This is a genomic window from Paraburkholderia sp. BR10954, from assembly GCF_040965775.1.
GTDB lineage: Bacteria > Pseudomonadota > Gammaproteobacteria > Burkholderiales > Burkholderiaceae > Paraburkholderia > Paraburkholderia youngii.
In genome coordinates, this window is sequence record NZ_JBFRCK010000018.1 from 112,105 (window position 1) to 161,386 (window position 49,282).

At 62.5% G+C, this 49,282-nt stretch carries 45 protein-coding genes and 2 pseudogenes (1 of these 47 cut by a window edge); 22 read left to right on the plus strand and 25 right to left on the minus strand.

Annotation, left to right across the window (positions count from 1 at the left end; genetic code table 11):
• From AB4Y34_RS23800 to AB4Y34_RS23815, 4 genes are all read right to left on the minus strand, one after another.
• Positions 1 to 973 carry the 5' portion of an ABC transporter substrate-binding protein gene (locus AB4Y34_RS23800; RefSeq protein WP_176378223.1) on the minus strand. Its footprint begins 83 nt before the window's first position, so 973 of the gene's 1,056 nt are visible here — the first part of the coding sequence; its start codon is at positions 971 to 973; its stop codon lies off the left edge, out of view.
• A 2-nt stretch (positions 974 to 975) separates the two neighbouring features.
• Positions 976 to 2,181 carry an ABC transporter ATP-binding protein gene (locus tag AB4Y34_RS23805; RefSeq protein WP_176378222.1) on the minus strand — a complete coding sequence of 402 codons (1,206 nt, stop codon included), beginning with the start codon at positions 2,179 to 2,181 and terminating at the stop codon, positions 976 to 978.
• A gap of 43 nt (positions 2,182 to 2,224) precedes the next feature.
• Complete coding sequence (locus AB4Y34_RS23810; RefSeq protein ID WP_368717392.1) at positions 2,225 to 3,376, minus strand: SRPBCC family protein; 1,152 nt, start codon at positions 3,374 to 3,376, stop codon at positions 2,225 to 2,227.
• 124 nt (positions 3,377 to 3,500) lie between these two features.
• Entirely contained in the window at positions 3,501 to 4,424 is a 924-nt protein-coding gene (locus AB4Y34_RS23815) for a LysR family transcriptional regulator (protein ID WP_368717393.1), read from the minus strand.
• A 169-nt stretch (positions 4,425 to 4,593) separates the two neighbouring features.
• Between AB4Y34_RS23815 and AB4Y34_RS23820 the strand changes: the two genes are divergently transcribed.
• The 4 genes from AB4Y34_RS23820 to argE are packed head-to-tail and all read left to right on the plus strand — an operon-like array spanning position 4,594 to position 8,227.
• Positions 4,594 to 5,952, plus strand: coding sequence for a flavin-containing monooxygenase (locus AB4Y34_RS23820; RefSeq protein WP_368717394.1), 1,359 nt, complete (start codon positions 4,594 to 4,596; stop codon positions 5,950 to 5,952).
• Positions 5,952 to 6,383, plus strand: coding sequence for a RidA family protein (locus AB4Y34_RS23825; RefSeq protein WP_368717395.1), 432 nt, complete (start codon positions 5,952 to 5,954; stop codon positions 6,381 to 6,383). The genes AB4Y34_RS23820 and AB4Y34_RS23825 overlap by 1 nt, the downstream gene beginning before the upstream one ends.
• Positions 6,384 to 6,393: 10 nt before the next feature.
• The gene (locus AB4Y34_RS23830) at positions 6,394 to 7,071 is read left to right on the plus strand and encodes a DUF1028 domain-containing protein (RefSeq protein ID WP_368717396.1); all 678 of its coding nucleotides are present in this window, start codon (positions 6,394 to 6,396) and stop codon (positions 7,069 to 7,071) included.
• A complete protein-coding gene (gene argE, locus AB4Y34_RS23835; RefSeq protein WP_368717397.1) occupies positions 7,064 to 8,227 on the plus strand; it encodes an acetylornithine deacetylase in 1,164 nt (387 codons plus the stop codon). The genes AB4Y34_RS23830 and argE overlap by 8 nt, the downstream gene beginning before the upstream one ends.
• Positions 8,228 to 8,234: 7 nt before the next feature.
• Here the strand turns inward: argE and AB4Y34_RS23840 are convergent, their stop codons facing one another.
• Positions 8,235 to 9,569 carry an NRAMP family divalent metal transporter gene (locus AB4Y34_RS23840; RefSeq protein WP_368717398.1) on the minus strand — a complete coding sequence of 445 codons (1,335 nt, stop codon included), beginning with the start codon at positions 9,567 to 9,569 and terminating at the stop codon, positions 8,235 to 8,237.
• A 306-nt stretch (positions 9,570 to 9,875) separates the two neighbouring features.
• Between AB4Y34_RS23840 and AB4Y34_RS23845 the strand changes: the two genes are divergently transcribed.
• Positions 9,876 to 10,100 carry a hypothetical protein gene (locus tag AB4Y34_RS23845; protein ID WP_368717399.1) on the plus strand — a complete coding sequence of 75 codons (225 nt, stop codon included), beginning with the start codon at positions 9,876 to 9,878 and terminating at the stop codon, positions 10,098 to 10,100.
• A gap of 13 nt (positions 10,101 to 10,113) precedes the next feature.
• On the opposite strand, the gene AB4Y34_RS23850 is transcribed toward AB4Y34_RS23845, so the two are convergent.
• From AB4Y34_RS23850 to AB4Y34_RS23865, 4 genes are read right to left on the minus strand one after another with little or no spacing between them, the layout of a single operon-like run.
• Positions 10,114 to 11,100 carry an ABC transporter permease gene (locus AB4Y34_RS23850; protein ID WP_176378214.1) on the minus strand — a complete coding sequence of 329 codons (987 nt, stop codon included), beginning with the start codon at positions 11,098 to 11,100 and terminating at the stop codon, positions 10,114 to 10,116.
• Positions 11,097 to 12,077 carry an ABC transporter permease gene (locus AB4Y34_RS23855; RefSeq protein ID WP_176366564.1) on the minus strand — a complete coding sequence of 327 codons (981 nt, stop codon included), beginning with the start codon at positions 12,075 to 12,077 and terminating at the stop codon, positions 11,097 to 11,099. The genes AB4Y34_RS23850 and AB4Y34_RS23855 overlap by 4 nt, the downstream gene beginning before the upstream one ends.
• Positions 12,074 to 13,624 (minus strand): sugar ABC transporter ATP-binding protein, encoded by a 1,551-nt coding sequence (locus tag AB4Y34_RS23860; RefSeq protein WP_368717400.1) that lies wholly within the window; start codon positions 13,622 to 13,624, stop codon positions 12,074 to 12,076. The genes AB4Y34_RS23855 and AB4Y34_RS23860 overlap by 4 nt, the downstream gene beginning before the upstream one ends.
• Before the next feature lie 35 nt (positions 13,625 to 13,659).
• Complete coding sequence (locus AB4Y34_RS23865; RefSeq protein WP_013093653.1) at positions 13,660 to 14,787, minus strand: sugar ABC transporter substrate-binding protein; 1,128 nt, start codon at positions 14,785 to 14,787, stop codon at positions 13,660 to 13,662.
• Between the two features lie 414 nt (positions 14,788 to 15,201).
• Here AB4Y34_RS23865 and AB4Y34_RS23870 point away from each other — a divergent pair, with 414 nt between their 5' ends.
• On the plus strand, positions 15,202 to 15,930 hold the full coding sequence (locus AB4Y34_RS23870; protein ID WP_176378211.1) for a FadR/GntR family transcriptional regulator: 729 nt from the start codon (positions 15,202 to 15,204) through the stop codon (positions 15,928 to 15,930).
• Between the two features lie 31 nt (positions 15,931 to 15,961).
• Here the strand turns inward: AB4Y34_RS23870 and AB4Y34_RS23875 are convergent, their stop codons facing one another.
• Positions 15,962 to 17,608 (minus strand): alpha/beta-hydrolase family protein, encoded by a 1,647-nt coding sequence (locus AB4Y34_RS23875; RefSeq protein ID WP_368717401.1) that lies wholly within the window; start codon positions 17,606 to 17,608, stop codon positions 15,962 to 15,964.
• A 309-nt stretch (positions 17,609 to 17,917) separates the two neighbouring features.
• On the opposite strand from AB4Y34_RS23875, the gene AB4Y34_RS23880 reads away from it, so the two are divergent.
• Positions 17,918 to 18,307 (plus strand): NUDIX hydrolase, encoded by a 390-nt coding sequence (locus tag AB4Y34_RS23880; protein ID WP_368597213.1) that lies wholly within the window; start codon positions 17,918 to 17,920, stop codon positions 18,305 to 18,307.
• Between the two features lie 67 nt (positions 18,308 to 18,374).
• A complete protein-coding gene (locus AB4Y34_RS23885; RefSeq protein WP_368597214.1) occupies positions 18,375 to 19,613 on the plus strand; it encodes a DUF2252 family protein in 1,239 nt (412 codons plus the stop codon).
• A gap of 40 nt (positions 19,614 to 19,653) precedes the next feature.
• Here AB4Y34_RS23885 and AB4Y34_RS23890 read toward each other — a convergent pair whose 3' ends face one another.
• Positions 19,654 to 21,978 (minus strand): PAS domain-containing sensor histidine kinase, encoded by a 2,325-nt coding sequence (locus AB4Y34_RS23890; protein ID WP_176378586.1) that lies wholly within the window; start codon positions 21,976 to 21,978, stop codon positions 19,654 to 19,656.
• A 193-nt stretch (positions 21,979 to 22,171) separates the two neighbouring features.
• On the minus strand, positions 22,172 to 22,942 hold the full coding sequence (locus AB4Y34_RS23895) for a DUF3047 domain-containing protein (RefSeq protein ID WP_176378585.1): 771 nt from the start codon (positions 22,940 to 22,942) through the stop codon (positions 22,172 to 22,174).
• 215 nt (positions 22,943 to 23,157) lie between these two features.
• On the opposite strand from AB4Y34_RS23895, the gene AB4Y34_RS23900 reads away from it, so the two are divergent.
• The 7 genes from AB4Y34_RS23900 (at position 23,158) to AB4Y34_RS23930 (ending at position 28,042) form a co-directional block, all read left to right on the plus strand.
• Positions 23,158 to 23,466, plus strand: a complete 309-nt coding sequence (locus AB4Y34_RS23900; RefSeq protein WP_368717418.1) for a hypothetical protein — start codon at positions 23,158 to 23,160, stop codon at positions 23,464 to 23,466.
• 98 nt (positions 23,467 to 23,564) lie between these two features.
• Positions 23,565 to 24,197, plus strand: a complete 633-nt coding sequence (locus AB4Y34_RS23905; RefSeq protein WP_176111192.1) for a response regulator transcription factor — start codon at positions 23,565 to 23,567, stop codon at positions 24,195 to 24,197.
• Positions 24,198 to 24,267: 70 nt separating this feature from the next.
• The gene (locus AB4Y34_RS23910; RefSeq protein ID WP_176378207.1) at positions 24,268 to 24,462 is read left to right on the plus strand and encodes a hypothetical protein; all 195 of its coding nucleotides are present in this window, start codon (positions 24,268 to 24,270) and stop codon (positions 24,460 to 24,462) included.
• Positions 24,463 to 24,808: 346 nt separating this feature from the next.
• On the plus strand, positions 24,809 to 25,336 hold the full coding sequence (locus tag AB4Y34_RS23915) for a phasin family protein (protein WP_368717402.1): 528 nt from the start codon (positions 24,809 to 24,811) through the stop codon (positions 25,334 to 25,336).
• Between the two features lie 107 nt (positions 25,337 to 25,443).
• Positions 25,444 to 25,641: a hypothetical protein gene (locus tag AB4Y34_RS23920; protein ID WP_176111190.1), complete on the plus strand. Its 198-nt coding sequence runs from the start codon at positions 25,444 to 25,446 to the stop codon at positions 25,639 to 25,641.
• A 122-nt stretch (positions 25,642 to 25,763) separates the two neighbouring features.
• Complete coding sequence (locus AB4Y34_RS23925) at positions 25,764 to 26,822, plus strand: lysylphosphatidylglycerol synthase domain-containing protein (RefSeq protein WP_368717403.1); 1,059 nt, start codon at positions 25,764 to 25,766, stop codon at positions 26,820 to 26,822.
• Entirely contained in the window at positions 26,819 to 28,042 is a 1,224-nt protein-coding gene (locus tag AB4Y34_RS23930; protein WP_368717404.1) for a polysaccharide pyruvyl transferase family protein, read from the plus strand. The genes AB4Y34_RS23925 and AB4Y34_RS23930 overlap by 4 nt, the downstream gene beginning before the upstream one ends.
• Before the next feature lie 60 nt (positions 28,043 to 28,102).
• Here the strand turns inward: AB4Y34_RS23930 and AB4Y34_RS23935 are convergent, their stop codons facing one another.
• The 4 genes from AB4Y34_RS23935 to AB4Y34_RS23950 all read right to left on the minus strand — a co-directional run bounded on the left by AB4Y34_RS23935 (position 28,103) and on the right by AB4Y34_RS23950 (position 30,791).
• Entirely contained in the window at positions 28,103 to 28,690 is a 588-nt protein-coding gene (locus tag AB4Y34_RS23935) for a YSC84-related protein (protein WP_176111187.1), read from the minus strand.
• Between the two features lie 327 nt (positions 28,691 to 29,017).
• Complete coding sequence (locus AB4Y34_RS23940; RefSeq protein ID WP_176378203.1) at positions 29,018 to 29,734, minus strand: transposase; 717 nt, start codon at positions 29,732 to 29,734, stop codon at positions 29,018 to 29,020.
• A 78-nt stretch (positions 29,735 to 29,812) separates the two neighbouring features.
• Positions 29,813 to 29,989 carry a hypothetical protein gene (locus tag AB4Y34_RS23945; RefSeq protein ID WP_176378202.1) on the minus strand — a complete coding sequence of 59 codons (177 nt, stop codon included), beginning with the start codon at positions 29,987 to 29,989 and terminating at the stop codon, positions 29,813 to 29,815.
• 214 nt (positions 29,990 to 30,203) lie between these two features.
• Positions 30,204 to 30,791, minus strand: a complete 588-nt coding sequence (locus AB4Y34_RS23950) for a glutathione binding-like protein (RefSeq protein ID WP_368717405.1) — start codon at positions 30,789 to 30,791, stop codon at positions 30,204 to 30,206.
• A 223-nt stretch (positions 30,792 to 31,014) separates the two neighbouring features.
• Here AB4Y34_RS23950 and AB4Y34_RS23955 point away from each other — a divergent pair, with 223 nt between their 5' ends.
• Positions 31,015 to 33,768: a UPF0182 family protein gene (locus AB4Y34_RS23955; protein WP_368717406.1), complete on the plus strand. Its 2,754-nt coding sequence runs from the start codon at positions 31,015 to 31,017 to the stop codon at positions 33,766 to 33,768.
• Between the two features lie 42 nt (positions 33,769 to 33,810).
• On the opposite strand, the gene AB4Y34_RS23960 is transcribed toward AB4Y34_RS23955, so the two are convergent.
• Positions 33,811 to 34,272, minus strand: a complete 462-nt coding sequence (locus AB4Y34_RS23960) for a hypothetical protein (RefSeq protein WP_368717407.1) — start codon at positions 34,270 to 34,272, stop codon at positions 33,811 to 33,813.
• 77 nt (positions 34,273 to 34,349) lie between these two features.
• Positions 34,350 to 34,772 (minus strand): ACT domain-containing protein, encoded by a 423-nt coding sequence (locus tag AB4Y34_RS23965; protein ID WP_176111182.1) that lies wholly within the window; start codon positions 34,770 to 34,772, stop codon positions 34,350 to 34,352.
• Between the two features lie 164 nt (positions 34,773 to 34,936).
• Here AB4Y34_RS23965 and AB4Y34_RS23970 point away from each other — a divergent pair, with 164 nt between their 5' ends.
• The 3 genes from AB4Y34_RS23970 (at position 34,937) to AB4Y34_RS23980 (ending at position 36,879) form a co-directional block, all read left to right on the plus strand.
• Positions 34,937 to 35,134 (plus strand): hypothetical protein, encoded by a 198-nt coding sequence (locus tag AB4Y34_RS23970; RefSeq protein WP_176378198.1) that lies wholly within the window; start codon positions 34,937 to 34,939, stop codon positions 35,132 to 35,134.
• A 152-nt stretch (positions 35,135 to 35,286) separates the two neighbouring features.
• Positions 35,287 to 36,192, plus strand: coding sequence for a S1C family serine protease (locus tag AB4Y34_RS23975; RefSeq protein ID WP_176378583.1), 906 nt, complete (start codon positions 35,287 to 35,289; stop codon positions 36,190 to 36,192).
• 18 nt (positions 36,193 to 36,210) lie between these two features.
• A complete protein-coding gene (locus AB4Y34_RS23980) occupies positions 36,211 to 36,879 on the plus strand; it encodes a DNA-binding response regulator (protein WP_368717408.1) in 669 nt (222 codons plus the stop codon).
• Between the two features lie 217 nt (positions 36,880 to 37,096).
• Here the strand turns inward: AB4Y34_RS23980 and AB4Y34_RS23985 are convergent, their stop codons facing one another.
• On the minus strand, positions 37,097 to 37,999 hold the full coding sequence (locus AB4Y34_RS23985; RefSeq protein WP_368717409.1) for a LysR family transcriptional regulator: 903 nt from the start codon (positions 37,997 to 37,999) through the stop codon (positions 37,097 to 37,099).
• Positions 38,000 to 38,158: 159 nt separating this feature from the next.
• On the opposite strand from AB4Y34_RS23985, the gene AB4Y34_RS23990 reads away from it, so the two are divergent.
• Positions 38,159 to 39,730 (plus strand): MFS transporter, encoded by a 1,572-nt coding sequence (locus AB4Y34_RS23990; protein ID WP_368717410.1) that lies wholly within the window; start codon positions 38,159 to 38,161, stop codon positions 39,728 to 39,730.
• Between the two features lie 10 nt (positions 39,731 to 39,740).
• On the opposite strand, the gene AB4Y34_RS23995 is transcribed toward AB4Y34_RS23990, so the two are convergent.
• Complete coding sequence (locus tag AB4Y34_RS23995; RefSeq protein ID WP_368717411.1) at positions 39,741 to 40,562, minus strand: aldo/keto reductase; 822 nt, start codon at positions 40,560 to 40,562, stop codon at positions 39,741 to 39,743.
• A gap of 119 nt (positions 40,563 to 40,681) precedes the next feature.
• On the opposite strand from AB4Y34_RS23995, the gene AB4Y34_RS24000 reads away from it, so the two are divergent.
• Positions 40,682 to 41,659 (plus strand): LysR family transcriptional regulator, encoded by a 978-nt coding sequence (locus AB4Y34_RS24000; RefSeq protein WP_368717412.1) that lies wholly within the window; start codon positions 40,682 to 40,684, stop codon positions 41,657 to 41,659.
• Between the two features lie 87 nt (positions 41,660 to 41,746).
• Complete coding sequence (locus AB4Y34_RS24005) at positions 41,747 to 42,496, plus strand: S-adenosyl-l-methionine hydroxide adenosyltransferase family protein (RefSeq protein ID WP_176378192.1); 750 nt, start codon at positions 41,747 to 41,749, stop codon at positions 42,494 to 42,496.
• A 66-nt stretch (positions 42,497 to 42,562) separates the two neighbouring features.
• On the opposite strand, the gene AB4Y34_RS24010 is transcribed toward AB4Y34_RS24005, so the two are convergent.
• The 5 genes and pseudogenes from AB4Y34_RS24010 to AB4Y34_RS24030 all read right to left on the minus strand — a co-directional run.
• On the minus strand, positions 42,563 to 44,218 hold the full coding sequence (locus tag AB4Y34_RS24010) for a sialidase family protein (RefSeq protein ID WP_176378191.1): 1,656 nt from the start codon (positions 44,216 to 44,218) through the stop codon (positions 42,563 to 42,565).
• A 421-nt stretch (positions 44,219 to 44,639) separates the two neighbouring features.
• Positions 44,640 to 45,374 carry an ABC transporter ATP-binding protein gene (locus AB4Y34_RS24015; RefSeq protein WP_176111174.1) on the minus strand — a complete coding sequence of 245 codons (735 nt, stop codon included), beginning with the start codon at positions 45,372 to 45,374 and terminating at the stop codon, positions 44,640 to 44,642.
• A 54-nt stretch (positions 45,375 to 45,428) separates the two neighbouring features.
• A complete protein-coding gene (locus AB4Y34_RS24020; protein ID WP_368717413.1) occupies positions 45,429 to 47,363 on the minus strand; it encodes an ATP-binding cassette domain-containing protein in 1,935 nt (644 codons plus the stop codon).
• 14 nt (positions 47,364 to 47,377) lie between these two features.
• Positions 47,378 to 48,254, minus strand: a pseudogene (locus AB4Y34_RS24025) (branched-chain amino acid ABC transporter permease).
• Between the two features lie 108 nt (positions 48,255 to 48,362).
• Positions 48,363 to 49,157 (minus strand): annotated as a pseudogene (locus tag AB4Y34_RS24030) (ABC transporter substrate-binding protein); the annotation flags it as partial.
• Positions 49,158 to 49,282: the final 125 nt, after the last annotated feature.

Below are 49,282 nucleotides of genomic sequence, written 5' to 3' on the forward strand. Positions count from 1 at the left end.
GCTTGAAATTCTCCGGCGCCGTCGGCAGATCGTTCAGACGCGCCTTGTCGATCAGCGGAATGGCGTCCTTGCGCGGCGGCGCGTAAGCGATGTACTTCGACAGGTCCGCATAGGCCTGCGGCGTCGAGGATGCGACGATGAACTTCTGCGCCGCGTCGGCATGCTTCGCACCGTTGACCACGGCCCACCATTCGTAGTCGTACACCTGCGCATCCCAGACGATCTTGAACGGCTTCTTGTCCTTGTGCACGGCGTCGTCGATACGGCCGTTGTACGCCTGGGTCATTACGACCGCGCCGTCGGCGAGCAGCTGCGGCGCCTGCGCACCCGCTTCCCACCAGACGATGCTCGGCTTGATCGTGTCGAGCTTCTTGAACGCGCGGTCGACGCCGGCAGGCGTGGAGAGCGTCTTGTAGACGTCCTTGGGCGCCACGCCATCGGCGATCAACGCCCACTCCATCGCGACCTTCGGCGACTTGCGCATGCCGCGCTTGCCGGGGTACTTGTTCAGGTCGAAGAAATCGTTGATGGTGGTCGGCGCGGTTTTCAGCTTGCTGCTGTCGTACGCATAGACGGTGGACCACACCATCGCGCTGACGGCGCAATCGCTGATCGAGCCCGGCAGGAAGTCGCTGGTGTTGCCGAGGGCCTTCTTGTCGAACTTGGCGATCAGGCCTTCGTCGCAAGCGGTGATCGCGTCGTTGGTTTCGAGGTCGATCAGATCCCAGGTCGGGTTCTTCGACTGCTCCATTGCCTGCAACTTGGCGAGGCCGCCATCGTAGGACTCGGTGGAAAACTGGTTGCCGGTTTTCGCGGTGAACGGTTCGAACCATGCTTTTTTCGCGGCCGCTTCATACGCCCCGCCGAAGGTGACGACGGAAATCGTGTCGGCCGCGTGAACCGTGGTCGTGGCAAACAGCCCGAGCGCGCATGCCCCGAGGGTGGTCCGGAATGACGAGAACGTGGTCTTCATTTCTAGTTGGCTCCTGCGATAAGTGGCGAGGCGGACGAGGGAACGGCAACAGTGGAATAGTCGGCGCCGCCGGACACGGCGGAGGATTTCGGCGCGGCCGCCATCGCGGGCAGCACCTTGCAGTCGTCGCGTCGCCAGGTCACGGCGGTCTGACGGCCGAGTGCGGGCAGATCATGGTGCTGGGTGTTCGGCACCTTGACGACCATGCTTTCGCCATGGCCGAGCTTCAGATGTACGCGATGATGATCGCCGCAGTAGACGAGTTCCTCGACCAGCGCGTGCACGATGTTCATGTTCTGCCGTGTCGCTTCCTGCACGGCTTCCGGCGTCGCGGCGATGTGCGCGCGCTCGGGTCGCAGCGCGAGCACCGCCGCGTCGCCTGACGCGAGCCCGGCGCCTGGGCGTCCGCGCACCGTGCTGCCGTCGGCCAGCTGCATCGCGGCCCATTCGCCGCCGTCGGAATTGACGCGGCCGGTCAGTCCATTGTTCTCGCCGACGAAATTGGCAACGAATGCGTTTGCCGCGTTTTCATAGAGCTCGGTCGGCGTGGCGGCCTGCTGGATGCGTCCATCGGAAAACACGGCGACGCGGTTCGACATCGTCAGTGCTTCGTTCTGGTCGTGGGTCACATAGACGATCGTCAGCGACAGTTCGCGATGCAGCCGCATGATTTCGTATTGCATGGTTTCGCGCAGGCGCTTGTCGAGCGCGCCGAGCGGCTCATCCATCAGCACCACGCTCGGCTCGAAGACCAGCGCGCGAGCCAGCGCGACACGCTGCTGCTGGCCACCCGACAGCTGCGACGGCCGCCGCCCCGCCAGATGCGATAACTCCACCATGTCGAGCACGCGCGTCACGCGCGTTTTCTGTTCGCTGCGGCTCACCTTGCGCACGGACAGCGGAAACGCGACGTTCTCGGCAATCGTCATGTGCGGGAACAGCGCATAGTTCTGAAACACCATGCCGATATCGCGCCGATGCGGCGGCTTGTCGTCCAGACGCTTGCCGGCAAGGCGGATTTCGCCGCGGGTCGGCGATTCGAATCCCGCCAGCATCATCAGTGTCGTGGTCTTGCCGGAACCGGATGGACCGAGCAGCGAAACGAATTCACCGTGCCCGACGTCGAGATCGAGTCCCTCGACGACGCTATGCACGCCGTCGTATGACTTGCTGACGCCGTCGAACGAGATAAATGGTTGGCTTGACATGGGCATCTCGGCAGAGTGTTGGCGGTCTACGTGGGGCTGCGAATCACGTCGCGCCCACGCGTCCCGCCAGATAGCGGGCGAAGTCGTAATTCGGCCGTTCGAGAGGGCTCAGGTGGCCGGGCTTCGCGAGTGGAGCGTGCACGCCGCGAAACACCGCCTCGACGCCGCGCCGGTCCTCGGCGTTGACTTCGTCGAGCAGCGTCTTGAGCGTCGCCATATAGTCGGCGGCGCGCGGATCGTCGACGAATTCCGGCGCGAGGCCGCCGCCGAAGCGGATATGCACGCGGCCGACGCCCCGCGGCTGCAGGATCAGATACCAGAAGTAGCCGGGGGTCAGCGTGATCAGGTGGGTCGGGTAGATCGCCAGCAGCGCGGTGGTACGACGCCAGTGCCCTTGCAGGCGCGTGTTGGCGGGATGCGCGTTGCCGATCGGCAGCGATGCTTCCTTGGTGATCCAGTGATAGTTGAACGCAGGCAAACCCGGCGGACATTCCATTTCTTCGAGCTTCGAGTGCGGTCCGACCGTTGCGCGATGCAGCATCGGCAGGTGGTAGCTCTCCATGAAATTTTCCGCGAGGATCTTCCAGTTGGTGTCCCACACGTGCTCTTCGTGGAAGGTCTCGACATAGTCGCCCATGCCGTACGGCGCGATCAGCTTCGTCAGCTCGGACAAATGCGATTCCACCGCAGGCGCGCGCGCGTTGAGCGTCACATAGATCCAGCCTTGCCACGTCTCGCAGCGCACGGCAGGCAGCCTGTATTGGTCCTTGCAAAAGCCCGGCTGCTGATCCATCAACGGCGCGCCCGCGAGCGCGCCATCGAGCGTGTAGTTCCATGCGTGATACGGACACACGATCCGGCGCACGTTGCCGCGCCCTTCGAGCAATACCGACATGCGGTGCAGGCAAACATTAGAGAATGCGCGCAACGCGCCGCTCGCATCGCGCAGCACGAACACGGGCTGGTCGTCGATCTGCGCGGTCAGATAGTCGCCGGTCTGTGCCAGCGCGCTCGCGCGGCCCACGCACAACCACTCATTGCGAAACACGTCGCGCTGTTCGAGCGCGAGAAACGCCTCCGACGTGTAGACGGTCGGCGGCATCGCGTGTGCATCCTCGAACGGACGCTCGCAGTTCTCGCGCAGCGCGTGAACGATGTCGAGCTCAGTGTCCGTCGACTGAAGAATGGCTGACATAGGGGGCCCCCCATCAGTGTTTGCATCCGATGAGCACCAATCTAACAATCCAAATTGCTAGGTAAAATATTGTTTTTGCATGCAGTGCATAGCACATGGCTATGCAGTGACGCTTTCCGGGCTGCTAACCGATGTGCAGACGCCGGATATACGTTTCACAGAATGCCGAAAAGCGCTTCACAACCTCGCGCGGCTTGACGGCGGCCGATAGCGCAATGCCAAGCGTCGTCGCATTGACACTCTCCCTGAAATGTTTAATCACGAAGTCTTCGCCGTCCACAGTCCGGGTCGACTTCAGCGGGAAGTTGAGTATGCTGTAACCCAAGCCGTTGGCGACCATGCCACGCACGACTTCAGGCTGTGACGAGCGGAAAGCCGCGGTAGGGCGGCTGCCGACCGCGTCGAACAGCGCAGAAAAGTACTCGCGGCTATGCGGAAGATCCAGCATCACATAGGGCTCGGGCAGCAGGTCGGCCAGCGACACCTGGCGCGCCCGTGCAAGCCTGTGTGTTTTGGGCAGGATGACATACGGTGGCAGCGAAAGCAGCGGGGTAAACGCGATTCCATCGGTGATATCGAGGCTGTAGGTCAGCGCGATATCGAGCGAGCCGTCGTGCAGGCCGTTCAAGAGCGTGTCCTGATGCGCTTCCGTGGTACGGAAGGTGATCGCCGAATAATCCTGCACGAAGCGGCTGATGATGCCGGGCATCAGCGGCGGCGCCAGCGACACCATGCAGCCGAGCGAGATGGAGCCCGACATGCCGCCATCGATTTCGGTCGCGGTCAGCTGTAATTCTTCGGCGTTCTGAAGCAGATTGCGAGCGTGGCCGAGCAGATCGCGGCCCGGCTGCGTAAGCGACAAGCCGCTCGCGTGATGGCGGATGAACAGCTGGACGCCGAACGATTCCTCCAGATCCGCGAGCGATGTGGAGATAGACGGCTGAGAGATATGCAGCCGCTTTGCCGCGGCGGTGAAGGAAAGCGTTTCGGCCGTGACGACAAAATACCTTAGCTGACGCAATGAGTAGCGGATCGAGGTGCCGTCCATCAATTGCTCCGTGTTCGGTCGAATCGATTGTCGCTCGACAATTGTCGCTTGCATAGCGAAAAACGATGCAAAGCATTTTTAAAATATAGTTTTTGTTGCCCGCCGCGCGGCGTACATTCTGTCCGACCGAGAGACCCGAATCCAGAGCGCATTTTAGAAGGAGAAGGCCATGGCGGCTGAAAAACTGTCGATCGACACGCTGGTCATCGGCGCGGGTCAGGCTGGCGTGGCAATGAGCGAGCATCTGAGCAGACTCGGCGTGCCCCATCTCGTGCTGGAGCGCGACCGCATCGCGGAACGCTGGCGTACTTGCCGCTGGGATTCACTGGTCGCCAATGGTCCCGCCTGGCACGACCGCTTCCCTAATATGGAGTTCGAAGGACTCGATCCCGATGGCTTCGCCGGCAAGGATCAGGTCGCCGATTACTTCGAAGCCTATGCGCGGAAGTTCAATGCGCCGATCCGCACCGGCGTCGAAGTCACGAGCGTCGAGCGTCTGAAGGGCCGGGCAGGATTTGCGGTCGCAACGTCCGACGGCACGATCGAAGCCCGTCGCGTCGTCGTTGCGACCGGGCCGTTCCAGCGTCCCGTCATTCCCCCCATCGCGCCACAGGACCTCGAGCTCACGCAGCTTCATTCGGCCGACTATCGGAACCCCGAGCAACTGCCCGAAGGCGCGGTGCTGGTGGTGGGCGCGGGGTCGTCCGGCGTGCAGATCGCCGACGAACTGCAACGCGCGGGCCGCAAGGTTTATCTGTCCGTCGGTGCGCATGACCGTCCGCCGCGCGCCTATCGCGGTCGCGATTTCTGCTGGTGGCTGGGTGTGCTCGGCGAATGGGACAAGGAAGTCGCCGTGCCGGGACGCGAGCATGTGACCATCGCTGTCAGCGGCGCGTACGGCGGCCAGACCATCGATTTTCGCCGGCTTGCGCATCGCGGCATGACGCTCGTCGGCACGACCAAATCGTTCGCGAATCGCGTTGTGACCTTCGAACCGGACCTCGCCGTCAATCTGAAGCGTGGCGACGAATATCTGATGTCGCTACTCGACACCGCCGACGACTACATTGAGCGCAACGGCGTAGACCTGCCGGAAGACCCCGACGCACGGCTGATTCCACCGGACCCGGAGTGCGTCACGCATCCGCTGCCGGAGCTGGATCTGCACGAGGCGGGGGTGAGCACGATCATCTGGGCCACCGGCTATGCGGTCGATTTCAGCTGGCTGCACGTGAACGCGTTCGACGATAAAGGCAAGCCGCAGCATCAGCGCGGTGTATCGAAGGAGCCTGGCGTGTATTTCCTCGGCCTGCCCTGGTTGTCTCGGCGCGCGTCGTCGTTTATCTGGGGCGTGTGGCACGACGCAAAGCACATCGCCGATCACATCGTCACGCAGCGCAAATACCTCGCCTATCGCGACGCGTCGCAGCGTCAGCAGGACGCGCGCGGCGTGCATGGCGCGAATGCACCCGATACCGCGTGCGACGCATCGCACGCGCCGAAGACCAAAGAAGTGGGAGTGAACTGATGCCTACGCATACCCGCATCCGCATGTTCAATACGAAGGACACGTACCCGAACCAGTCGCTCGATAACGATCTTTGCCAGGCGGTTCGCGCGGGCAATACGGTCTATGTGCGCGGCCAGGTCGGTACGGATTTCGACGGCAACCTGATCGGTCTCGGCGATCCGCGCGCGCAGGCCGAGCAGGCGATGAAGAACGTCAGGCAGCTTCTGGAGGAAGCCGGCAGCGACCTGTCGCATATCGTCAAGACGACGACTTACATTACCGATCCTCGTTATCGCGAGCCGGTGTATCAGGAAGTCGGCAAGTGGCTGAAGGGTGTGTATCCGATTTCGACGGGGCTTTGCGTCAGCGCGCTCGGCCAGCCGCAATGGCTGATGGAAATCGACGTGATCGCCGTGATTCCGGACAACTGGACGCCCTTGCAGGCGTAAGGAGCCACCCATGACATTCTCGATCGTCGGACGCTGTGGGAACACCGGTCAGCTCGGTATCGCGATCAGTTCGTCGAGCATTGCGGTGGGTGCGAGGTGTCCGTGGGTGCGCGCGGGCGTCGGTGCGGTGGCGACGCAGAACGTGACGCTGCCCGCGCTGGGCCCGCAGATTCTCGATCTGCTCGAAAGCGAGCGTATCGCGCCGGACGCTGCGCTCCAACGGGCGCTAGGCGCGAGCGAATGGACCGAATACCGGCAGGTCACGGTGGTCGACAGCGAGGGTCGAACCGCGCTGTTCACCGGCAAGGAAGCCCTCGGCGTGCATCACGCGGTCGCGGGAAATCAGTGTGTGGCAGCGGGTAATCTGCTCGCCGGCAAGCCGGTGATCGACGCGATGGTAAAAGCGTTCGAGGGCGCACAAGGCGCGCTCGCCGATCGTCTGCTGCACGCGATGCATGCTGCCGTCGAAGCCGGCGGAGAAGCCGGGCCCGTGCATTCGGCGGCTTTGAAGATCGTCGATACACACGTCTGGCCGGTCGTCGATCTGCGTGTCGATTGGGCGGATGACGATCCGATCGGCAAACTCGACGCGCTATGGCAAGCGTATCGGCCGCAGATGCGGGACTACATCGCGCGCGCGTTGAATCCCACCGCGGCGCCGAGCTACGGAGTGCCCGGCGATGAGTGAGTTGGCGAGCCGTACGCTGCTCGAACGGCTGATCGGTTTTGCGACCGTCAGCCGTGACTCCAATCTGGAACTGATCGGCTTCGTGCAGCAATACCTCGCGGATCTAGGTGTGGAAAGCGAGCTATTCCATAACGACGATCGCACCAAGGCGAATCTGTTCGCGACCATCGGGCCGCGAGACCGTGGTGGCATCGTGCTGTCCGGGCATACCGATGTGGTGCCCGTCGAGGGGCAGGCGTGGACCGTGGAGCCGTTTCGTCTCACCGAGAAAGAAGGTCGCCTGTACGGACGAGGCACGGCCGACATGAAAGGCTACATCGCGTCCGTGCTGGCGGCAGTGCCCGCATTCCTGAGGCTGAAGCTCGACGTGCCGGTGCATCTCGCGTTTTCATACGACGAGGAAGTGGGCTGTCTCGGCGTGCGGCCGATGCTGGCCGAACTCGAAAAGCGCGCGCATAAGCCGCGCATGTGTCTGATTGGCGAGCCGACCGAATTGAAACCTGTGCTCGGCCACAAGAGCAAGCTCGCGATGCGCTGCCACGTGAAGGGCGCGGCATGTCATTCCGCGTACGCGCCGCAGGGCGTCAACGCGATCCAATACGCGGCGCGGCTGATCCACCGGCTGGAACAGATCGGCGACGAACTCGCGCAGCCGGAACACCATGACGCGCGTTTCGATCCGCCGTTCTCGACGGTGCAGACCGGTGTCATCAAGGGCGGACGCGCGCTGAATATCGTGCCCGCCGAATGCGAGTTCGATTTCGAAGTGCGGGGCGTGCCGGGCTTCGATCCCAACAGGGTGGTGGACAGACTGCAAAGCTACGCGGCAACCGAATTGCTGCCGAAGATGCGGGCGGTGCAGCCGGATACCGATGTCCGTGTGCAGATGCTGAATACGTATCCCGGACTCGCGACTTCGCCCGATAGCAACGCGGCACGCCTGCTCGCGATGTTGAGCGGATCGAAAGAATACGAAACGGTCGCGTTTGGCACGGAAGGCGGACTGTTCACGCAGGCGGGCATTCCAACCGTGGTCTGTGGACCCGGCAGCATGGACCAGGGCCACAAGCCGGACGAGTTCATCACAATCGAGCAACTGAACCGGTGCGACGCGATGTTCGCGCGCCTCGCAGATCATCTACGAAGCGTTAAGTAGCCCGGTCTCATCGCGACATACGCTCTACCGCGTCGAGCACGAAGTGCGCGACCACGACCACGCCGGTGGTCAGGGTCGCGAGCCAGCAAAGCGCGCGTAACGACCAATGCGCGACGAGTTCACCGACCGCTTCGCGTTTCGCACTCAGCAGCACGAGAAGCACCAGCACGGGCGTAATCGTCATACCGTTGACGACGGCGCTCCAGTACAGCGCCTTGACAGGATCGACGCGCCACAGGCCGAGCGCGAGACCAAGCAGCGTGCCGAGCGCCGCGAGCGCAACGAGCAGAACGGCAATGCGCCGATCACGCTGTTTGCCGCGGGGCCAGTCGAACGAACTCGCGACCGCTTGCGCGGCCGAACCGGAAAGCGGAGGTAGAGCGAGCAGCGCCGAGCCGACCAGCGCAAGCCCGAGCAGGGGGCCGGCATAGCCCTTCAGGAGCGGTTCGAGCGCTCGCGAAAGCTCCGTGGGCTCGCCGGGCTGCGTCTGTGCGCCATGCAGCGTCGCCGCAGCCGCAATCATCATGCACGAAGCCGCCACGCTCGATAACGCGGTGCGTATCAAGGTCTGGTTGCGCAATCGGCGAAGCTGCTCCGACGAACGTCGATCGCCGCGCGCGGCGTGCTGTTCGTGCTGCCGATGTTCTTCCTGGGCTTCCTGCTCGGCCTGCGAAAAAAGCAGATACGGACTCATCGTCGTACCGAGCACAGCCATCAGCATGGTCACGAAATCTTCTTTCCACTCGACGTGTGGCACCAGAGAGCGCAGCACGACCGTGTGCCACGGCACATCGACGATCAGCAGCACCCCGACATACGCGAACATCGGCAGCATCAACCATTTGAGCACCTGCGCATAGCGCGCATACGGGATGAACCACTGCAGCGCGATCGACGTGCAACCGCATGCGAGTATCAGCAGCCAAAGCGGCCCATGCGTGAAGCGTTGGATGACTACGGCCATCGCCATCACATTGACCGCGATGTTCAGCGTGTTCGCAATCACGAAGCGCGCCACGGCGAAATAGAAGAACACCGGCGAATAGTGCGCGCGCATGTTCGCCGTCAGGCCGTGTCCCGTGACGGCCGCGACACGCGTCGAGACCAGTTGCAGCGCAACCATCGACGGATACGACAGTATGCAGGTCCACAGCATGTCGTAGCCGTACCACGCGCCCGCGAGTGAATAGGTGGCGATGCCGCTAGGGTCGTTATCGCAACCGAGACTTGCCAGCCCCGGTCCGAGATCGGCGGCCCATGAGCGGGCAGGCTGCGACGATGAAGCGGGCGTACTACCTTGTGCGGCGCGGGACGAGCTGCGTTTGTCGGGGGGAGAGTGCATGCGGTTGATCGTCGGAAACCGGGGATGCTGTAGCGCTCGCACGAAACGTTCCTTCGTCGAATCGAACCGTTGGCTACGCCGACTACCATCCCATGCGCGAAGCCCCGTTGGTCGCCACCACTGAAGCGCTAACCGGTGCTATATTTTTTGCGTCGTCATTGCTATGACTATTGCTACCGCGCGCCACATGCAGCAGACCACGCCGACGGTAAAACCGGACATGTCGGAGATTCCGCCGTTAATGACACTCGAAGAGAATGCGCATCGCATGCCCACTCGCGCCGCAACCGCAGAGGTCGTGCGCTAATGGAAACGAGCGACTACGACGGGTACACGTTGTGGGGGCATGCCATCCTTCAGCAGGAAGGCGAGGGCATCCTGCAACCGGGGCGCTATGCGGCGAGCGGAACCATCACCCGGGGCGGCAAGCTGGTCGAAGCATCGGGCATTCTCGGATTATTCGATAGCGAGGAAGAAGCCCACCATGCAGGCCTCGATTGGGCGCGCGCGTGGGTGGATGCGCATGGATGAGCGTGGGCGTGGCCTACGTTTCCCGCTTGCTGCGTCCATAAAGCAGCAGCATCGCCGCTATCACCACGCCGTAGATGATCTGACGTCCCGCTTCCGGCATCTGCGCGACTGAAAGGATCGACTGCAATAGCGTGATCAGAATCGCGCCCGCCACGGTGCCGAGGTATGAGCCTCGGCCCCCCAGAATCGACGTGCCGCCGAGCACGACTGCCGCGATCGCCGGCAGCAGGTAGGCATCGCCCATCGACTGCGCTGCCTTCGATGCATAGCCGGCCAGCAATACGCCACCGAACGCCGCGAACCCGCTGCACACCGCAAATGCGGCCACGGTCACGAGCCGCGTATTGATGCCGGACAGATACGCGGCGCGCTCCGTATTGCCGATCGCGTACAGCGTGCGCCCGAAGATCGTCCGCGACAGCAGGAACACCGTGGCGCCGCCGATCACCACCCACAGCGCAACGGCATTCGGCACGCCCGGTACGAGCCAGCCCGCGGCGAGCCATCGCATCACCTGTGGCGCGGAATCCTGCGGCGACGATCCGCCGGTATAGACGATCATGATGCCCTGCGCGACCGCATTGGTCGCGAGCGTGGCGATCATCGACGGAATGCGCAGCAGCGCAACGAGGATGCCGTTGACGACACCGATCAGCACGCCGCAACCGATCCCGACCGGAATCGCGAGAATCTGTCCGAGTTCGCCGTGTCCCGCTACCGCGCACGCCATCATTGCGCCGACCGTGATCGTCCACGGCAGCGACAAGTCGATGTGGCCGAGCAGGATCACCATCATCAGGCCGGTCGCGATGATGCCGAGGAATGCGCCGACCTTCAGTTGCAGCAGGATGTACTCCGGCGACGTGAAGCTGCGCGAAAACATCCCGCCGACGAGCAGCAGCGCGACGATGCACGCGAACGCGATCACGATCGGTTTGTCGATTCTGCGCGTGAGCTTCGACACGAACGTGCTGCGGCCGTTTGCCGAGACGTGGCTCATTGAAACCACTCCAGACGATTGCGTACCCTGAACAACCCGCATGCGCCGATCGCGACAGCGAGCAGAAGAATCACACCCTGAAATAGCGGCTGCCACAGCGCATCGACGTTGAATACGAACAGCAGGTCACCGATCGAGCGAAACGCGAATGCGCCGAAGATCGCGCCGATCGCGCTGCCCTTGCCGCCGAGCAGCGACACGCCGCCTATCACCACGGCGGCGATCGAAAACAGCGTGTACGAGTTGGCGCTGCCGAGGCTCGCTTCGCCGGTGTCGGTGAAGAAGGTCAGAAACAGGCCGCCGATCGCGGCGAGCAGGCCGGCCAGCGTATAGCTCGCGAACTTTGCGCGGCGGATCGGCATGGCGGACAGAAACGCCGCGGGTTCGGACGAACCGGTCGCGTACGCCGCGCGCCCGATTGCCGAACGTTTGAAAGGAACCCAGACGAGCAGTGTGGCGGCGAGCAGAATCAGCAGGCTCGCCGGCAGCACGCCGGCGACCTTGCCGGTCAGTGCGTCGGCGAGGTTCTCGTTGATCGAGCCGCCGGGCACGGGGCGCAGCAGCAGCGCCAGTCCGTAGAAGACCGCGCTCGTCGCGATCGTCGTCACGATCGGCTGCAGCCGGCCGAAAATGATGATCACACCGTTCAGCGCGCCGCACAGCGCGCCGGCCGCGAGCACGCCGACGATCCCGAGCGCGCTGTGCAGCGCGTCGCCGGTGACGATCCACGAGCCGATGCAATTCGTCAGCACCAGCGTCATGCCGATCGACAGGTCGATGCCGGCCGTCAGCACGACGAGCGCTTGTCCCATCGAGACGAGCGCGAGCAGCACCGCCTTGTTCGCTGCGGTCTGAAACACGTTGGCCGACAATGCGGACGGATAGTTGAGCAGGTAGATCGCGAACATCAGCACGAACAGGCCGAACGCGAACACCGCCCCGCGATTCTCCGCATACCAGTAACGCAGCCCGCTCATAGCGCGACTCCCGTGGAAGGCGAAACCTGTCCGACGGGCAGGTCCAGTGCGCTCGCAATCAGGTTCTGCTCGGTGATCGCCGAGCCGACGAGTTCCTTCTTGATCCTGCCTTCGTACAGCACCAGCACGCGGTCGCAGCAGCCGATCAGCTCGTCGTAGTCGGTCGAATAGAACACGATCGCCGCGCCTTCGTCGGCGAGGCGTCTGAGCAGCTGATAGAGCTCCTGCTTGGTGCCGACGTCGATGCCGCGCGTCGGGTCGCTGAGCAGTAGAATCCGCGGCTGCCGGACCAGCCACTTCGCGATCACCACCTTCTGCTGATTGCCGCCCGACAGCGAGCCCACCGGCGCATCGATGCTGAACGACTTGATCGCGAGCAACTCCATCATCCGGTCGACCAGCGACTGCTGGCGGTCGCGATCGATTACGCCGGCGCTGGACATGCGATCGAGCGCGGCAAACGACAGGTTCTCGCGCACCGACATCGGCAGCATCAGGCCTTCGGTCTTGCGGTCCTCCGGGATCAGCGCCATGCCGATGCCGTTGGCGCGCGCGGCCCTCGGGCTGCCGATCGACACCGCTTTGCCATCGACCTCGATCGTGCCCGCGCACCCGCGCAACACGCCGAACAGCGCGAGCAGCAGTTCGCGCTGGCCCTGTCCGTCGAGGCCGCCGAGGCCGAGTATTTCACCGGGCTTCAACGAAAAGCTGATGCCTTGCAGCGTGTCGCTCCACGCGAGATCGCGACACGCGAGTACCGGAGCGGCGCTGCGTCCGTTGGCGGGTTTGGCCGGGAACACATGCTGGTACTTGCGGCCGATCATCATCTCGACGACTTCGTTGTCGGTGCGCGTGCCGGCCTCGAAACTCATTACATGACGGCCGTTCCGGTAGACCGTGCATTCGTCAGCGAGCGCCTTCACCTCGTGCATCCGGTGCGAGATGAACAGCAGCGCGAGGCCCTCGTCGCGCAGGCGCTTGAGCACTTCGATCACGCGCGCGACGTCGGCCGCGGTCAGCGCCGACGTGGCTTCGTCGAGGATCAGGATGCGAGGCTCGTGCGCCAGCCCCTTGGCAAGCTCGACCATCTGCTGGCGCGACAGCGGCAGGTCCCGGACCTTTGCAAGCGGATTGATGTCGGCGGCGCCCGCTCGGGCGAGCGCCTCCTCGGCCTGGCGGCGCTGGGCCCGGCGGTCGATCATGCCGAAACGTCGCGGGGGGTTCGAAGCGAAGATGTTGTCGGCGACGCTCAAGTCGGGAATGAGCGACAGCTCCTGATACACGCAGACGATGCCGGCCGCGTTCGCCTCGGCCGGCGATGCGAACGCGACCTGCCTGCCATCGTAGTGCATCGTGCCCTCGTCGGGCTGCACGACGCCGGACATCACCTTCAGCAACGTGGACTTGCCTGCGCCGTTCTCGCCGAGGATCGCGTGAATGCGGCCTCTCTTCACCGTCAGCTCGGCGTGATCCAGCGCGACCGCGCCGCCGTAGCTTTTCGACACGCCAGACATCTGAAAGAACGGCTGCGCTGCATCCTGCGGCATGCTTCGTCTCCCGTCACATTCCGGCCATCATCCGATCACTGGTTGCCCTGGGTCTGCTTCATGATCTCCTGCGCGGAGAAATTGATGCCGCAAGTCGGAAACGAGTTGCCGACGAAAAAGTTGTCGGAGTCGTTCGGGAAATAGTTGACGCCCGACTTCAGCTTCGAATCGTCGGTGACGTCTAGCGGCAGCTTGATCGAGACCGGGACCGTCTGGCCGTCCAGCGCGGCGAGCGCCGTCTTGATCGCTACCGCCACCTGCGCGGGACCGGTGCCAGCCGACGTGCACTTCAGGCCTTGGCCCCCATACTGCGCGCAGAACTTGCGAAAGCCGTTCTCCGTCTCGCCGCCGAAGGGCACGAACGGATGCTTCGCATCGATCATCGCGCGCACGACACCCGTGTCGCCGCCTTGCGCCGAGATTCCATCGAAATGACCCTGCACGGCGATCGCGTCGGCGGCGGCCTTTTGCGCGACCCCGTCGTCCCACTTGCCGTAGACCTGCACGACGTTCCACTTCTTGCCGGTGTCGTCCAACGTTTTCATGAAACCATTGTGCCGGTCCGTGTCGACCGACGTGCCCGCCACTCCGCGAACCTCGAGCACCTTGCCGCCGTTCGACAGGTGGTTCGCGAGCCACTTGGCCCACAGCACGCCGAGCCCGTACTGGTCGACGTTGACGTTGATCGCGTCTTCGCTGTCGAGGATGTTGTCGAACGCGATCAGCACGACGCCGGCGTTCTTCGCGCGGCGGATCGCGGGGCCGAACGAGGTGGGGTTCTGCGCGTCCACGATGATCGCGTCATAGCCGGCATCGATGAAGTTGTTGACGGCGGAGATCTGCGCCGGCACGTCCTCGCCGGTCGAGACGACCTTGAACTCCTTGAGCTTCGCGGCGACGGCCGGCTGTGCCGCATAGGCTTTGGCCGTCTTGATCATCTGGATGCGCCAGGTGTTCGCGATATAGCCGTTCACGAGTGCGATCCGGTAGGGCCCGTTCTTCTTCGGATACTTGATGTACTTCGTGTCGCTCTTCCAGGGGACCATGCATGTGGGATCGCTGGACGGCCCGGAAACGATCGTTGCCTGCGCGAAAGCCGCGCTTGCGCATAGCGTGAATGCCGCGGTCGCCGCCGCTCGAAGCACCTGGATTCCTGAAAGCATGTCGTCTCCTTTTTGTTGGATTGAACTTGCCGATTGCCGGCGAACATGGCGGTCATGAATCGCCGCCGAATTCTGTGCGTGAAGCAGGGAATCTTGCGGAATGTGCTGCAGCGGGGCTGAATCGGACTCGCCGAAGCAGCGGAACGACTTCTTCAAAGGCGTCGCCTCCGAGGCAAAACGAAGGGCCGGCGCGAACTCAGTCACGTCTGACAGTACTGGCATACCAATCCGCGCGCGATAGTGGTTTACCACGGCGTCGCGGGCGCACTCGAACAGTCTGAAACTCCTGCTGAATCGGCTCGAAGCCAACAAAAGTGGCGCCGGGCCCGTGGCGGCCTGATCCGTCAATTGGTGTACCATTTTGTCGAACTCGAACCGATCCTTTGGCCGCTTCGAAGCTTTCGGGAATCCTGAATGGACGAGCTTGCACACACGCCGAACGGCCGCGGTGCCGATGAGGACGCGACCGACCGTTCCTATGTCGGACTCGCGAAGCAGATCTACGATTTGATCGCCGCCGGCGACGTCGGGCCGCGTGCGCGCCTGCCTTCCGAGCGCACGCTGGCCGAACGCTTTGGCGTGAGCCGCACACAGGTGAGGGAGGCGATCATCGCGCTGGAAGTGCAGGGCGTGGTCGAGGTTCGCGTCGGCTCGGGCATCTATGTGGCAGACGCGCCGGACCCGCGCTCCGCCATGTTCAAACTGCCGCGCGGGCTAGGCCCGATCGAGACGCTGCGCGCGCGGGTGGTGATCGAAAGCGGGATCGCCGCGTTAGCCGCTACCGAACGCAAAGATTCAGACTTGGACCGGCTGTTCGCCGCGTTACGCGCGATGCGCGAAAACATGCATGACAAAGCGGCGAACGAGGCCGCTGACCGTGATTTCCATTTGGCAATTGCGCGGGCGACGGGAAACGAAATGCTCCGGCTCGTGGTGACCGCGATGTGGGACAACTCCCGCGCCGACCCGCTGTGGAAAAAGATCGAGGAGCACTTCCACACTCCCGCATTGCGGGCGGCTTCGCAGGATGAGCATCAGCGCATCTTCTCGGCGATCATGGCGCGAGACGCGGCCGCTGCGCGCGCGGCGATGCAGGCGCATCTGACGCGGGTCATCGGCGAGTTCACCCAGGCGTGGCGTTAGCGCCACTCCAGGCTGTTCGCCTTCCGCCCGGTCACGGCTCTGTTTCGTCGCCAGCAAGGTTGTCGAGGAAACGGGCGAGTCGTTCGGTGTCGGCCTTCGTCCAGCCGTCGGGCGGCACCACGCTGGCCCAGCCGCTGACGTAATCCTCCGAAGAGTAGTTGTGACCAAAACCCGGCGGCACGGCGAGTTGATGAATCTGATCGCCCACCGCCTGCACGCCCGAGACGATCGGAAACCAATGCATCGCGCGAGGCATGTCGAAGCCGCGAGGCGGAGCCATCCATTCTGGCGGCCACCAGAACGCTCTGACGCTCCAGAAGACAGCCGGATCGGCCGGATGCTGAAGGTACACGATTCGCGGGGCCGGCCAGTCCGCATTCAATGCCACCTGGTGCGGATCGCGATTCAGGAACCGTACGACGCGCCCCCCATCGAAGATCGGCTGCCAGAAGGGCGAGCCGCGATCGCGCTCGCGAGTGAGCTGCGCATGGATGAGGTTGCTTTGTTTGGCGCCGGCGATCAGCACGCCATCGGTCGCGGCCACCATATTGGCCACCGACGCGGATGCGTCCGCTCCCACGAAAGGCGCTTCCACTCCCGCGGCGCCGAGGCTCTTGCCGAACAGAACGAGCTTCGGCCGCTTTTGCGGTGGGAGCGTCGACCAGCGTGCGCGAACGGCGTTGAAGAGCGTGATACCCGCCTCGTCCGCGAGCCCAGCGTCCACGAAGATGGCGTAGCGGCTAGGCAGGAAAGAGTATTGAATCGCCACGATCGCCGTGTCGCCACCGTGCAGTTCCTCGAGCGAGGCGGCGGCTTGGGGCACGATCCAGCCCGTGCCGGTGGGTATCCACACGACCAGCACTTTGCGGTCGAACCCGCCCGCGCGCTCGAGCTCGCGGACCGCAATGCGCGCGCGCTGTTCGAGGGAGTCCGCAGAACGCACCCCCACGTAGACTCTCACCGGCTCGACCAGCCTCGCATCTGATCCGTGGAACTTCGCAAGTTCCTGCCTGTTTGTCGCCGTTGCCACGAAGTCGCGTCCCATGCGTCCCAAGCTGTCCCATGCGACCAACGACATGCTGCTGCCGGACACCGTGGGCGACGTGGGAGACAGGGTTCCCTCGGTCGTGTTCTCGTTCCTCGGCTCGTGGACGAGATCGGAGCCCGCGGCGAGGGCGGGAAAAAACACTCCGCGACCGAGCGCGATGCCAATCACGATGATGAAGAGCGCTGTTGCTGGCACCGACACGATCGACGGGACGCGGCGCAGGATCACCCGGTTGACTGCGGCGACACCACGGGCCGCGACTCGCCCGATGACCACCAGCAGCACCGCCGCCAACGGCGACACCGCGCTCATCAGCACGCCATCCAACCAGCCGATGGTTGTCATCCCCATGAAACTACGTTGCTCGTTCTGCCAGCCGAGCCATAGCTTCGCGCCAACGAACAGTGCAATGAGCCACGCCGCCGCCAGAACGATTGCTATGCGCCGGCGGCTCTCGCTGGCGGGCACGCGCCCCCATCGCTGCAGCAGCCGATGCACCCCGCAGCCAGCCAATGTGCCTACCCCGTAGCCGATGGCCAGACAAAACGCACCGACGACGGTTTGCGTTACCCACGACCGCGGAATCAGCGTTGGCGTCAGTGACTGCCACCAGAACACGAGCGCGAGCAACGAGCCGCTGAGCGTCGGCGTCCGAAGTGCGCCTCGGAGCCAGGCAGCTATCGGCTCGTGGGAGTTCCGCATGCGTGCTCGCTCAGATTGGCGCAGCTCGCACTTCGTCCCCGCGGGCCATCCGCAAAGGGGTGGAAGACACGAGCCGGCTTGATTTTGACGGTGCTTCGGGCCATGCATCGCATTGTATTTAGCTTTCTCTGGGACGAACAACCTCGTCGCCTGCCAGTGACTTACCGAGTCGGCGCGCACGCTGCTTGCTCGTCGTGCTGCGATCGGCTCCCACGACTGAATGCTCGCGACTCAAAAATGAAAGATCGATCCACAATCCTATGCGTGCGCGACAGCAAGCTGCTCCTGGTCGCTCGCTCGCGCTCGCGCTGGTCGCTGCCCGGTGGCACGATAAAACGGCTCGAATCCCCGCTGGACGCTGCTCGACGCGAACTGGAGGAAGAAACGAACTTGGTCGAGGTCCACCTGACGTATTTGTTCCAGTTTGGCGGGCTCAACAAGCGGCACCATGTTTTCCTGGCCGAGTTCGCGCGCGACATATCACCTGAGCCCGGCAATGAGATCGCCCGATGCCGATGGTTCACTCCGATCAAGATCGAGACCTTGTCAGCCAGCATACCCACCCGGGAGATTGTCGGTCTGTTCGTTCGGCTTGACGATCGCGGCTATGGGCGCGCGGCCCGCTGAAGACAGGTGCGGCACGGTTTTAGCTACGCGGTTGTGGCAGATGGCTGTTGTAGCGAGGAGCACTGTCGTGAAAAAGGCGTTCTCAAAAAATTTTCCGGTTCCTGACCAACGGGCGCCTTTACTGGCAGAGCTTCGCCGGCAGAAAATGGCTCGCACGGCATACGACTACGTACGCGGAGGCGCCAGGCGCTTTTATGCGTGGCTCGACAGCCAGCCTCCCGGCGCGTTGCCCGATGGTCCGCCGGTGTGGATTTGTGGCGACTGTCATCTCGGGAATCTCGGCCCGGTCGCGGATGCAGCGGGTCACGTGGCAGTCCAGATCAGGGATCTGGATCAATGCGTGATCGGCAATCCTGTGCACGACCTGCTTCGGCTGGGACTGTCGCTGGCCACCGCCGCGCGCAGCGCGGACTTGCCGGGCGTAATCACCAGCTGCATGGTGGAAGCGCTCATCGACGGCTACCAACAGGCCTTCGACGACACCCGCAGCAACGAGACGAAGCGGGCGCAACGGCCGGCGGTCGTGCAGGTCGCGATGAAAAGGGCACTGCACCAGTCGTGGCGCAAGCTGGGCCGGCAAACGATCGACGGCGCGGCGCCGTACATTCCTCTTGGCAAGCGTTTCTGGCCGCTGTCAGAAGAAGAAGCGCAGGCGGTTCGATCCCTCTTCGCGCCGCAGTCGGACCTGGCGATGGCAGAGGTGCTGGGCACGGCGACGACAGGCGACGCGAAAATCGAGGTGCTGGACGCGGCGTTCTGGGTCAAGGGGTGCAGTTCTTTGGGGCGCCGCCGCTACGCGGTGTTGCTGGACATCGATGGAGAATGTTCTGCTGGCGGGCCCCCCTGTCTAGTCGACATCAAGGAAGCCGCTACCGCTGCCGCGCCGGCACACGCTGGCGCCCCGATGCCCCGCGACAACGCAAAGCGCGTAGCCGAAGGTGCCCGGCATGTGACTCCCCGGCTCGGCGACCGCATGCGCGCCGCGCGTCTGAACGGAGCGGCGGTCGTGATCCGCCAACTGATGCCGCAGGATCTCAAGTTCGACGCGGACCGGCTCACCGAAGCTGATGCCGTCAAGGCAGCCCATTTCCTTGCGCTCGTGATCGGGCAGGCCCATGCGCAGCAGATGGATGCCTCGACTCGTAAAGCCTGGCTGGGCGATCTGCAGGCAAGCTGGCCCAAATCGATCAAGGCGCCATCGTGGCTGTGGCGCAGCATGGTCGAATTGACCGTCGCAAACGAAGCGGAATATCTGGAGCACTGCCGGCGCTACGCTGTCGACCGCCGGGGCGACCAGGTCAGATAGCGAGAGGCTCCCGACGACGCGCCGGTGAGCGGAAATGCAGTCATTTCCGCTGACGAACGCCGGCCAGCACGCTTGCGAGTTCGTCGATGGTGAACGGTTTGCTCAATGCGGTCCAGCGAAATGGCATCGATGGCAATTGCGGGTTTGCGTATCCCGACGCAAACACGACATGGAGTGAAGGCGCTCGCGCGGTCGCCTGCTTCGCCAGTTCGATACCGTCGATATCCGGCATCCGCAGGTCCGTGATCAGCACGTCGAAGGGTTCGTTTGCCAGCCACTCGAGCGCCTCACGCGGCGACGTCGTGAATTTTCCCGAATGCCCAAGCAAGCCGATCAGTTCGTTGGTCGCTTGAGCCAGGTTCACGTCGTCGTCGACCAGCAGGATACGCAAAGGGGCGACCGGGCCGCCGAGCGCCGCATCGCGCGAAGTTTTGCTACGCACGGGGTCGCCGACATCGAGCACCTGACGGATCTTACGCGCAAGCTGCTCGCGGCTGTACGGCTTGCTGAGCAGGTCGACGCCCGGGTCGAGCCTGCCGCCATGGACGATCGCGTTCTGCGTATACCCCGACGTGAAAAGGACCTTCAGATGCGGCAGCAGCCGCAGACCCTGGGCGACCATGTCCGTGCTGCGAAGCGGACCCGGCATCACGACATCGGAAAAAATCAGATCGATATGGACGCCGCTGCGCAATACGGCGAGCGCTTCCTCCGCGGCGTCGGCTTTCAGGACCCGGTAACCGAGGTCCGAGAGCGTGTCGAGGGCGGTCGATTGCACGTTCCTGTCGTCTTCCACGACGAGGATCGTTTCCGATCCTCCCTTGGGAGCCGGTGTGACGCGTGGCGGCAGTTCGACTGCCGGCCGGTCCGAGCGGGGCAGATACAGTTTGACCGTCGTGCCGTGCCCGACCTCGCTGTAAATCTTGATATGGCCGCCGCTCTGCTTGACGAAGCCGTATGCCATGCTGAGCCCGAGACCCGTTCCTCTTCCCTCCGGTTTCGTCGTAAAGAAAGGATCGAACGCGCGATCCACCACGTCCGGCGGCATGCCTGTGCCGGTGTCGGTGACGGCCAGCAGCACGTACTGGCCAGCCTGGATGTCCGGCACCGCGGCGACGTACTCGTCGTCCAGCATCGCATTGGAGAGCTCCATCGTCAGCTTGCCGCCCTCGGGCATTGCGTCCCGTGCGTTGATCGCCAGATTGAGGATCACGTTTTCCAACTGATGGATATCGACGAGGGTGTTCCACAAGCCGCCGGCGACGACCGTTTGCACGTCGATCGTCTCGTCGAGAGCCCGGCGCAGCAGATCGTCCATGCCGCGAAGCGCGGAGGCCAGGTTGATGACGACCGGCCGTAGCGGTTGCCGCCGTCCGAACGCGAGCAGTTGCGACGCGAGTTTCGAGCCGCGCTCCACCGCTGTTATCGCTTTTGCCACGCGCTCGCGAGTCCATTCGTCGCGGGAATGCCGGCTGTCGAGCAATTCCAGATTGCCGCGCAAGATTTGCAGCACATTGTTGAAATCGTGAGCAACGCCGCCCGTCAGTTTGCCGACTGCCTCCATCTTTTGCGACTGGAACAGCGCCTTGCGCGTGTCCTCCAGCATCCGGCTGGCTTCCATACGCTCGGTGATGTCGCGCGTGATTTTCGCAAAGCCGACCAGCGCCCCATCTTCGTCACGGATTGCATCGATCACCACGTGCGCCCAGAAGCGCCGGCCGTCCTTGCGCACCCGCCACCCTTCGGCTTCGAATCGTCCCTCGCTGGCTGCGATCGACAGTCCCCGTTGCGGCAGGTCGGCCGCGGCATCCTCGGGTGTATAGAAGCGCGACATGTGCGAGCCGATGATTTCCTCGGCGCTATACCCGTTGATCCGGCGAGCGCCGGCGTTCCAGTTCGTGACGATCCCGGCGGGAGAAAGCATGAAAATCGCGTAGTCCGTCACTCCGTTCACGAGCATGCGAAAGCGCCGTTCGCTCTCGACGACGGCATCGTGTGCGGTCTTCTTGTCCGTCATGTCGCGCACGATCTTGCCGAAGCCGAGCACACGCCCTGTGTCGTCGGTCAGAGCGGTGATCACGACATTGGCCCAGAAGCGTGACCCGTCCTTGCGGATGCGCCAGCCTTCGGACTCGGAGCGGCCGGTGCTGCGGGCGATATCGAGCAACGCAGCGGCGCTGCCTTTGTCGCGATCGTCCTGCGTGTGGAAAATGTCGAAGCGTTGCCCGATGACTTCGTCAGCCAGAAAGCCATGAATTTTCTCGCCGCCGACGTTCCAGGTACGGATGATGCCCTCCGGCGAAAGTCCGATGACCGCATAGTCGATGACGGAGTCGATCCATCGCTGGGCCCAGTCGTCAGGCATGGATGGACCGGCTTGCGCGCCGTCTGGTGCTCGGTAGTCGTCGGGTTTCGAATGATTCATGCGATTCGATCCTGAAGAATATGATCTGGTAGCACGTGTTATGCCACACCCGGACAGGGTCGGGGAATCGGGTCGGGAACCGAGCCAGCCGCGTCACGCCGACCGGCTTGATCAGTTCGACGGCACCGGGTTATCAAGGCCCGGGAAGAAACTGGACATCCCCGTACCAGGCGCGTGTCGTGGTAGCGGTATTGTCGGTATCGGTGAGCAGCCCATAGCCTGTGATTCGTCCTGGCGGTTCGTGAAAGACCCGCTCGTAGTCTTGCACGATATTTCGGCGCAGACTTTGCCACCGACCCGCATCGCCGGGCTGACCGGAGACCACGATCATCTGCACGCGGTTCGTGCGGGGGTTGGCAATGACGGTGCCCGGCGCGGCGTTGGTCGACCAGACGTACATCAACGTCGCATAGGGCAGGTCTTCGCCGCTCAGTTGTTTGGCCAGCCCCATCTTCGCCCGGTCGAACATCGACAGCTTGCTCTTGTCGCCGTCGAACATGAACATCAGCCGCGCTGGCGCGTCTTCCTTCGACGCGACGCGGTTATCGGCGCCCTCGATCGGCCCATCCGCTTTCCAGCGCCATGCCACGACGGGTGTGCGCGCGAGGTCGATATTCCCTTCGTGCATCAACGCAGAAGCGGAGCGGTTCGCGTCCGCCTGCAGCACCGTGGTGTGGTCGTCGTGAACCAGCGTGTATTGCGTGATGGGCTTGCCGCGCACCACCGGCAGGTTCTTCCAGCCAGCGGGCAGCGATGCGCCGGGCTCGCTCGTGGAAAAGGCGATACCGGGGTTTTCGTCCTGGGCAGGAAGGGGGAGCGGCAACAACAGGAGCGCGACACATGCGGCGATCCAGGCTGGCTGTGCGGTTGGTTTTTGCGCTCGGCGGCTCGAAGGAAGGTGCATGGCGGTCGCATTCGTCTCCTGGATAGCAACCATTGTAATGGGCAGCGCAGGCGATATTTCAGCGGCCCCGTACTTCCGCGCGTGTCGGGATTCAGGATTTCCTGACGTCCGGATCAGGCTTTGCCGTAGTCATTTGCAGCCGCCGACGACTGTGCGCTAGCGCCCGTTCGTCCATCATCGGTGATGCTTGCGAAGATCGAAAGGCGATGTGCAAAATGATTGCGGACTTTCTGGACCGACGCAGGCGCTTGCAAGAGATCGACAGAATTTGCCAGCGCCTGTTCGAAACGTGGTGCGAGGCGCGCAGCCTGACACCGCTGACCTACCTGCTGTTTTGCTGGCCGTTGCGCGACACCCGTCCTGTCGCGATACGACGTTTGCAGCAGACGTTGAAGGAATTGCGCCGCGATCATGCGGAAGGTTTCGATGCCGGCACGTTCGTGGCGCTCGATCAACTCGTCGACCGGCTCGACGAACTGGTCGATCGGGCAGAAACCCCGGTGGCGTTTTCGCTGGTCACCTAGCCGGGCGCAACTTGCCGGCCGCGAATCCTGCGAATGCGAGATGATCGGACCAAGGCTTCACCAATCGGGCGCCTCACGCACGAGTTCGGATTCGGGACATGATCAAGATCCTCATCGCCGACGATCACGCGATCGTGCGCGGCGGCCTCAAGCAGATCATCGCAACTACCGCGGACATGATCGTGGTGGAGGAGGCTGGCCACGGCTCCGAGGTGATCGACAAACTTCGCAACTGTGACATCGACCTGCTGTTGCTCGACATGACGATGCCCGGCATCAGCGGCGTCGATCTGATCCGACGCGTGCGCTCGGACCGACCGGGATTGCCGCTGCTCGTGCTCAGCATTCACAACGAGGCGCAGGTGGCGTCGCGCGCACTGAGGGCAGGCGCGACCGGTTACGTGACCAAGGACAGCGATCCGGACGTATTGCTGGCGGCAATCCGTAAGCTCGCCGACGGCGGACGCTTCATCGACCCGAAACTGGTCGACGCGATGGTCTTTGAAAAGCATGCGGGAGACGTGCCGCCGCACGAAGTCCTGACGGATCGCGAGTTTCAGGTGCTACAGCTGATCGCCAGCGGCCGGAGCATCAATGACATCGCGGAAGCGTGCTCGCTCAGCGCCAAGACGATCAGCACCCACAAGATGCGGCTAATGCAAAAGCTGGGTCTTTCGAATAACGCGGAGGTGATCCGTTATGCGATCAGGCACGGCTTGATCAGCGAGTAGTCGAAGAAGCTGGACCAATGCTTTCGAACGAACCCGTCGCGCGGGTACACCTGGTGTGGGAGAACATCGCATGGAAGTGCTATCGGCGAGTGAAATCGAATTGCGCGCGTGGTTAAGCCGATGGTATGACCATGCCGTCGCAGCGGGCCTCGTCCGGCCGCCTTTTCTGCTCGACGATGCAAAGGCCACGCGCCTCGAGGCCTATTTCGCCGCGGGGTTGACGCCGGAGGAGGGTGCGCAACTGTTCTTCGGAACCGTGCATTGAGCCGCGCCGCTCCTTACGGTTCATCGACCGCAAACTCCCTCTCGAACCTCGATGCCAGGCGCAAGTATCTGGCACTCGCCTCGTCGCCCGTCGCTCGCAATTCCGGTTGACTCCCTCGCGTCTCGCCCGCTCATCATAGGCGCGCATTTCCCACATATCGGGGAAACTCCCTGGCTCTGGAAAATTGGAATCCGACTTAACAAAGTTAGAATGAGTGCTCTAAGACGGCTTCAGACCGTCTGCCCGACCGACGGCCCGGCGTGGGAACGACCTTCACGAATCGCAGTGGCAGCGATCACCGTGTCCGCGAGAACCTGAGAGATATCCCGTGAGCAGCCCAATACAGATGCCATTTGCCCTATCCGTTCCGACCGACGTGTCGCAACTGCCGAACCAGCTCGTCGCCGGCTTTTGCGCGCTGATGAGATTGAACGTCGACACGTGCAGGTCCGCGGTCACAGGTGCCGCGCTGCACTGGGAAAGCGTATGGCGCGCCCAGACGCCTGAACAGTTGATCAGACGCCAGGCCGATCTGATGCCTTGGCTCGTCCTGCAGTTCGCCGATTACACGCGCGGCTGGATGGATATCGCGTCGGAAACCATCACGCCGTGCTGCGCCGTTAGCAATCACGACGACGCGCATGAGCTCCACGAGGGCACCATGTCCGCTGAGCAGCCGGCATCCGCAACGGGCGTCGACCCGACGCTGAGCGAGGACATGGTGTCGCCGCAGGAGCAGCGGGACGGCGAGTCCGTCGCCGAAGCAGACGTAGGGGAAATGGTCCGCGCCATTCTCGAACGCGTTGCAAAGGCGACCCCTGACACGCCGGAACGCCGAAGTCCGCCTCGCGCACGCCGCTCGTCGACCCGATAGGCGACAAGCTTCCAAACATCCTGCCGGGTCCGGTTCTCGCGTGCTGCGGATGCAGCCGTGGCCGGATCTGGTCACCCGTCGTTCCTTCCCGCCGCGAGGTAAGCGACATGTTGAGCCCGCACGAAGTGGCCACGCTGCTGCTGTTGAAGGATGCGCCTGAACGAATCGATCTGGATCGGGCAGAGCTTGGCGCGCTGCGCGAACTGCAGTTGATCACGAATGAGCCAGCTGGCTCGGGCTTCCGGCTTCCTCACGTGACGCCGCGTGGCGACGCTGTGCTGCGTGCGTTCGCAAGGGTCCGTTGACTGATGCCAGACAGCAAATAACACAGCATTCTCCCGGCGCGGGGAACGAATTATGCGGCAGCTCGAAGCGAGGCTCGCGGTTCGATATCTGAAAACATCCGACAGAACGCTGCCACCAGCTTATGAAATATCTCGCCCGGGTTGCCGCACTTGCCGGCCTGGCGATCGCGGTCTGGCTCGTCTGGCACGTCGACGCGCAAAAGGTGCTCGGTTTGATGCGCGCGGCCGGCGCCGGGCTCGCGCTTGCAGGGATGGTCCATGTTCTGCCGATGCTCGCCAACGCGAGGAATTGGCAGATGCTGATGCGCGGCCCGCTCCGCCCGAATCTGTTCGCCGTACTGCGCCTCGTCTGGATTCGGGAGTCCGTGAACGGCATGCTGCCGGTCGCACGAGTGGGCGGCGAAGTCGTGACCTTTCGCATGATGCGCAAATGGGGCATGGAGCCGGCCCCCGCCATGGCGAGCCTCGTCGTCGATCTCCAGCTGACGCTGATCAGCGAAATGCTGTTCGCCATTGCGGCGATCGGCTATCTGATCGCCCATGCCGGCGCCACGGCGTTGCACCTCGCAGCCAGGCTCGGAGGCGGCATCGCCATTCTGGCGGTGCTGCTTCTGGCGTTTTCGTTCGTGCAGCGAGCGAGTCCGTTCGCCCGTCTGACGAAGCTGTTCAATCGCATAACCAGCGGCAAATTCCGCTCGCTCGTCGGCGAGTCGGTGCGCATCGATCAGTCGATTAGCGACCTCTGGCATCAGCCCGGTGTGATCGTCCGTTACCTGCTCGTCTGGCAATCACTCCAATGCATCGCGACCGCGCTCGAGCTGTGGCTCGCGCTCTATTTTCTGTCGGCCAAAGCAAGTTTCCTTCAGGCACTCGTGCTGCAGTCGCTGATCCAGGCGCTCAGCAGCGTCGCGTTCTTTGTGCCTGGCGCGCTCGGCGTTCAGGAAGGTGGATTTCTGCTGATCGGCACGGTGCTTGGTTTTCCTCCGCAGCTTTGCCTCGCGCTCGCGGGTGCGCGCCGTTTTCGTGACATCATCGTCTTTCTGCCTGGGCTGATTGCCTGGCAGGTGGAAGAATGGCGCGACAAGCGGCGGGCTCCGGCCAATGCGACGGCAGGTGGCGCCGCAGCGGAACCTGGTGAGCACCGGAGCCGCCCTTCGCAGAGGGTCGGTCGCAGATCATGATGCGAGACACTGGAAAGCATGATGCGGTAGTGCTGTTCGGCGCCTTCGATCGCCACAACCTGGGTGACCTGCTGTTCCCTCACGTCGTCGCAAAACTGCTTGCGTGCGAGCGCGTGATCTTCGCCGGGCTCGCGCAGCGCGACCTGCGCGTCTACGGTGGCCACGCTGTACAGGCGCTCGCGAAATTGGCTGCCGAACGCGGCAAGGATCGCGTGCATATCGTGCACGCAGGCGGCGAGATCCTGACGTGCGGCGACTGGGAGGCGGCGGTGATGCTGCTGCCGCGGGACGAGGCACAAAAGATCATCGCGCGACTGGATACACATCACGATGAGCGACGCTCGTGGGCACGAGCGCTGACGGGTCTCGATGCGCTTGCCCCTTACATGGCGTCTCGTGAGATGTTTCCCTTGGCGTCGAGCGTCATTTATCAAGCGGTTGGCGGCGTCGATGTCGAGCGGCTGGACCCCTGCATGCGAGCAGAAGTCCTGTCGAAGCTCACGCAAGCCGACGACGTCAGCGTGCGCGACGTCAGCACGCAGAGCGGGCTCGCCGCGGCGGGCATTCTCGCGCGGCTCGTGCCGGACCCGGCGGTGATGGTGGCCGAGCTGTTCGGCGCGACCATTCGCGCGCACAAGGAGCCGAGCGGCGTGACGAACTTGCAACGGACGTTTCCCGATGGATATGTCGCCGTGCAGTTCAGTGCGGACTTCGGCGACGATAGAACGCTCGGTGTGCTAGCGCGCGAGCTCGATCGCGTGTCGAACGAGAGCGGGCTTGGTATTGTGTTTTTTCGAGCGGGTGCCGCGCCTTGGCATGACGATATGGCGTGCTACGAACGGATTGCGGAGCGGATGAAGGTCTCACGTACGCAACTCTTCCGATCGCTGGAGATATGGGACATCTGCGCACTGATCGCGGATGCCACGGCCTATGCGGGAAGCAGCCTGCATGGACGGATCGTCGCGATGGCGTTCGGTGTGCCGCGGGTGAATTTCGTTCATCCGGCGCGCGCACATGACACGACGAAACAGTCCGCGTTTGCCGCGACGTGGGAGCCAGCGGCCGTGCCGGGCAGCGTCGGGATCGAGGCGCTTTCGGAAGCAATGCTCGATGCTCTGACGATCGACCGGGTGTTGCTGGGGCGGACGGCCGCATACCTCGCCGCTCGCTATCGGGAGGGGTTCGCACAGATGCAAGCTGCGATGCGTTGCGCGTGAAATGGGGGGCTTGCGCGACGAGCGCAAGACCCTGTCAGACAAACGCTGCAAGCAATGTCGTCAGATTTTCAGTCGAGAAACCTTGGTGCCGGCCAGCGACACGTCAGCCATCAGACCTGCATTCGTCAGCACGATCGCCTGGACGGGTTCGGTGGCCGTTGTCGTATCGATCGTGCCGTTCGCTCCGACCTTCACGAGCGCGACCGAACCTTCGCCACCGACCGACCATCCGTTGGATTTGCGAAAGCTGTCGAGCGCCTCTTGCGTCATGAACAGAAAGATCATGGCCTTCGACTGCGCGCCCGCCTGCAAGCCGAACGACCCGGATATCGTCTTGAAGTAGCCGACCGATTTCCCGTGCACCCGCAAAGCGCCTTCACCGTATTGGCCACCCGCGATGAAGCCGACCTTGAGCACGGACGGGAACACGAGTACGCCGTTCGCCTTGTCGACGAGTTCTCTTGAACCTTTGACCGTCTCGAACAGCCGCGACAGGGTCTCGTTGACCTTGGCATCGATGACCTGCCGCTTCGACGCGTTGGATTCGGCGGCAACGGCGTCACTCATCGTGACCGCGGACCCGCTCAGCGCCACCCCCGCGACTGCCAGAACCGCGGCACCTGTTTGTAAGAAGCTTCTTCTGCGCATGGCTGCCTCCATCGTGGTTCACGGTTTAACCCGTGATGCTGCAATGGTTGAAGGAATATATTCCACCGACACTTGCCAATTGCGTTGACTGCTGCGGGACCGACTGCCTCTTGCCTTGAAAAAATAAGCCGTGCATTCAGTCATCACCTGATCGTAGAAGATGACCTCCCAATTGTATGTAAGGGGCAGCACGGGTATTGCGTTGACATGCGTCGATACGCGCAATTTGCGAATCGGCAAAGGCGGGCTCATTGTCGACGAGTGCAGAAAGCCCACGGAAATGGCCGGACAGCAGAAAGACTGAATTCCGTTTCGTTTCTCCTTTGCTTAGCCCGCGTGTGCGAGCGCGCGTGTGGTGCGAACCGTGGACGGGCGGTCGCGCAGCAGTAGTGGCATCAAACGCCGATTGGCTGTCCGCGCCGCCCACTCGCAATACGCGGCGCTGCCGAGCACCCAGCCGTTGAGCGTCGACTGCATCAGGTTCTCGACCTCGCATTCGTCAAGCGGCCGTGCGCCCAGATCGCGGTAAGCCTGTTGGCGCTCCAACGGCGTATTGCCGAGCGCCCGGTACAGCGCGTGATCCTTGATGAAGCTATCCACACGCTGCCCGATGTGGTGCGCGCAGCTCGACCACTGGTAGTTTGCCGGGTCGGCAACAAGGCGGTTGCGCACCGGCGCCTGATCGATGACCTGGCTCGTGAGCAGGAAATACCGTTCGGGCTCGATTACCGTCGCCCGGTACCCGCCACGCCACACCGCACCGCGGCGTCCATGGCGGCGGTTGAAGGTCTCGACATAGCGACGGCACACTGCCTGCATCGCCATGGCCACGCTCGATTCGTATGAAGGCGTGACGAGGAACTGGACCGCGTCAGGCATGAGCACCCACGCGTGGACTGCCAGATCGGCGACGCGCGCGGCGTCTGCCAGACAGGCGAGGAAGTACAGGTAGTCTCCTTCGTCCAGAAATGCAGGGCCCACGATTCCCTGCAAGATCACGTGTTGCGGTTGTTCGGGGACGTAGTGCCGTGCGAGCCGTGTCATGCTGAATTAACTGGAAATCCGCTGTGGGAACGCGATCCCACAGATATCGCACGCGTGCGTAACGCGCTATAGAAAATTCTATCGATCATCCGCGCGCATTTGCATCGCGAAAAGGCCATTTTTCTGGCCTCTTTTCGCTGATTTGCCGCTCGCAGCCAGCGTTTTTATGCCACCGCTGAATTGCGGCGCCGCTTCATCCTGACGATCAGCTATCCGAGCTGATGCGGCGCGCGATAACGCGTTCAATGAGTTCATCGAACTGCTGACTGCGTTCGACGGCATTCTGCGCGTGCAGGCGGCAGCGGACTCGCGCTATTTCATCGCGAACTGCGTTGAATGCGTGCATGAGCGGTTGCGTTGAAAGCGAGGCTCGTCGTCGAGTGAATGGCGAGACGTGACGCGCGCGGCGAGGACCGGATGGTTTTCGTCGCGCCGCGTTTGCCTGGCGGGCGCGGCGGCGATCGGTGCTTCAAGATTCCAGTCCCTCGTGCTTCATCGCAAGCTGGACGGCCGGACGCGCGCGCATCCGTTCGGCAAAGGTTCGCAATTTCTCAGGCACTTCGATACCCACCTTTTGAGCCCAGAGCAGCATGGTGAACAAATATGCGTCCGCCACACTCGCTTCGCTGCCGAACAGGTAATCGCCCTTGAACATGGTGGCGATCAACTGAAAGCGTTGACCGAGCTTCTCACGCGCTGCCGTTGCTTCAGCATCCGAAGTGGGCTTGAAAACACGGCCGAACTGCTTGTGGATTTCTGTCGAAATGAACGCGAGCATCTCGAGCAGGCGCAGATTGCCGGGTTCGCTATTGGGCGCAAGGGCAGGCTTGCGCTGTGCGACCCACGAAAGAATCGCGATGTTCTCGGTAAGCCGCTGACCGTCATCCATCTCGAGGGTTGGGACGTAGCTCTTTGGATTGATCTGGTTGAACTGCTCCCCCGTTTCCGTCTCCTTCGACTTCAAATCGACGCGAACCCTGTCGAAAGTGAGGCCGGCCTCATGCATTGCGATATGGTCGGCGAGGCTGCAGGCACCTTGCGAATAGTAGAGCTTCATGGTAGGGGTCCCCTTTTCGTGAAATGAACTGAGCCGTTTCATTGCAGCAAAGGGTATGCCGCCGTCATAGCCACGGTCCCGCAGACTCGATAGCAGGTAGAAAGTAGGGTCACTAGTATTCTGACTGTGGCTCCTACAATAATTCAAGCTGTCTGACCCGGCCCATCCGAACCAGCATCACAACCGCAGCAGGGCATCGGCGACGGCCAGCACAGGAGGGACTATGCGGTCGGAAGTGAAGTCCGGCGTGCGTCTGAGACGTTATGCAATCACGGTGGCGGCCGTCGTCGTTGCCCTGATCGTCGTCGGACGCGTCACCGGCGTCCTCGTCGACTCGCTGTGGTTCTCTTCGGTCGGCTATGGTGGCGTTTTCTGGACCATCCTTTCGGCGCGGTTGCTGCTGTTTGCGACGGTGTTCGCAATCTCGGCGTGCGCGATCTGGCTGTCGGGGATGTTGGCGCATCGTTACGCGAGGCGTGTCGATGTCTTGCGAGCGCAAGCAGGCGATCCGTCGCATGCGAGCGAGGTTGCCGTCGAACTGTCCGAACTGATCGCGCCGCACGTTCCCTGGCGCGCCAGTATTGCCTGCGCCGCGGTCGTCCTGGGGCTGGTTATCGCCGCTAGCGAAGTTTCGAATTGGGACATCGCGCTTCGCTTCATTTATGAGGTGCCTGTTGGCGAGCGCGATCCGATTTTCGACAGGGATATCGGCTTTTATCTTTTCTCGCTCCCCGCGTATGTCGCTCTGAAGAACTGGCTGCTGCAGCTAGTGTTCTGGAGCGCGGTCGTGGCAGGTGCTGTGTACGCGTTGCGCGGCGACATTGCGCTGGAGCGGCCACCACGCACGCTGTCGGCCGCGGCCATCACTCATGGCTCGGCACTGCTCGGTTTGTTCTTTGCGGTGAAGGCATGGTCGTGGTGGCTCGACCGCTTCCTGCTGCTCTATGGCGACAACGGCGTCGTGGTCGGCGCCAGCTATACCGATGTCCACGTCGAGTTGCCGGTCCTGTGGATGCTTGTCGGCCTTGGAGCCGCCTCGTCGGTTGCTCTTTGGATCAACATGCGCCAGCGCAGCCATCTGCAGCCCGTCGTTCTCGCACTTCTCGTATTCGGCAGTTCGATTGTGTTCGCCGAAATCTATCCTTCGCTGTTTCAGCGCTTCTATGTCAAGCCGAGCGAGCTGAAACTGGAAACACCCTATATTGAGCATACGATCGCGCTAACGCGACAGGCGTACGGCCTTGCAAACATCGAGGTCAAGCCGTTCGAGGCCGAGCAGGGATTGACGCTCGACTCGCTGCAGGCCAATCGGGCGACCATCGACAACATCCGGCTTTGGGATGTGCCACCGCTGATGGACACTTACGCACAGCTGCAGGAGATCAGGACTTACTACAAATTTCTTTCGGTGGACATCGACCGCTATCAGCTCGATAGCGGATACAGGCAGGTGGTGCTGTCGGCGCGAGAACTGGAACCGGCGATGCTTCCGTCCAACGCCCAAACGTGGGTGAACCTGCACCTTATCTTTACTCACGGCATCGGCGTCGTGATGTCGCCAGTCACCGAGAAATCCACTGAAGGCTTACCGTCTTTCTATCTGCACGATATTCCGCCCGTCTCCAGCGGCGGGCCGGCGATTCGCGAACCACGTCTCTATTTCAGTGAAGGCCGGCAGGACTATGTGATCGTGAACGGCAATGTAGCTGAGTTCGACTATCCCCGCAGGCCGACCAATGCGTACACGAGGTATAGCGGGCGCGACGGCGTCGCGCTCGGCGGTGTGGGACGCCGCAGTCTCTTTGCCTGGCAGCTCGACGATCCGAACATTTTGCTGAGCGGCTATATCACTGACCAGAGCCGGATTCTGCTTCACCGCAACATTCAGGACCGCGTGCGTACGATCGCGCCGTTTCTGACTCTCGACCATGACCCCTACGTCGTCGCAAGCGATGGGCGGCTGTTCTGGATACAGGACGCCTACACCGTCAGCCAGTGGTTTCCTTACTCCCGGCCCGGTTTCGGCGACAACGCCAATTACATTCGAAACGCGGTCAAGGTCGTGATCGACGCGTATAACGGCACGGTCGACTTCTACGTCAGCGATCCCGCCGATCCGCTCCTGCGCACCTACGAGCGCATCTTCCCCGCTATGTTCAAGCCTTTGGACGCGATGCCAGCGGCGCAACGGCAGCATATCCGCTACCCCGAGGATCTGTTCCTGATCCAGGCGCAGCTCTACCGCGCGTATCACATGGATGCGCCGGAAGTGTTCTACAACCGCGAGGATCTGTGGCAGTTTCCTCAGGAGCTGGTCGGCATGGATGGCGGAAGCTCCGCCAGCACGATGCCGCCGTATTACACGATCATGCGACTCCCCGGCGACCCGCGCGCCGAGTTCATCCTGATGCTGCCGATGGTGCCGAGCCAGCGGGAGAACATGATTGCCTGGCTCGCGGCGCGCTGCGATCAGCCCGGGTACGGCAAGCTCATCGTGTATACCTTTCCGAAGGACAAGCTGGTGTACGGGCCGTTTCAGATCGAAGCGCGCATTCAGCAGAATACCGAGATCTCGCAGCAGATTTCGCTGTGGAACCAGATGGGCTCACGCGTCATTCGCGGTCATCTTGTAGTCGTGCCGATCGAGAACTCGATCCTCTACGTTTCTCCGCTCTATTTGCGCGCGGCCTCCGGTCAGTTGCCGGAGATGAAGAGAGTAATTGCCGCCTATGGCGACCGTGTGGTGATGGAGGACACGCTGGATCAAGCGTTGGCGGCGCTTTTCCAGGAGACCGCGCGAGCGGCATCGCCATCTCGGGGCACAGTGGATGCTCGCGCGCGAGAGGCACTTGCCCACTATGACCGCGCGATCGAGCGACTGAAGGCGGAAGACTGGAGCGGCTTCGGTGCGGAACTGAATGCGCTGCGGCCGTTGCTCGAGGCACTCGGTGCTGGCCGTTCCGATGATCACAAATGACCAGCGGGACAAGGAACGGGTCGTTGAAAGCCTGCGCGTCGATCAATGCGGTTCGCCGAGGCAAGCGTCGGCAACATCGACGATCGGCTCGCTGTCGGCGTGAGCTTCAGGAAACCGATCAACACACCTGATCTGAACGTAGGTCCACCAGGTTCCCGGTGGATCGTGACCTAGCCACATCACCGTGGCTGCGACCTTGGTTCGCAGCCCCCATTGCCGCCAGTCGGCGCCGGTTGGCGAGAAATTTCCGTGAATGTCCTTATAAAGGTTGCGGTCCAGGCCGTACCGCTTCAGATAGGGCGGGTTGATGCGTTCCTCGACTGTAGCCGGCTCGCCACGTCCGATGCCCACCTGCGCTATAGCCATGTCCCGGCGGAAATCGCTGACCGCACGGCCGACCACCAACAGCTCGAACAGCAATACCCCGCCAACGGCGATGCAAGTCGCAATAATGCAAAGCGAGAGCGCCCAAAGCACCCGCCTTGTGGTCGTCGGTGTCTTCATCCCTGCCGACCTCCCTACCGGCATTGGGATTCGCTGCCAGCAAGAGCCAAGCCGGTCCGCAGTGCGGTACGGGTACTTCAGGCCCTTTGTAGAAGGTCAATCGCCTTTTCGGCGTCGTCCAGCGAGTCGAGTGCGAGATAAGCGATGAATTGCGTGCCAAGCACAGCGGCCGAGACGCCGCGCAGATTGATCCCGCCATCCGCCAGCATCTGGCTCAATTGCGCGATGATGCCCAACTGGTCCAGACCCATTACACGGATGGAGTGAAGGCTCGGGGTGACGCTGAACCCCGCCTGGGTGGCGGCGCGGGTCGCACTGTCTCCCTGTAGCGGAGCGACGAACACGACTCCTTTACCCGATGCCTCTGGCGTGCGACGCGCCACGATGAACTGCAAGTCGGCACCAGCATCCCGCAAGACGCTTAAGACTTTCGCAAGACCTCCCGGTTTGTCGTCGATGGTAGCTGCCCAAACCTCGACACGTTCCACACTCAGTTCCATGGCCGTCCCTCCCCGGCTCGAACCTCATTAGAAAAATCTACTTCACGAACGGCATGCGGGCAAGGCCCGTTGGACCGCGCACCGGTCGGCGATCCGCGTCCAACTTGCTGCTGCCTGGCATCTGTATCAAGATCAAGTCGCCTCTTCACACACAGGCGACTCTGATGACAGACGATCCCGATGACGATCCCGACGCGCTCAAAGGCCCAGGCGGCATGAGCTTGAGGCAGATCCACGAACAGGTGCAGAAGTCCGTCCAGCGCGACCGCGAAGCGCAGACTGTGCGCCACGCGCCCGCTCCACCGCAAAGCCGCTGGCAGCGATGGGTGCGCTATGTATGGGGCCGTAGCGGGCGGCGTTAGCCGCAGGTTGAATAGGGCCGGCACTGCATCTACGCGGCTACCCATTTGGGTGGTGTGCGCGCCCTGTGGTTCTGTCATTGTGAATCCGTCGTCATAACGCAATGGGCAGGGGGCTTGAAATGGAAACCACATCCTCGAGCAGCAATCCTTTGATGGATCTCTCGGACAATCTGGCGGACGTCGTCGCGCGAGTGGGGCGGAGTGTCGTGGCGGTGCACGGCCGGCATCGCATGCCGTCGAGCGGCGTAATCTGGCGCCGTGGCGTCGTCGTGACCGCCGCACACACGCTCAGGCGCGAGGAAGGGATCGAAGTCACATTGACCGACGGCCGTACGGTCGCCGCGGTCCTCGCGGGTCTGGACCCGGGCTCCGACGTCGGCGTGCTGAAACTGGACGGCGTCGATCTCGACCCGATCGATTCTGGCGATGCCCACTCACTGAAGCCGGGTCATCTTGCGCTCGCCGTCGCCCGTGCGGATGATTCCGGCGTTAGCGCTGATTTTGGCGTGATCGGCGGCGTAGGGGGGGCCTGGCGCACGTGGAGAGGCGGACAACTCGATGCGTTCGTGCGGCTGGACGGCGGTCTGCGCCCCGGTTTCTCCGGTGCGGCCCTCGCGGATATGCGCGGGCAGGTCGTCGGCATCTGCACGTCGGCACTGATGCGCGGCGCCGGCATCGTGATTCCCGGGACGACCGTGGAGCGCGTCACCGATGAACTGTTGGCGAAAGGGCGCGTGTCGCGGGGCTACCTTGGTGTCGGCACGCAGCGTGTCGGCCTGCCGGACGCCTGGGTCAAGGAAATGAACCTGTCGTTCGGCAGTGGCTTGTTGATCAACTCGCTTGCGCCGGGCGGCCCTGCGGAGCAGGCGGGCGTGCTGATAGGCGATGTACTGATCGAACTGGACGGCAAGCCTTGCCGCGACATGGGCGACGTAAGTGCCGCGCTGGGCTCCGCAAGCGTTGGGCAGCAGTTGCAGATCGCCTTGATCCGAGGCGGCGAACGCCACGCGTGTTCGGTAACAGTGGGCGAACGGCCCCAACGGAATTCGTGCAGATGAGGTCCGGGAAGGGACGAAATGTCGGATGGACGGACGAGACAGACGGTGCCTTTGCGGGTCGCAGTGATTGCGGCATCGTGGCAGGAGCGCGCCAGCCTGCAAGCGCTTGTCGAGGCGAACCCCGCACTCGAGTTCCTGGGTAGCGCAGCCGATGCCGAAAAGCTCGTCGATTGCCTCGCCGGATCGGTGCCGGATGTGATCGTCGCCGACACCGCGCCGGAGGCAAGCGACGCGCTCAAGATTCCACTCGAACTCTCGCACGCGTTGCCGTCGCTCGTGCTGTTGAGCGACGACCCGGACAGCGACTGGATGCTCGATGCGTTGCCCACCGACGCGGTAGCCATCCTGCCGCGCAACGCGATGCCAGCCGAAATCGTCGTCTCCATCGAAGCCGTGGCCGCGGGCCTTTGCGTGCTGACGCCCGACATGCTCGCAAGGCTGCTCGCGGAAACGAGACCGTCGCGCCAGAAGGCACCCGGCGAAACGTTCGAAGCGTTGACGTTACGAGAGATCGAAGTGCTGGCGATGCTCGCCGACGGACTCGGCAACAAGGAGATCGCGCGGCAACTCGACATCTCCGACAACACGGTGAAATTCCACCTGTCGTCCATCTTCGGCAAACTCGGTGCGACCAACCGCACCGAGGCGGTGATGCTCGGCATGCGGCACGGATTCATCATGGTGTAGAAAAGCTCGTGCGCACACCGTAAAGACGGGTTACCCGCTCGCGGAGCTCATCGGTGAAGAACGCTTCGGCAGCGTCCTCCGATTCCCAAACGTAGAAGTTCGTGGCTTCACGCTTTGCGAAATTGAGCGTGAAAGCCTTTGAACGTGGCCCGGGCATTCCCTCGAACCTTGCAGGTGCGGTCTCGGCAATCGTCCCCACGGCTCGGCTTCACGCACCTCAACGAAGAATCATCGGTGGGATCTCCGCGACCAGTGCATCGATCGCGCAACGAGTCTTTGATGGAAGATATCGCGTGTTCGGCCACACCGCGTGGATGTCCTGTGGTCGCACGCCGCAACGCTCCCTCACCGCGACGAGTTCGCCCGTCATCACATATCGTGTCAGCAACCAGCATGGCAACTGCACGAGCCCCAGACCGGCGACACCGGCTCCGGCAATCGCCTGGATATCGTCGAGGCTCAGTTGCGGCTCGATCAGCAATTCCCGTTCAACCCCGTCCGTGTCGAGTACGCGCCATGGCGACATCACGCCGGCGCGCGAGTAAGCGATGCCCGCATGCTTCGCGAAATCGTCGATATCGACGGGCGTCCCATGCCGCGCAAGATACGCCGGGGCCGCTCCGATGCTGGTTTCCTGAACGCCGAGATGCCGTGCGGCGAGACTCGTGCTGTCGCGCAAAGCGCCGATGCGCACCGCAAGATCGATGTTTTCTTCAACGAGATCGACGGCCCGGTCTGTAAACGAGATGTCGATCCGTAGTTTGGGGTGCTTGCGTGCCAGTCCGAACAACACCGGGGCGACGCAATGGTGGCCGAATGCGAGCGGCGCGCTGACCCGCAGGCGCCCGCGTGGCTCGCTGTATCCGGTCTCCAGTTCGGCTTCGGCGGCGTCCAGCTCGGCAAGCGCGCGGACGCATCGATCGTAATAGCTGCGCCCAGCCTCCGTCAGTGTCTGGCTACGCGTCGTGCGCTGGAGCAGGCGTACGCCGAGGCGCGCCTCGAGCTTCGCAATCACTTTGCCGATGGCCGACCGCGTGAGGTGCATGCGCTCGGCCGCAACAGTAAAGCTACCGGCTTCGATCACCTTGACAAAGACCGCTACGCCATCGAGTTGATCCATCGAATTGGGTCCTTGTGGGAATAAGTTGTGGGAAAAAACTGCCTCAATAGGGACAATGGTTCCCGTTATAGTACATCGGACGTGATGCTGCTGGTCGATTAGCTCCCTCCGTGCACGCCGACGTGTACTCGCAAACGCACCTTTTCCCTGCGATATCTCATGACACTCGCCACCCCTTCCAAAAATGCCGTGGCGCTCGCCGCGGTATGCCTGACCTCGCTGATGTTCGGCCTCGAAATTTCCAGTGTGCCGACGGTGCTCTCCACCCTTGAAGGCGTGCTGCACGCAGATTTCAAGGAGATTCAATGGATCATGAACGCCTACACGCTCGCGTGCACCACCGTGCTGATGGGCACCGGCGCGCTGGCAGACCGTTTCGGACGCAAACGCATCTACGTGGCGAGCATCGTGATCTTCGGGATCACCTCGCTCATCTGCGGCCTCGCACAGAGTGCGTCCGTCCTGATCGTCGGCCGTTTTTTGCAAGGGATGGGCGGCGGAGCGATGCTGATCTGCCAGGTGGCGGTGCTGTCGCATCAGTTTCAGGAAGGGCGCGACCGCAGCAAAGCGTTTGGCGCGTGGGGAATCATCTTCGGCATCGGCCTCGGCTTTGGTCCGATCATCGGCGGCATGATCGTCGCAGTCGCCAACTGGCAGTGGGTGTTCCTCGTCCACGCGTTGATCTCGATCGTGGCGCTAGGTCTCGTCTACGCGGGTGTGCAGGAGTCCCGCGACCCGCATGCGCAACATCTGGACGTTGCTGGCATGCTCACGCTTTCCGCGTCGTGTTTCGGTCTCGTCTATTTGATTACGCAAGGTCCGGATCTCGGCCTGGACAGCCCCGCCGCGCTCGGCATCGTCGCGGCGACGGCGTCGGGTTTTATCGCGTTCATCCTCGTCGAGAAGCGTAGTCGTCGGCCGATGTTCGACTTTTCCGTGTTCCGCATCCGGCGGTTTTCAGGCGCGATATTCGGATCGATGGGCATGAACTTCAGCTACTGGCCGTTCATGATCTACCTGCCGATCTATTTTCAGGGCGCGCTCGGCTACTCGAACGTGAAGTCCGGACTGTCGCTGCTCGCCTATACGCTACCCACGCTCATCGTGCCGCCATTTGCCGAGCGGCTTGCGCTGCGCTTCGATGCACGCAGGGTCATTCCGCTCGGACTGTTCATCATCGGTCTAGGCTTCATCCTGATGAGGTGCGGAGCTGGCGTGGAGCAGGCCAGTTGGCTCACGATGCTGCCGGGGTGCCTGTTGAGCGGAATCGGGCTGGGGATGACCAACACGCCGGTCGCCAATACTGCGACCGGCTCGGTCTCGTCGAACCGCGCGGGCATGGCCTCGGGTATCGATATGAGCGCGAGGCTGATCAGCCTGGCCATCAATATCGCGCTGATGGGTTACATACTCTTCGAGGGTGTGCTTTCTTATCTTTCTCGCGCGCTTCCCGGCCCTTCCGAAACCTCGTCGCTGCGTTTTCTCGCGCAAAAGGTGGCAGCAGGCAATTTTGCGCATCTGACGCGGGACAGCGCGAAACTCGCAACCGCCGATCCGCATGGCGTGATCGCTCATGCGGCGCTCGTGCACGGCTTGGGTCTCGTGATGCTGTACGCCGTGATCTGTGTATGGGCTTTGGCGCTGCTCAGCGTCGTCGCGTTCGGACTGGGCACGTACGCGCATCGTCCGAACTCTGCGCTGGATGAGTGTGTCCGTCGCCCGAGCACGTAAGCCTGCTGAATCACGCGTCCCATTGGGGAGCGAAGGGGGGAACGACATAACGCTGATCCTTGCGAAGCGCTGCGATTGCATTGCGGTCATCGTCGTCGAGTCGAACAGCCAGTGCATTCAGATTTGCTTGCTGGCTTTCGCGCCGCTGCGCCTTGGGGATCGCAATAACGTCGTTCTGATCGAGCAGCCAGGCAATTGCAATCTGTGCGGCAGTCGCACCGTGCTTGCTGCCGATCCGCGCCAATGTCGCATCGCTTGCCGCACGTCCCTGAGCGAGCGGCGCATACGCGATCAACGGGATGTTTTTCGAGCGCAGATAGCCGAGCATCGCGGACTGATCCAGGAACGGGTGATATTCAAGTTGATGACAGGCGATCGGCGCGCCTATGTCCTCAACGGCCGCTTCGATCAACGGCATATTGAAATTGCACACGCCGATGCCGCGGGTAAGCCCCGCCTCCTTGAGCTGCATGAGCGTCTCCAAAGCAGCCGCAAGATTCATGTCGCGGGACGGCCAATGGATCATGTAGAGGTCGACGAAATCAAGTCGCAGCTTCTCGAGGCTCTTGGCAAATGCGCGGCGCAGGGCATTGGGTTCGAGGTTCTCGTGCCATACCTTGGTCGTCACGAATAGCTCGTCCCGCGCGATGCCCGAGCCGGCGATGGCGGCCCCCACCGATTCTTCGTTCTGGTACATCTCGGCGGTATCGATATGCCGATAGCCGACTTCCAGCGCGCTTTCTACCACCGGCTGACAGTCGTTGCCGGGCATGCGGAACGTACCGAAGCCCAGGCGTGGTATGGCGAGCTCTCCGCGTTTGATCGTTTCCATGCTGTTCCTCCGTGTTGATGAGGCGTCCAATGTCTCACGCGCCAATTGATGAATAAAGTATGGTTCAATCAAATTTGAAATGATTAAAATCACGAATCCATCAGTATTCGAGGCGCATCATGACCTTCGACGGTCGATTGTTCGCGGGGATAACGGTGCTTGCCGCTGTCGCCGAAAGCGGAAGTTTCGTTCGTGCCGCAGAGGCGCTCGGCGTGTCTCCGTCCGGCGTAAGCAGAGCGATAAGCCGGCTGGAACAGCAGATCGGCGTCCGCTTGCTCGACCGTACGACCCGATCGCAAACCTTGACCGACGAAGGAAGGCGTCTCTACGAGACTGTCAGCCCACATCTGGTCGGCATCGAGTGCGCGGCAAGTACAGCATCGGGTTCTGCCGGCGTGGTCCAAGGCAAGTTGCGCGTCAATGTGGACCCCTTCTTTTCTCGGACTGTCCTCGCGTCGAAGCTGCCCGGATTTCTGCGGCAGTTTCCAGAGCTTTCGGTGGAATTGATCATGCGCGATGACGTGGGCGATCTCGTTGCGGATGGCTTCGACCTTGCGATACGCTTCGGGCCGCCACCGGTTGGTACTCTGGTTGCTCGCAAGCTGCTGGAAGCGCGGATCATCACGGTTGCGTCTGCGGCTTACCTTGAAAGCAACGGCCGCCCCAATTGTCCTGATGACGTCGTCGATCACGAACGCATACTTTTCTACAATCCCTTATCGGGACGCCCCTTTGAATGGGAGTTCCAGCGGGGCAAGGAAGTCGTTAGCATCCCGATCTCCGGGCGGCTGCTGGTCTCCGATGTCGGCACGATGTTGAACGCTTGCGTAGCGGGCGCAGGAGTCGCCCAGGTCATGTCGATCGGCACGGAAACACTGATCGCACAGCACGAGCTCGTCGATCTGTTTCCGGACTGGCCGGATGAACGTTTCCCTCTATATGCGCTCTATCCGTCGCGGCGGCACCTGGCCGCAAAGGTGCAGGCGTTCATCGCGTTCTGCGTTGATGCCCAGATCACGCCAAATGATTCCGCGACCTCGGAGCAAGCAAAGCGGAGCCGATCTCCATCGAGGCGTTCGCGTTCCCGCTCGCGCTGATATGTGCGGAGAAGGCGAGGAGCGGGGATTTCAATATTTAACGAACGCTGACCGGCGAGGCGGCACAGGACCCAAGGAGGCTATGCGATGCTCGCTCTCTTTACCGATTTCGGGGCCGACGACATCTATGTCGGGCAGGTAAGGGTCGCTTTGCTGCGACACGCGGCAGCCGGCACCCCCATTATCGATGTGCTGCATACTGCCCCGAACTACGACCCGCGGGCAGGCGCGCATCTACTCGCGGCGCTAGCACGGTGGTATCCGCCGGATTGTGTGTTCCTTGCCGTGGTCGATCCCGGCGTGGGTAGCGAGCGGGATGCCGTCGTGCTGCAAGCCGACGGGCAGCGGTTCGTCGGGCCGGACAACGGGCTGCTCTCGGTCGTGGCGGCGCGCGCGGCACATACCCGGGCCTGGCGGATTACATGGCGTCCCGCCGCGCTTTCCGCCTCATTTCATGGTCGCGATCTGTTCGCCCCGATGGCGGCATGGGTGAGCCGCGGCGAGTTGCCTTCCGACAAGCTCGTTGAGAGGACAGGCTTAAGCGTGCAACTGGATGCGGGCGATTTCGCCCAGGTCATTTACGTCGATCACTACGGCAATGCGCTGACGGGACTGCGGGCTGGAACCGTGCCGAGGGCTGCACGGCTTGGCATCGGAGATGCCGATGTCGAATATGCGCGGGTCTTCTCCGATGTAACGGCCGGTCGAGCTTTCTGGTACGAGAACTCGATCGGGCTCGTCGAGATTGCCGTGAATCGCGGCAGCGCCGCGACGCAACTTGGCGTACGTGTCGGAGATGCGGTCCAGGTGAAGGAGGGCGGCGAATCGGTGACGTAGCGCGCCCTGTCAGAGTTGGAGCGTCGCGAATGGGCGGCGACCTTCTCCGTCGCCGCCCATTTGCGCTCACGGCAAGGTGATCTTGCGGGTGAATTCGTCCGTCACGTTGGGCCCCGTGGCTACGCCGAATACCGGGTAGACAGTTTTCGAACCACTAGCAGCCAGCCCCATGTAGTCGCCGAGGAAATGGCCGCCCGCCACGGGAGCGTTAAGGATGTTGAACGAGGTGTCGGTCAGCTTGCGTTCATTACTCCAATTCTTGGGATCGGTACACGCAGTCGCAGTCGAGCAGAACACTGCGAAATAGTCGGTTCCCTCGTAGCCGGCGGGTGTGTTCGTGTCGTTACGAAAGTCGTAGTAGGTCACCACGATCGTATTGCCGTCGCCCGACGAAACGACCGCCGGAATGAAGGCCTGCTGACGGCAGGGGTGGGCTTCGTTTGTCGGCGTCTGGTTGATCATCACCGGCGTTGACCAGGTAGCACCGCCATCTGTCGATTCGCTGAAGGCGATCGCGTCGACCGGAATCGATCCAGTGGGCGTGGTGCAGGTCGCGGACGAAAAGCGATCGTCCTGCCAGGTGAGATAGATCGCCCCCGAGACCGGGTTCACGGCGACACTGTAAAGAATGGAGGCATCGCGTATCGACTGGCCGCTGTCAGGTGAGACCACTCCGGCCACCTGAATGTCGTTGGTGAATGTCGGCGCCGACCAGCTTCCGCCTTTATCCGCAGACTTGATGTAGCCGATGCTCAGGCCCGACGGCGTGGCATTGATCGCCGTGAAGAAATCAAGCAGGGTTCCATCAGGCAACACGCGCACCATGTTGTCGATTGTCTGTGCGTTCGTCCCCGGCTGGTAAATCGGGGCGGCGGTGCTCCATGTCACGCCTTTGTCAGTGGATCGCGAGAAGAAGCTCGGGCCGGTGGAATTGAACTTGAATACGGGGGCGCCGCCCGCCGCGGATGCTGCACCGTTACGCAATTGCCGCGCGATCAGAACGCCATCGTTTTCCGCGAGCAACTGGGCGCCTTCCTTCGTTGGCGGGAACACGCTCAACTGGTCCCAAACCGCATAGACGTAGTTGTTCGCAGTCGGGTCCGCAGTGAGCGAGTTCTTGTCATTGAGCACGTGCGGCGAGCTGCTGCGGATCAGCGTAACAGGAGTCTGCCAGGTTGCGCCGTGGTCGCTGGAGCGGCTGACCAGCATTCCGCTATTGCGCGCGCCAAACGGCGTGGTCGGTTTCGCGGGGTCCAGCACCAGAGAGAAGAAGAAGGCCGTTCCGTCTTGCGCAAAGTCCACCCAGGGATCGGAAGCACGGCGGAATTTGCCGCCAGTGCAGTCAGTCACGCCGGACGGAATCGAGTTGGACCAGGTGCTGCCCGCATCGTTGGAGACGACGCCGACGAGCCCGCGTGAGCCGCCGTCGCTCCAGCGATCCTGCTGGTGGCCGACGAGCAGGCGAGCCGGGTCCGTCGGGTCCACCGCAACCCAGGGCTCGATCGAGGTGGCGGGAAACAGGACGCTGCCGAATGCCGACCCCTGCGCGTTCAGCTGGTCGGCAGTGCAACCGCTAAATGGGTCGCCCGCGGCTACCTGAACGAGCGATCCCAGCGTTTGCGCGTGCGCGCCTGTGGCGATCGAGCATGCGAGCGCGACGACGCCAGCACCTGCAATGCTCTGCAAAACAGACCGGGATAGGCAACTGAAATTCATTTTCATTCTGGGCCTCGCGAAAAAGGGGAAAACGCCTGTGAATTGCCGGCTTTCCATTGCCGGTGCCATCACTTCCGACCTTCCGATACATATGAAAACGTCTTTTCCCAGCGCAGAACGATGCATGCTGCCGTCCGCCGAAGACATGCAGCAATGCATGTATCTACCGAAACACACTAGGTCGCGGTGACAGAACTTGTGTGAATAAATCTTTGGATATGCCATTTCGTTACTGACATCCCCGGCATTGCTGGCATGGCATGATGATTGCGGCGATTCCACGATGACGGTCGAAGAATGTATCCGCTGCAGAAACGTGGCGTTTGAGATCGACGAACCAAAAAAACCCGCCTCTGAAAAGAGAGCGGGCGTGGATTAAAAGAAGCCACCTAGGGCGTTACAGACCCAGGGGATGCCCTGAGTTACGTCAATGACTCGTTCCCAGATAAGCGGCCTTCACTGACGGATCGTTGCGCAATTGCAGCGCCGGCCCATGCGCGGCGATCCGGCCGTTCTCCAATACGTAACCGTAATCCGCCACGTTGAGCGCCGCCGCGGCGAACTGCTCGACGAGCAGCATCGTCACGCCCTGGCCCTTCAGATTCTCGATGATGCGAAAGACCTCTTCGACGAGTATCGGTGCGAGCCCCATCGAAGGTTCGTCGAGCAGCACGAGTTCCGGATTCAGCATGATCGCGCGCGCCATCGCGAGCATCTGCTGCTCGCCCCCGGAGAGGGTGCCGGCCAGTTGATGGCGCCGCTCTTTGAGACGCGGAAAGAGTTCGATCGCGCGTTCGAGATCGGCGTTCACGTCGCCGCGCGGCCGCGCCCACGTGAGGCGTGGAAAGGCGCCGAGGATCAGGTTGTCGTGCACGCTCATCGTCGCGAACACGCGCCGTCCTTCCGGCGAATGCGCGAGCCCGAGACGCGCGATGCGATGCGAGTCGAGCGCATCGATCCGCTTTGCGCTCGCGCCCACGCCCATCGTGATTTCGCCGTCGCTCGCGCGGATCATGCCGGAGATCGCTCGCATCGTGGTGGTTTTCCCCGCGCCGTTCGAGCCGATCAGCGTGACGACCGAGCCCTTGGGCACGTCGATCGAAATGCCGTGCAGCACTTTCACCTTGCCATATCCTGCATGCAGATTCTTGACCGATAGCATGTGTGTTCCTGAGTGTTCCTGTGGATCTCGTGGGTCGAGGTAGGTGAGCCCGGCTCAGGCCGCTTGCCCCGCCGCCTCGCCGCCGAGATAAGCCTCGATGACTTTTTCGTTCGACTGGATGTCGGCCGGCTTGCCTTCCGCGATCTTCTGCCCGAAGTCGAGCACCGACACGCGATCACAGACGCTCATCACGACGTCCATGTGATGTTCGATCAGCACGACGGTGATGCCGTGAGCGCGCACCTTGCGGATGATTGCGACCAGCTCCTTGATGTCGGGCGCGGTCAGGCCGGCCGCCGGTTCGTCGAGCAGCAGCAGTTGCGGATCGAGCGCGAGCGCCCGCGCGATTTCCAGCAGCCGTTGCTTGCCGTAGGGCAGGTTGCGCGCTTCTTCGCCGGCGGCATGTTCAAGCCCGACAAAGCGCAGCATGCCCAACGCGCGCTCACGGGCGGCGCGCTCCTCGCGCCGGTACCGCGGGGACATCAGTCCGACGTCCGCGATATGTGCGCGAAACGTGTGATGCAAGCCGACCAGCACGTTTTCGAGCGCGCTCATCTCGCCGAACAGTTGCACGTTCTGGAAGGTGCGTGCGATGCCCGCCAACGCGATCTGCGACGAAGTCTTGCCCGCGAGCGACATGCCGCGATACTCGATCGAGCCCGCGGTCGGCACATAGATGCCGGTCAACACGTTCATCATCGTGCTCTTGCCGGAGCCATTCGGGCCGATCAGCCCGTGAACCGTGCCACGCCGCACGCTCAGGTCGACCTGGTTGAGCGCCTTGAGCCCGCTGAACTGCATCAGGATGCCGCGTAGTTGCAGGATTTCTTCCGTGTCGCCCGCGTGCACGGCGGCGACCGCGTCGGCGCCGATCGTCGCGGGTTGATGGGCGTCGACGGTGCTCGCGCGCACCACGCCGCCCATCATGCTCTTGCGCACGAATCCGATCACGCCGTCCTGCAGGTAGTACACGACGAGCAGGATCATCAGGCCAAAGATGCTCAGCCGCCAGTCGGCGAGCGTGTCGATGCAGTACGAAAACGCGGCGAGCCCCACCGTACCGAATACCGGAATCGCCACCTTGCGTGGCGTCGACACCTTGCGCGCGAGTGCTATGCCTGCGCCGATCACTACCGCGGCTGCCAGCACCGATGCGACGACGCGGAACATATCGATGTCATCGAGCAGCTTGGGTAGGAGCACGATGATCGCCGAGCCGAGCACCGCGCCGGTGCGCGTCTTGCGCCCGCCCATGATGATCGCGAGCAGGAACAGGATGGTCAGCTCGAAGTTGTAGGTATTCGGTGAGATGTACTGCTCCGAATACGAGTAGAGGCAGCCGGCCAGACCGGCGAAGCCCGCGCTTATCACGAACGCGTAGACCTTGTAGCGGTACACCGATACGCCCATACAGTCCGACGCGATCGGACTGTCTCGCAGGGCTTCGAAGGCCCGGCCCAGATGCGACTTGAGCACCCGGTGCACGACGATCAGCGACGCCACCAGCAGGACCGCGACGAGCCAGTAGTACTCGACTTCGTTCATCGGCCGCGCACCGAGCGACGGCTTCGGAATCTTGACGCCCATCGGCCCGTTGGTGAGAAAATCCATCTCGTTGATGAGAATCTGAAGGATCGTGCCGAACGCGAGCGTCACCATCGCGAGGTAGGGGCCGGACACGCGCAGTGCGGGCAGCGCGAGAATCGCGCCGAAGCCGGCCGTGACGAGAATCGCGAGCGGCGCGGTCACGAAAATCGGCAAGCCGAGCTTCATGAACAGCACGCCCGCCGTGTAGGCGCCAACCCCGAACAGCCCCGCATGCCCGAGCGAAACCTGGCCGGTGTAGCCGACCACGATGTCGAGACCGAACAACAGGATCGCGTAGATCATGATGGTCTCGACCAGATGGATGTAGTACGGATTGCCCGACAGCACCGGGAACACCGCAAGCGCGATCAGCACAAGTGCCGTCGCAACGAGTTTCTTCATATTCACGGCGGCCCTCACACTTTCTTGATCGAAGTCTTGCCGAACAGCCCGGCGGGTTTCATCGCGAGCACGATGAGCAGCAGGACCAGCCCCGGCACATCCTTATAGCCGGTGGAGAGATAGAAGCCGGTAGTGGTCTCGGCGATGCCGAGAATCACGCCGCCGACAAGAATGCCCAAACCGCTGGTGAGACCGCCGATGATCGCCACTGCGAACGCCTTGAGGCCGAGCACTGCGCCCATCGTCGCGCCGGTCAGCGTGAGCGGAGCGATCAGCACGCCGGCGAACGCGGCGGTCAGCGACGAGAGGGCATACGAAAACGTGATCACGAGGCCGGTGTTGATGCCCATCAGCGCGGCGGCGTCGCGGTCGTTCGCGGTGGCCACGACGGCCTTGCCGAAGATCGTCTTGCGGTTGAAGAACTCGACGGCCAGCATCATCGCGATGCGCGCCGCCGACCACCAGAAGTTCCATTGGCAGAACGTTGGCGCCGAACACCTTGAGCGGCGCTTCCGGCAGCGGCGACGGGAAGCGCAGATCGTCGCGGCCCCAGACGTTTTCCGCGACGTTCTTGAAGATGATGCCCAGCGCGATCGTCGACATGATCCAGCCGAATTCGGATTTGATCCTGATCGCGGGCCGCACCCCGATCCGTTCGACGAACGCGCCTTGCAACAGACCGAACGCGCAGACGAGCGGGATCATCAGCCAATAGTTGACGCCGAGCGAAACCAGCGTGAGGCCGACTAGCGCGCCGAGCATCAGCGCGTCGCCCTGGCCGAAGTTCAGCGTGCCGGAGGTCGCGAATGTGAGTTGGTAGCCGAATGCGATCACGGCGTAGATCATGCCGAGTGCGATCCCGCTATAGATGAGCTGTAAAAGAATGGTCATCGTCGAGCGCCTTAGAGTTCACCATCTATAAAACAAAGCCGCCCCCGCTGGCGGGCGGGTGCGGCTTTGGAGCATGCTGCCGCGCTGGATTTGGGCTTGTATCCGCGCTTAGTTCGTCGACGCCTGCTTGCTGCGCAACTGGCTGCCGTCCTTGCGATCAGCGTCATACGCATAGATCACGCGGCCTCCCTTGACCTCGCCAACCACCGGCACGTTCGGGCTGATCGCCTCGTGGTCGTCGTGAGTGAACGGCTTGTCGTACACCATCACGACGCCTTCCACCTTGCTGTTGAGGTTTTCGAGCGCGGCGCGCACCTTCGAACCATCGGTCGAACCTGCCTGGGTCATCGCCGCGGCCAGCAGATAGACCGAGTCGTAACCTTGGGCAGCGGACACCGCCGATTCGATGCGGTTGTTCTTCGGCTTGAACTCCTTGAGGTACGCGTCGATGAACGCCTTGCGCTTGGGCGTGTTCGCTTCCTGAATGAACGTCTGCGGCATACGCGCGCCTTCGCCGTTGGTGCTCGCGTTGTCGATGTAGTTCGCCATCGACAGGGTCCAGCTGCCGACCAGCGGCACTTTCCAGCCGAGCTTGGCCATGCCGTTGGCGATCTGCGCGAGTTCCGGCCCAATGCCGTAGGTCAATACCGCTTCAGCGCCGGCCTCCTTGGCCTTGAGCAGCTGCGCGGTCATGTCGACGTCCTTGATATTGAATTTTTCTACCGCAACTGGCTTCACGCCTTTAGTGGCCAGCGCCTTTTCGAGGTCTTCGCGGCCGAGCTGACCGTAATTGGTCGAGTCCGCGAGAATCGCGACCTTCTTGAAGCCGCGTTTGGTGATCGCTTCTTCAACGATCATCGGCGCCTGAATGCGGTCGGCGGCGGCGTTGCGGAACACGTAGTTAGTCGAACCTGAACAATCCGGAGAGCCTTTTGCAGCAAGGGTTTGAAGCGGAAAGTTGTTGATGCATTTGCAGGAACCTGGCAGATTATGGGTAGTTTCCTGCAAATTCTGTCGAGGTCTGGATG

Bases quoted from the DNA above. Each gene is read 5' to 3' on its own strand.
- AB4Y34_RS23805 (WP_176378222.1), bottom strand. From the start codon at position 2,181: ATGTCAAGCCAACCATTTATCTCGTTCGACGGCGTCAGCAAGTCATAC.
- AB4Y34_RS23810 (WP_368717392.1), bottom strand. From the start codon at position 3,376: ATGTCAGCCATTCTTCAGTCGACGGACACTGAGCTCGACATCGTTCAC.
- AB4Y34_RS23815 (WP_368717393.1), bottom strand. From the start codon at position 4,424: ATGGACGGCACCTCGATCCGCTACTCATTGCGTCAGCTAAGGTATTTT.
- AB4Y34_RS23820 (WP_368717394.1), top strand. From the start codon at position 4,594: ATGGCGGCTGAAAAACTGTCGATCGACACGCTGGTCATCGGCGCGGGT.
- AB4Y34_RS23825 (WP_368717395.1), top strand. From the start codon at position 5,952: ATGCCTACGCATACCCGCATCCGCATGTTCAATACGAAGGACACGTAC.
- AB4Y34_RS23830 (WP_368717396.1), top strand. From the start codon at position 6,394: ATGACATTCTCGATCGTCGGACGCTGTGGGAACACCGGTCAGCTCGGT.
- argE (WP_368717397.1), top strand. From the start codon at position 7,064: ATGAGTGAGTTGGCGAGCCGTACGCTGCTCGAACGGCTGATCGGTTTT.
- AB4Y34_RS23840 (WP_368717398.1), bottom strand. From the start codon at position 9,569: ATGCACTCTCCCCCCGACAAACGCAGCTCGTCCCGCGCCGCACAAGGT.
- AB4Y34_RS23845 (WP_368717399.1), top strand. From the start codon at position 9,876: ATGGAAACGAGCGACTACGACGGGTACACGTTGTGGGGGCATGCCATC.
- AB4Y34_RS23850 (WP_176378214.1), bottom strand. From the start codon at position 11,100: ATGAGCCACGTCTCGGCAAACGGCCGCAGCACGTTCGTGTCGAAGCTC.
- AB4Y34_RS23855 (WP_176366564.1), bottom strand. From the start codon at position 12,077: ATGAGCGGGCTGCGTTACTGGTATGCGGAGAATCGCGGGGCGGTGTTC.
- AB4Y34_RS23860 (WP_368717400.1), bottom strand. From the start codon at position 13,624: ATGCCGCAGGATGCAGCGCAGCCGTTCTTTCAGATGTCTGGCGTGTCG.
- AB4Y34_RS23865 (WP_013093653.1), bottom strand. From the start codon at position 14,787: ATGCTTTCAGGAATCCAGGTGCTTCGAGCGGCGGCGACCGCGGCATTC.
- AB4Y34_RS23870 (WP_176378211.1), top strand. From the start codon at position 15,202: ATGGACGAGCTTGCACACACGCCGAACGGCCGCGGTGCCGATGAGGAC.
- AB4Y34_RS23880 (WP_368597213.1), top strand. From the start codon at position 17,918: ATGAAAGATCGATCCACAATCCTATGCGTGCGCGACAGCAAGCTGCTC.
- AB4Y34_RS23890 (WP_176378586.1), bottom strand. From the start codon at position 21,978: ATGCCTGACGACTGGGCCCAGCGATGGATCGACTCCGTCATCGACTAT.
- AB4Y34_RS23895 (WP_176378585.1), bottom strand. From the start codon at position 22,942: ATGCACCTTCCTTCGAGCCGCCGAGCGCAAAAACCAACCGCACAGCCA.
- AB4Y34_RS23900 (WP_368717418.1), top strand. From the start codon at position 23,158: ATGATTGCGGACTTTCTGGACCGACGCAGGCGCTTGCAAGAGATCGAC.
- AB4Y34_RS23905 (WP_176111192.1), top strand. From the start codon at position 23,565: ATGATCAAGATCCTCATCGCCGACGATCACGCGATCGTGCGCGGCGGC.
- AB4Y34_RS23910 (WP_176378207.1), top strand. From the start codon at position 24,268: ATGGAAGTGCTATCGGCGAGTGAAATCGAATTGCGCGCGTGGTTAAGC.
- AB4Y34_RS23915 (WP_368717402.1), top strand. From the start codon at position 24,809: ATGCCATTTGCCCTATCCGTTCCGACCGACGTGTCGCAACTGCCGAAC.
- AB4Y34_RS23920 (WP_176111190.1), top strand. From the start codon at position 25,444: ATGTTGAGCCCGCACGAAGTGGCCACGCTGCTGCTGTTGAAGGATGCG.
- AB4Y34_RS23925 (WP_368717403.1), top strand. From the start codon at position 25,764: ATGAAATATCTCGCCCGGGTTGCCGCACTTGCCGGCCTGGCGATCGCG.
- AB4Y34_RS23930 (WP_368717404.1), top strand. From the start codon at position 26,819: ATGATGCGAGACACTGGAAAGCATGATGCGGTAGTGCTGTTCGGCGCC.
- AB4Y34_RS23935 (WP_176111187.1), bottom strand. From the start codon at position 28,690: ATGCGCAGAAGAAGCTTCTTACAAACAGGTGCCGCGGTTCTGGCAGTC.
- AB4Y34_RS23940 (WP_176378203.1), bottom strand. From the start codon at position 29,734: ATGACACGGCTCGCACGGCACTACGTCCCCGAACAACCGCAACACGTG.
- AB4Y34_RS23945 (WP_176378202.1), bottom strand. From the start codon at position 29,989: ATGAACTCATTGAACGCGTTATCGCGCGCCGCATCAGCTCGGATAGCT.
- AB4Y34_RS23950 (WP_368717405.1), bottom strand. From the start codon at position 30,791: ATGAAGCTCTACTATTCGCAAGGTGCCTGCAGCCTCGCCGACCATATC.
- AB4Y34_RS23955 (WP_368717406.1), top strand. From the start codon at position 31,015: ATGCGGTCGGAAGTGAAGTCCGGCGTGCGTCTGAGACGTTATGCAATC.
- AB4Y34_RS23960 (WP_368717407.1), bottom strand. From the start codon at position 34,272: ATGAAGACACCGACGACCACAAGGCGGGTGCTTTGGGCGCTCTCGCTT.
- AB4Y34_RS23965 (WP_176111182.1), bottom strand. From the start codon at position 34,772: ATGGAACTGAGTGTGGAACGTGTCGAGGTTTGGGCAGCTACCATCGAC.
- AB4Y34_RS23970 (WP_176378198.1), top strand. From the start codon at position 34,937: ATGACAGACGATCCCGATGACGATCCCGACGCGCTCAAAGGCCCAGGC.
- AB4Y34_RS23975 (WP_176378583.1), top strand. From the start codon at position 35,287: ATGGATCTCTCGGACAATCTGGCGGACGTCGTCGCGCGAGTGGGGCGG.
- AB4Y34_RS23980 (WP_368717408.1), top strand. From the start codon at position 36,211: ATGTCGGATGGACGGACGAGACAGACGGTGCCTTTGCGGGTCGCAGTG.
- AB4Y34_RS23985 (WP_368717409.1), bottom strand. From the start codon at position 37,999: ATGGATCAACTCGATGGCGTAGCGGTCTTTGTCAAGGTGATCGAAGCC.
- AB4Y34_RS23990 (WP_368717410.1), top strand. From the start codon at position 38,159: ATGACACTCGCCACCCCTTCCAAAAATGCCGTGGCGCTCGCCGCGGTA.
- AB4Y34_RS23995 (WP_368717411.1), bottom strand. From the start codon at position 40,562: ATGGAAACGATCAAACGCGGAGAGCTCGCCATACCACGCCTGGGCTTC.
- AB4Y34_RS24000 (WP_368717412.1), top strand. From the start codon at position 40,682: ATGACCTTCGACGGTCGATTGTTCGCGGGGATAACGGTGCTTGCCGCT.
- AB4Y34_RS24005 (WP_176378192.1), top strand. From the start codon at position 41,747: ATGCTCGCTCTCTTTACCGATTTCGGGGCCGACGACATCTATGTCGGG.
- AB4Y34_RS24010 (WP_176378191.1), bottom strand. From the start codon at position 44,218: ATGAAAATGAATTTCAGTTGCCTATCCCGGTCTGTTTTGCAGAGCATT.
- AB4Y34_RS24015 (WP_176111174.1), bottom strand. From the start codon at position 45,374: ATGCTATCGGTCAAGAATCTGCATGCAGGATATGGCAAGGTGAAAGTG.
- AB4Y34_RS24020 (WP_368717413.1), bottom strand. From the start codon at position 47,363: ATGAAGAAACTCGTTGCGACGGCACTTGTGCTGATCGCGCTTGCGGTG.